Below are 54910 nucleotides of genomic sequence, written 5' to 3' on the forward strand. Positions count from 1 at the left end.
GCACCGCCGAGCAGCGGAGCGGCAGGCGGATCAGGGCCGCGCGTGTTTGAGTGGAGCGCAGCGGAGCGAGTTTGCGCGGACCCCGCCTGTCGCGAGCAGCGCAGGGAAGCCCGAAGGGCCGGTGACGTCGGCCGGTCCAGGGCATACCGCCCGCCATCGCCGCCCCGAAGCAACGACAGGCGGAGAGCCGACATGAACCTCTCCAAGCCCTTCGTAGAGCGCCCCATCGCCACGATGCTCCTGACCATAGGCATCGCCCTGGCAGGCATCGTCGCCTTCTTCGTGCTGCCGGTCTCGCCGCTGCCCCAGGTCGACTATCCGACCATCTCGGTGCAGGCCAGCCTGGCGGGCGCCAGTCCGAGCACCATGGCCTCGAGCGTCGCCACGCCGCTGGAGCGAAGGCTGGGCATCATCCCGGGCGTCAACGAGCTGACCTCGACCAGTTCCAACGGCTCGGCCCGCGTCACGCTGCAGTTCGACCTGAGCCGCAACATCGACAGCGCCGCGCGCGAGGTGCAGGCCGCGATCAACGCCGCCCGCGCCGACTTGCCGGCCACGCTGCGCAGCAACCCGACCTACCGCAAGCGCAACCCGACCGCGGCCCCGGTCGTGATCCTGGCGCTGACCTCGAAGACCCGCACGCCGGGCCAGATCTACGAGGCGGTCTCGAACATCGTGAGCCAGCGGCTGTCGCAGGTCGAGGGCGTCGGCGAGGTCGAGATCGGCGGCGGTTCGCTGCCTGCGGTGCGGGTCGAGCTCGAGCCCTTTGCACTGAACCGCTTCGGCATCAGCACAGAGGACGTGCGCGCCGCGATCCAGGCCAACAACGCCAACCGGCCGAAGGGCGCGATCGAGACCGCCGACCGCCGGCTCCAGATCTACACGCCGGCACCGGGGCGCTATGCCGCCGAGTATCGCGACATGGTGATCGCCTGGCGCAACAACGCCGCGGTGCGACTGGGCGACGTCGCCCGCGTGATCGACAGCGTCGAGAACACGCGCACGCTGGGCTTGTTCAACGGCGAACCCGCGGTGATCGTGCTGGTGACGCAGTCGCCCGGCGCCAACATCATCGAGACCGTCGATGGCGTGCGCGAACTGCTGCCCGAACTGCGCGCGCAGCTGCCGCAGGACATCGACGTCCAGGTGGCGTCCGACCGCACCAACACCATCCGCGCCTCGCTGCGCGAGATCGAGATCACGCTGATGATCTCGGTGGCGCTGGTCGTGCTGGTGGTGGGCCTGTTCCTGCGCAAGGCGCGCGCCACCATCGTGCCGGCGGTGGCGACCGTGGTCTCGCTGCTCGGCACCTTCGGCATCATGTACCTGCTGGGCTACAGCCTCAACAACCTGAGCCTGATGGCGCTCACCGTCGCCACCGGCTTCGTCGTCGACGACGCGATCGTGGTGCTCGAGAACACCACCCGCCACGTCGAGGCCGGCATGAACCGCGTCGAGGCCGCGCTGCGCGGCGCCCGCGAGGTCGGCTTCACGGTGCTGTCGATCAGCCTGTCGCTGGTGGCGGTGTTCATCCCGCTGCTGTTCATGGGCGGCCAGGTCGGCCGGCTGTTTCGCGAATTCGCGGTCACGCTGTCGGCCTCGGTGCTGATCTCGCTGGTGATCTCGCTCACCACCACGCCGATGCTGTGCGCCATGCTGCTGCGCAGCGAGGCCGATGAAGCCAAGGGCAAGCCGCCCGGGCGCCTGCGCGCCTGGTTCGGCCGTGTCGGCGAGCGGGCCTGGAACGGCACGCTGCGCACCTACGCCCACAGCCTCGACTGGGCCCTGGCCAGCAAGGGTGTGGTCGTGGTGGTGCTGCTGGCGGTGATCGGCCTCAACGTCTATCTGTTCAACGCCATCCCCAAGGGCTACTTCCCGCAGCAGGACAACGGCCAGCTCAATGCCGGGCTGCGCGCCGACCAGAGCATCTCGTCGGCGGCCATCGCCGACAAGCTGCGCCAGGCGGTGGACATCATCCGCAAGGACCCGGCGGTCGACACGGTGGTCGGATTCTCGGGCGGGGGACGCTCGGGCGGCGGCTTCATGTTCGTCAACCTCAAGCCGGTGTCGCAGCGCACCGACAAGACCCAGGCGGTGATCGACCGCCTGCGCCCCCAGCTCAACCAGCTGACCGGCCTGCGCGTGTTCCTGAGCCCGGTGCAGGACCTGCGCATGGGCGGGCGCTCGAGCAACTCGAGCTACCAGTACACGCTCAAGAGCGACAACCTGGGCGACCTGCGCGCCTGGTCGACCAAGCTCGCCAACCGCCTGCGCGAGGAGACCGCGCTGACCGACGTCGACAGCGACGATGCGGACAATGGCGTCGAGACCTTCGTCGACGTCGACCGCGATGCCGCCGCCCGGCTCGGCGTGAGTTCGTCGGCGGTCGACAGCGCGCTCTACAACGCCTTCGGCCAGCGCTCGGTGGCGACCATCTACGACGAGCTGAACCAGTACTCGGTGGTGATGGAATGGGCGCCGCGCTTCCAGCGCTCGCCGATCGTGCTGAAGGACCTGTACGTGCCGTCGACCTTGCAGACCAGCACCGACGCCAACGGCCAGTCGATCACCAGTTCGATCAAGAACACGACCGACGCCAACACCGGCACCTCGACCACGGTGTCGGCCAATCCGGCCCTGCGCACCGCGTCCACCGGGCAGCAGATCGCCACCGACACCACGCTGATGGTGCCGTTGTCGGCCTTCGCCAAGCTCGGCGAGCGGGCGGTGCCGACCTCGATCGACCACCAGGACACCGAGCTCGCCAGCACGGTGTCGTTCAGCCTGGCCGACGGCGTCAGCCTGTCGGACGCCAAGCGCATCGTGGCGCAGGCCGAGGCCGACATCGCGATGCCGATCAACGTGCGCGGCAGCTTCCAGGGCACGGCGCTGGCGGCCCAGCAGTCGCAGGGCCAGCAGTGGTTCCTGATCGTCGCGGCGCTGGTGGTGATCTACATCGTGCTCGGGGTGCTCTACGAAAGCCTGGTGCATCCGATCACCGTGCTGACCACGCTGCCCTCGGCCGGGGTCGGCGCGGTGCTGGCGCTCTTGATGTTCCGCATGGAGTTCTCGATCATCGCGCTGATCGGCGTCTTCCTCTTGATCGGCATCGTCAAGAAGAACGCGATCCTGATCATCGACTTCGCGCTCGAGGCCGAACGCTCGCGCGGGCTCAGCGCCGTGGAAGCGGTGCGCGAGGCCTGCCTGCTGCGCTTCCGCCCGATCCTGATGACCACGCTGGCGGCCGCGCTCGGTGCGCTGCCGCTGGCGATCGGCTTCGGGCTGGGTTCGGAGCTGCGCCAGCCGCTGGGCGTCGCGATCATCGGCGGGCTGATCGCCAGCCAGCTGCTGACCTTGCTGACCACGCCGGTCGTCTATGTGCTGCTCGACAAGCTGCGCCGGCGGCCCGCCAATGAAAAGTCCCTGAGCCGCGGCGCCGATTCCGCCCCGCCCGGCACGCCCGATATCGCCTTGAATCCATGACTGCAGCCACACGTTCTTTCCCCCGCCTTCCCCTGGCACTGGCCCTGGCGGCGCTGCTGGCCGGCTGCGCCGTCGGCCCGGCCTACGAGCGGCCACCGGTGGCGGCGCCGGCCGCCTGGAAGTCGGCCCCGGCCGCTGCCGGCTGGCAACCCGCGGCACCGGCCGATGCCTTCGACCGCGGCGAGTGGTGGAAGCTCTTCGGCGACGCCACGCTCGACGATCTCGCGGCCCGCGTCCAGATCTCGAACCAGAACATTGCCGCCGCGGTCGCCAACTATGCGCAGGCCCAGGCACTGGTGCGCGGCCAGCGCGCGGCGCTGTTCCCGCAGGTCACGCTCGACGGCAGCGCGCGCCGTACCGGGGGCCGCGACATCTCGGCCGCCACCGCCTCCGCGGCCGCGCTGGGCGTCGACTGGCAGCCGGATGTCTGGGGCCGCCTGCGCCAGGCGGTCGACAGCGCGCAGGCCAACGCACAGGCCAGCGAGGCCGACCTGGCGGCGGCGCGCCTGTCGGCGGTGGGCGACCTCGCCACCAACTACTTCTCGCTGCGCGAAGCCGATGCCGAACTGCAGATCCTCGACGACACGCTCGAGGGCTACCTGCGCAGCCTGCAGATCACGCGCAACCGCTATGCCGCCAGCATCGCCGCCCAGAGCGACGTGCTGCAGGCCGAGACGCTGTACTCGAACACCCAGGCCGAGCGCGCGGCGCTGAAGCGCAACCGCGATGCGCTCGAGCATGCGATCGCGGTGCTGGTCGGGGTCGCGCCGGCCGACTTCAGCCTGCCGGTGGCCCAGTGGAAGATGACGGTGCCCGGCGTGCCTGCGGAGCTGCCGTCGACCTTGCTCGAGCGCCGGCCCGACATCGCGGCGGCCGAGCGCCAGGTGGCGGCGGCGAACGCGCAGATCGGCATCGCGCGCTCGGCCTACTACCCGAACTTCAGCCTGAGCGGCGGCATCAGCACCAGCGCATCGCGCATCGGCGACCTGTTCAATGCCTCGAACACGCTGTGGTCGCTCGGCCTGTCGGTCGCGCAGGTGGTGTTCGACGGCGGCGCGATCGGCGCCAGCGTCGATGCCGCCAAGGCCGGCCACGAGGCCGCGGTGGCGCGCTACCGCCAGACCGTGCTGGCCGCCTTCCAGAGCGTCGAGGACCAGCTGACCGCGGGCGGCAGCTTGGCGCAGCAGGAGGACCTGCGCCGCCAGAGCTCGGCCGCGGCCGACCGCACCGAGCAGCAGTTCCTGAACCGCTACCGGGCCGGCACCATCGACTACACCAGCGTGGTGGTGGCGCAGGTGTCGGCGCTCAACAGCCGGCGCGCGCTGCTGCAGGTGCAGGTCAACCGGCAGGTGGCCGCCATCACGCTGATCAAGTCGCTGGGTGGCGGCTGGCACGCCGAGTGGATGGCGCCGGCGCCGCAGCCGGTCGCCGCGGCCGCGCTGCCCAAGTCATGATTCAGGCGCCGCGCAGCCGCGGCGGCTGCAGGTAGGCGCCGGACTCGAACAACTGGGTTTCGGCCTGGTCGATGCGCTTCACGACCGGCTTGCCGGCGCGGCTCGCGAGGAGCTCCAGCAGCGCTTCGGCCAGCGCCGTGCCGGCCGCGACCGAGGGAAAGAACGACGGGCTCTGGATTGCGAACAGCAAGGTCTCGTCGGCCAGCAGCGACAGCGGCGAGGCCGCGCTGTCGGTCAGCGCCAACACCTTGCAGCCCGCCGCCCGGGCGGCCTCGGCCACCTGCAGCGCCTCGCGTGAATAGGGGGCGAAGCTGGCGACGACCAGCGCATCGCCCTTGCTCATCGCGCGCTGCTGCATCTCCAGCGAGCCGCCCTGGCCGTCGATCAGCTGCACGCTGGTGCGGAACATCCGGTACACGTAGACGAACGAGAAGGCGATCGGGAAGCAGGCCCTGAAGCCGGCGGCATGCACCGTGGCCGCCTTTTCGAGCAGGGCGCAAGCCTTCTGCAACGAGGCGGCGCTCTGCCGTTGCGTCGCCTCTAGGTTGCGGCGCTGCACCTCGAACATCTCCTCGACCAGGCCGCGGTCGGTCGCCCGGCCGACCAGCGTGCGGGCCCGCTCGCCGTAGGCCTCCGGCCCGAGCCCCATCTCCGACGCCACCGCTTCCTTGAACTGCGGCCAGCCGGCATAGCCCAGGTGCTGGGCGAAGCGCACCAGCGTGGCGGGGGTGCCGCCCGAGCGCGTGCCGATCGTGCGCATCGAATGAGTGACCACGTCATTGGGGTGGTCGAGCACGTACCTGGCCACCTGCTGCAGAGCGGGGCTCAGGCCGGCGAAGCGCTGGCGGAGATCGTCCTTGACGCCCATGGAAGTCCTGTCGTGGTTTGGAACGAATGTACCGGATGGAACGGAGGTGTTCCAGAATCCCTTGACGGAACAAATGTTCCAAACAATAATTCATTCGGTACATTAGTTCCATTCAGCCGACGCCATGACGCACGTCTTCCACCGCCATCTCCGCCACACCCCGCCGGTCGCCATTGCCGCGAGCGGCATGACGATCCGCGACGCCGCCGGCCGCGACTACCTCGACGCCTCCGGCGGCGCAGCGGTCTCCTCGCTGGGCCATGGGCATCCGGACGTGATCGCCGCGATGCACGCGCAGGTCGATCGCCTGGCTTATGCCCACACCAGCTTCTTCACCACCGAGGTGGCGGAGCAGTTGGCCGACGAGCTGATCGGCGGCGCGCCCGAGGGCATGAGCCATGTCTACCTGGTGAGCGGGGGCTCCGAGGCGGTCGAGTCGGCGCTCAAGATGGCGCGCCAGTATTTCGTCGAGATCGGCCAGCCGCAGCGCACCCACTTCATCGCCCGCCGCCAGAGTTACCACGGCAACACGCTGGGGGCGCTGGCCGTCGGCGGCAACGCCTGGCGGCGCGAGCCCTTCGCGCCGATCCTGGTGCCGGCCACGCACGTCTCTCCCTGCTATCCGTACCGCGAGCAGCACGAAGGCGAGAGCGCCGATCAGTACGGCGTGCGGCTCGCGGCCGAGCTCGAGGCGGCGATCCTGGCGCAGGGCGCCGACCGCGTGATCGCCTTCGTCGCCGAGACCGTCGGCGGCGCCACCGCCGGCGTGCTGACGCCGGTGCCGGGCTACTTCAAGGCCGTTCGCGAGGTCTGTGACCGCCATGGCGTGCTGCTGATCCTCGACGAGGTGATGTGCGGCATGGGCCGCTGCGGCACGCTGTACGCCTGCGAGCAGGAGGGCGTGGTGCCCGACCTGGTGACGGTCGCCAAGGGCCTGGGCGGCGGCTACCAGCCGATCGGCGCCGTGCTCGCGCAGCGCCGCATCGTCGAGGCGATGTCGCAGGGCAGCGGTTTCTTCCAGCATGGCCACACCTACCTCGGTCATCCGGTGGCTTGCGCGGCCGCACTGGCGGTGCAGCGGGTGATCCGGCGCGACGGCCTGCTGGCCAAGGTGCGGGATGACGGCGAAGCCTTCGGCGCGATGCTGCGCGAGGCGCTCGGCGACCATCCGCACGTGGGCGACATCCGCGGCCGCGGCTTCTTCTGGGGCGTCGAGCTGGTGGCCGAACGGGCCACCAAGTCGCCGTTCGCGCCGGGGTTGAAGCTGCACGCCCGGATCAAGAACGACGCGATGGCGCGCGGCCTGCTGTGCTATCCCTTCGGCGGCACGGTCGACGGCCGGCAGGGCGACCACGTGCTGCTGGCGCCTCCCTTCATTGCCACCCGGCAGGATCTGCAGGAGATCGCGACGCGGCTGGCCGGCGCGATCGACAGCGTCACGCGCGCCGCGCTGCGCTGACGCGCCGCAACGAATTCCCCCTTCGCCTTCACCCACCTGTTTCGAGGAGTTGCTCCATGGCCTTCGCTCGCCTGTCCCCGTTCGCCTTCGCCGCCCTGATGGCGGCCTGCACGCTGCTGCCGCTCACGACCGCCCAGGCCCAGGAGGGCGGCACGCTGGCCAAGGTCAAGGCCAGCGGCGCCATCACCGTCGGCTACCGCGAGTCGTCCTTCGGTTTTTCGTACCTCGATGCCAGCCTGAAACCGGTGGGCTACAGCATCGACATCTGCATGCGGATCGTCGACGCCATCAAGACCGAGCTCCGGATGCCGAGCCTGGAGGTCCGCTACCAGGCCGTGACCTCGGCCAACCGGATCCCGCTGGTGGCCAACGGCACGGTCGACATCGAATGCGGCTCGACCACCAACCTGGTCGAGCGGCAGAAGCAGGTGGCGTTCTCGCCCGACATCTTCCGCTACAACGTGCGCATGCTGGTGAAGGCCGATTCGGGCATCAGGGACATCGCCGACCTGCAGGGCAAGACGGTCGTCACCACCACGGGCACGACCTCGTTCCGGCTGCTGCGCGAGGCCGACAAGGGCAAGAACCTCGAGGTCACGAACGTCGCGGCGAAGGACCACACCGAGTCCTTCCTGCTGGTCGAGAACGGCCGCGCTCAGGCTTTCGTGCTGGACGACATCCTGCTGGCGGGCCAGATCGCCAACGCCCGCAGCCCGAAGGACTTCAGGATCACCGGCGAAAGCCTGCGCACCGAGAACCAGTCGCTGATGCTGCGCAAGGACGATCCCGAATTCAAGGCGCTGGTGGACCGCGTGGTCGGTGGCATGATGAAATCGGGCGAGATGGAAAAGCTCTACAACCGCTGGTTCATGTCGCCCATTCCGCCGAAGAACATCAACATCAACTACCCGCTCAACGCCGAGACCCGGGACGCTTTCGCGAATCCGTCGTCGAAGGGGATCTGAGCACCGCCGATGACCCGTATCGCACTCATCCACGCCCTGGCGCATTCGGTCGCGCCGATCAACGAAGCGCTGGCGCGCGAATGGCCCGAGGCCTTGCGCACTAACCTGCTCGACGACAGCCTGTCGGGCGATCTCGCTCGCGGCGGGCGCGGGCTCGACGAGGCCATGCACGAGCGTTTCCAGCGGCTGGCGCAGTACGCGGTCGACTGCGGCGCGCAAGGCATCCTCTTCACCTGCTCGGCCTTCGGTCCGTGCATCGAGGCGGTGGCGCGGCGCCACGCCGGCATGCCGGTGCTGAAGCCCAACGAGGCGATGATCGAGGAGGCCGCGGCCGGCGCCGGCACGCTGGGCCTGATCGCGAGCTTCGGGCCCACGCTCGAATCGATGCCGCCCGAATTCCCGCCCGGCGTGGCGCTCGAACTGGCGCTGGCCGAGGGCGCGCTCGAGGCCCTGAATGCCGGCGACGGCGAGCAGCACGATGCGCTGGTCGCCGCCCAGGCCAGGGGGCTGCGCGCGCGCGGCTGCACCCGCATCGCGTTGGCGCAGTTCAGCCTGGCGCGCGCCCGGGCGGCCTGCGAAGCGGCGTCGGGGCTGCCGGTGTTGACCACCGTCGACAGTGCGGTGCGCGCCCTGCGGCGGCGACTGGAAACGCGATGAACCCGCTGCTCGACAACATCGCCTGGAACACGCTCTCGGGCCCGCACGCCGGCTTCGCCACCGGCACCGACCGCGCCCGCCGCTACGCGCCCGGCTTTTCTCCGATCGTCGGGTTCGCGAATGCCGGCCATCCCGAGCTCGACGACCTGACACCGTTCTGCGCCCCCGGCGATCACTTCTACTGCATGGACTGGTCCGGCAGCGCACCCGCGGGCTGGCGCATCGATCTGGACTCGACCATGTTCAGGATGGTGTGGCAGGGCGCGATGCCGGACGACGACCCGGCTCTCGATGCCACGTCCTTGCGGCCGGAACATGCGGCCCAGGCGGTCGAACTGGCCGCGCTGACCCGCCCCGGGCCCTTCGGCCCGCGGACACCCGAGCTCGGCGACTACTTCGGCTGCTTCGAGGGCGACCGCCTGATCGCGATGGCCGGCGAACGCATGTGCGCCGGCACGCTGCGCGAGATCAGCGGCATCTGCACCCATCCCGACTACCAGGGGCGCGGCCTGGCGCGCCGGCTGGCCGCGAAGCTGATTCGCCGCCAGCTGCAGCGAGGCGAGACCCCGTTCCTGCATGTCATGCGTGACAACGAAGGCGCCCATGGGCTTTACCAGCGGATGGGCTTCAAGGACCATCGCGAGGTGGTGGTGCGCGTCATCTCGCCGTGTTGATCTGAACGGAACCTGACCGCCGCGATCGCGATAATCGACGCTCTTTCAAGGAGCGCGCGTGGATATCGTTTTGCTGGCCAAGGCCGCCATCATGGGCATCGTCGAGGGCCTGACCGAATTTCTTCCGATCTCGTCGACCGGCCATCTGATCCTCGCCGGTTCGCTGCTCGGCTTCGACGACGACAAGGCCAAGGTCTTCGACATCGCGATCCAGACCGGTGCCATCTTCGCGGTGGTGCTGGTCTTCTGGCACAAGATCCACTCGACCGTCGTGGCGCTGCCGCGCCAGCCGAAGGCGCGGCGCTTCGCGCTCAACGTGCTGATCGCCTTTCTGCCGGCGGTGGTGCTGGGCCTGCTGTTCGGCAAGGCCATCAAGGCCCACCTGTTCACGCCGACCGTGGTGGCGAGCACCTTCATCATCGGCGGCTTCATCATCCTGTGGGCCGAGCGGCGACCGCCGGGCTCGGTGCGGATCGAGAACGTCGACGACATGACGCCCTGGGATGCGCTCAAGGTCGGCCTGGTGCAGTGCTTCGCGATGATCCCCGGCACCAGCCGAAGCGGCTCGACCATCATCGGCGGCATGCTGCTCGGGCTGTCGCGCAAGGCGGCGACCGACTTCTCCTTCTTCCTCGCGATCCCGACCCTGATCGGCGCCGGCGCCTACAGCCTCTACAAGGAGCGTGCGCTGTTGTCGGTGGCCGACATCCCGCTGTTCGCGGTCGGCCTGGTGTTCTCGTTCGTGAGCGCATGGCTGTGCGTGCGCTGGCTGCTGCGCTACATCAGCACGCACGATTTCGTGCCTTTCGCCTGGTACCGGATCGCCTTCGGGATCGTGGTGCTGGCGACCGCGTGGAGCGGGGTCGTCACCTGGGCCGACTGAACGCCGGCAAGGGCTCAGTGCGGCGACGAGAGCTTCATCAGAACGATGCCGCAGACGATCAGTGCGCCGGCGGCGATCCGCATGAGGCTGGCCTGCTCGCCGAGTACCAGGATGCCGACCACGAAGGCGCCGACCGCGCCGATGCCGGTCCAGATCGTGTAGGCGGTACCGAGCGGCAGCGAGCGCATCGAGACCGACAGCAAGCCGAAGCTCGCGATCATGAGGACCAGCGTGAGGGCCGTGGGCCACGGGCGGCTGAAGCCCTCGGAGAGCTTCATCGAATAGGCCCATGCCACTTCGAGAATGCCGGCGATGACGAGATAGATCCAGGCCATGTGTCCCTCACTTCAAGAAAAAGCCGGGCCGTCCCGAATTGATTCCACTCGTCCGGGAGGTCGTCCTCCCGATGGGGCGGGATGATAGCAAGGGACCGCGGCGGTGCCGGCCGCCGCCGACGCGTCAGAGCAGGTTGCGCAGCGCCGCCTCGACCGCCGCGGCGGTGGCGATCGGCTTTTCCATCGGAAACAGGTGGGTGCCGTCGAGCATCATGATCCGCCCCTTGGTGACCTGCTGGGTCATCGCCATGCCGACCCGCTTCATCTCGACCGACTGGCGGCCGCCGACGAAGGCCGCGCGGCACTTCAGCGGATGGGCGCGCAGCAGGGCGCCCAGGTTGTGCGGGATGGTGTCGTAGATCGCGGTCTCGACATCGCGGTCGAAACTCAAGGCGCGTGAACTGGCCCCCACGCTCGGCACTGACGTGTCCTCGCTGCCGCCCGCGGGGGCCCTCGCGCCTTGGGGCGGCCCGGCGTCGCTCGCATCGTCGAGATCGAAGGTGCCGTGCTCGATGTAGTCGCGCAGCACGCGCTCGTCCCACTTGGCGAAGGCCTTCTTGCTGCGGAAATGCTCGAACACCGCCTCGCGGTGCTCCCAGGTGTTCCTGCGCTTGCGGCTGATCATGCCGGGGGACACGCTCTTCATCAGCGGCGTGCGCTTCATGAGGTTGATCGTGCCGGCGCGCCAGCCGCCGATCAGCGGCGAATCGAGCAGCACCACGCCGCGGGCGAGCGCCGGATGCAGGGCGGCGCACATCAGGCTCAGGAAACCGCCGAGCGAATGGCCGACCAGCAGCACCGGGGCGCCGGCCCGGTCGGCCCGCGCCTGCGCGAAGTCCGCCAGCTGCTGCACCAGGTGTGGCCAGTTGTCGGTGACCGGGTACTTGGGGTCATGGCCGAATTTCTCGACCGCATCGACGTCGAAGCCGCGGTTGCGCAGGCTGTCGAGCATCACGCGGTAGGTGCTCGCGGGAAAGCTGTTCCCGTGCGAGAAGATGACTGGAGGAAGCATGGCAAGGGGGCACCGGCGGGCGGCGCCGGGCACGGTCAGATCAGCTTTTCTTCGGGCGTCGAGATCTTGCGCAGCGGGCTGTGCCGCGTGGCCGGCATCTTCAGCGGATGCTCGGTGTAGGCGTCGTCCCAGACCGGGTCCTCGATGCTGTCGAACACCTCGCGCAGCTTCTGGCCCCAGCTGTTGTGCATCATCCGGTAGTAGGGGTTGTCGGCGTCGATGCAGATCACCTTGTCGGTGCGCAGGGTGTTGGCCTCGTACACCACCAGGTCGAGCGGCAGGCCGACCGACAGGTTCGACTTCATGGTCGAGTCCATCGACACCAGCGCGCACTTGGCGGCTTCGTCGAGCGGGGTCTCGGGTGTCAGCACGCGGTCGAGCACCGGCTTGCCGTACTTCGACTCGCCGACCTGGAAGTAGGGCGTCTCGGTGGTCGCCTCGATGAAATTGCCGGCTGCGTAGACCAGGAACAGGCGCATGCCCTCGCCCTTGACCTGGCCGCCGAAGATGAAGGAGACATTGAAGTCCAGCCCGGCGTGCTTGAGCGCCTCGGCATCGCGGTCGTACACGTGGCGCACGGCCGAGCCGAGCACGCGGGCGGCGTCGAACATGCTCTTGGCGTTCCAGATGGTGATCGGCGGGCTTTCCTCGCCGTTCTCCTTGGTTTCGCGCAGCTCTTCGATCTGGAGGATTTCCCGCACCGACTGCGAGATGCTCAGGTTGCCGGCCGACAGCAGCACCATGACGCGGTCGCCGGGCTGCTCGTAGACGATCATCTTGCGGAAGGTGCTGATGTGGTCCACGCCCGCATTGGTGCGCGAATCGGACAGGAACACCAGTCCGGCGTTGAGTTTGATGCCGACACAGTAGGTCATGAGTTCTTCTTGCACGAATCGAGCCATCAGCCCTGCTCGCGCATCTGGAGTTTCTTCAGTGTGTAGAGGGCCTCGAGCGCTTCGCGCGGGCTCATCGCATCGGGGTCGATCGCACTCAGCGCGGATTCTACGGCGCTCGCCAGCGGCGCCTCGGCCGCCGGCGGCGGCGCGAACAGATCGACCTGGGCGCGGGTCTGGGTCTGCTGCGATTCCAGGGCCTCCAGCGCCTGCCGCGCGTGGTTGACCACCGCCGCCGGCATGCCGGCCAGCCGCGCCACCTGGATGCCGTAGCTCTTGCTGGCCGGGCCGGGCTGCATCTCGTGCAGGAAGACGATGTCGCGGCCGGCCTCGGTGGCGCTCACGTGCATGTTGACCGCGCCGTGGTGGCTGGCCGGGAATTCGGTGAGCTCGAAATAGTGGGTCGCGAAGAGCGTGAAGGCGCGCGTGCGGTCGTGCAGCTGGGCGGCGATGCCGGCCGCCAGCGCCAGCCCGTCGAAGGTGCTGGTGCCGCGGCCGATCTCGTCCATGAGCACCAGCGAGTGGGCGGTGGCGCCGTGCAGGATCTGCGCCGCCTCGGTCATCTCGAGCATGAAGGTCGACTGTGCGTTGGCCAGGTCGTCGGCCGCGCCGATGCGGGTGTGGATGGCGTCGATCGGCCCGAGCCTGCAGGCCGCGGCCGGCACGTGCGAGCCGATGGACGCCAGCAGCACGATGATCGCGACCTGCCGCATGTAGGTCGACTTGCCGCCCATGTTGGGGCCGGTGATGACCTGCATGCGCTGCTGGGGGCCGAGGCGGGTGTCGTTGGCGATGAACGCGCCCGAAGATTTCTCGGCCAGCCGGGCTTCGACCACCGGATGGCGGCCCTGTTCGATCTCGATGCAGGGATGGGCGACGAAACTCGGCGCCCGCCAGTGCAGTGCATGCGAGCGCTCGGCCAGTGCGCAGAGGGCGTCGAGCGTGGCGATGGCGCCGGCCAGCCGGGTCAGCGCGGCCACCGACGGCTGGAGGGCGTCGAGCAGCTGCTCGTAGAGCCACTTCTCGCGCGCCAGTGCGCGGTCCTGCGCCGACAGCGCCTTGTCCTCGAAGGCCTTGAGCTCGGGCGTGATGAAGCGCTCGGCGTTCTTCAGTGTCTGGCGCCGGCGGTAGTTGTCGGGCACCTTGGCCAGCGCGCTCTGCGTGACCTCGATGTAGAAGCCGTGCACGCGATTGAACTGCACCCGCAGGTTGCTGATGCCGGTGCGCTCGCGTTCGCTGGCCTCGAGCTGGAGCAGAAAGTCGTCGCAGTTTTCGCTGATGGCGCGCAGCTCATCGAGCTCGGCATCGTGGCCGCTGGCGATCACGCCGCCGTCGCGGACCAGCGCCGAGGGCTCCGGGGTGATCGCGGCGACCAGCAGTTCGGCGCAGCCGGAGGGTGGCGCCAGCTGGTCGGCCAGTTGCGCCAGCAGCGCCGATGCACCGGGCAGGGCGGGTGCCAGCTGCCCGGCCTTGGCCAGCGCCATCCGCAGGGCCAGCAGCTCGCGCGGGCGCGCCTGCCTGAGCGAGATGCGGGCCGCGATGCGTTCGACGTCGCTGGTGTTCTTGAGCTGGTCGCGCAGGGTGCGCCAGGGGGCCGCGGTGCCACCGGGCGGCGGGGCCTGCAGCGCGGCGATCGCTTCGAGCCGCGACTGGGCCGCGCCGCGGTCGCGTCGGGGCGCCAGCAGCCAGCGCTTGAGCAGCCGGCTGCCCATCCCGGTCATGCAGGTGTCGAGCAGCGAGAACAGGGTGGGCGACTCTTCGCCGCGCAGGGTCTGGACCAGCTCGAGGTTGCGCCGGGTGGTCGGCGGCAGTTCGATCAGTTCGCCGTCGCGCTCGACCGCCAGCCGCTGAACGTGCGCCAGCGCCCGGCCCTGGGTGTGCTCGGCATAGCCCAGCAGCGCGGCGGCGGCGGCATGGGCGTTGGCGAGCGATTCGGCATTCCAGGCCGCCAGGTTGGTGCTGCCCATCTGCTCGCACAGCTTGCGCTCGCCGAGGCCGCCGTCGAACTGCCAGGCCGGCCGCAGCGACAGGGTGAAGGGGGTGGCGCCGCGCGCTGCCTTCAGGCGTTGCTCGAAGGCGGGCGTGACCTCGGCGCTGTAGAGCAGTTCGCTCGGTGCGATCCGTGCGATCCAGGCTTCGAGGGCGTCGGACGGGCATTCGGCGAGCCGCAGCTCGGCACCCGTGACGCTGAGCCAGGCCAGGCCGCAGAAGTTGCGCGCACCCGCATGCACGGCCAGCAGCAGCGATTCGCTCTTGTCGTTGAGCAGTTCGGCATCGGTCAGCGTGCCCGGCGTGACCACCCGCACCACCTTGCGCTCCACCGGTCCCTTGCTGGCGCCGACTTCGCCGACCTGCTCGCAGATGGCGACCGATTCGCCGAGTTTGATCAGCCGGCCCAGGTAGGTATCGACAGCGTGAAAGGGAACGCCGCACATCACGACCGGCTGGCCGGCGGACTGGCCGCGCTGGGTCAGCGTGATGTCGAGCAGCCGCGCGGCCTTCTCGGCGTCGGCGTAGAACAGCTCGTAGAAGTCGCCCATCCGGTAGAACAGAAGGGTGTCGGGATGGTCGGCCTTGAGGCCGAGGTACTGCGCCATCATGGGGGTGTGGCCGGAAAGGTCAGGCTTCGCAGGCGCTTGATGGGCAAGGCCTTTTTGCGCTATCCCTTTGATTTCAATAGGGATATCACGGTCTTCGACGATCTGGTTCAACTTGCGGGCACCTAACAAAACTTGGCCGTTGCAGCCGGGCCCGCACATTATGGTGGACGGTTGTCCGGGCCTCGGCTCGGCCAGGGACTGCTCGCCGGGGACTCCTGCGCTGATTCGGCGCCTGCCGGCGCGCCGGCCTCTTCAGCCTTGCATCGCCGACCGGGCCGCGTCGGCGAGGAAGCGGCTGCGGTTGGTGTTGTGCGTCCGCGTGTAAGCGTCGATCTTGGCCAGCAGGCGGCCCGGCAGCGTGATGTTGATCTTCTCTGCCTTGCCTTCGTAGCGCGTCACGTCCACTTCCACGACGCCCCATGTCCAGCCCGCGTACTCGGGGTCTGCCATGTGCGCGGCCATCGGCTTCAGCGCAGGGATCTCGGCGCCGTCCTCGGCCAACGCCTCCAGAAAGGCGTCGATCGCTTCCTTCGCGTGGTCGAAGGCTTCCTCCAGCGTGTCTCCCGCCGAGAAGCACCCGGGCAGGTCGGGCACGGCCACGCCGAAGGCCGTCTTGTCGGTCCCTGGCTCGATGGCAATGAGGAATTTCATGATGGACTCCTTTACTTCAACCCGGCCTGCTTGAGCAGCTTCTGGACAAGGCCGATGCCCAGGTCTTTCTTCGGATTCGGCACAGTGATGTGACCCGGCTTGCCAGGGTGGTTGAACACGTGGTGGCTGCCGCGCACCGAGCGAAGCGTCCAGCCATCGGCTTCGAGCTTCTTGACGATGGCTGCGCTGCGCATGGTGGTTATTATAACCACCAGAAATCATCGATGGCCACCACAAGCCGGCACGGACACGCCGAGGCCCGACTCGTGCGCACAATCTGTATCAATTGCACCGCCAGCGCCATTTCGCGATGGGCCGGAGAATCTACAGATGAACGACAAAAGCGATTTCGGATTGATCGGCCTGGCCGTCATGGGCCAGAACCTGGTGCTGAACGTGGAAAGCCACGGCTTCCAGGTCAGCGTCTACAACCGCACCGAGGCCACCACCGAGGCCTTCGTCGCCGCCAACCCCGGCAAGAAGCTGGTCGGCGCCAAGACGCTCGAGGACTTCGTCCAGAGCCTGGCTCGGCCGCGCAAGATCCAGATCATGGTGAAGGCCGGCGCACCGGTCGACCAGGTGATCGAGCAACTCATCCCGCTGCTCGACAAGGACGACATCGTCATCGACGGCGGCAACAGCCTCTACACCGACACCGAGCGCCGCGATGCCTACCTCGCGGGCAAGGGCCTGCGCTTCATCGGCGCCGGCGTGTCGGGCGGCGAGGAAGGAGCGCGCAAGGGGCCGTCGATCATGCCGGGCGGACCGCTCTCCACCTGGGAAGTGATGAAGCCGATCTTCGAGAGCATCGCGGCCAAGGTGGACGGCGAGCCTTGCGTGATCCACATCGGGCCGGGCGGCGCCGGGCACTACGTCAAGATGGTCCACAACGGGATCGAATACGGCGACATGCAGCTCATCTGCGAGGCCTACAGCCTGTTCAAGGCGGCCGGCTTCACGACCGACGAGATGGCCGCGATCTTCGATGAATGGAACGAGGGCGAGCTGCAAAGCTATCTGATCCAGATCACCGCCAAGGCGCTCGGACAAAAAGACCCGGAGACCGGCAAGCCGATCGTCGACGTCATTCTCGACAAGGCCGGCCAGAAGGGCACCGGCCAGTGGACGCTGATCAATGCCGCCGAGAACGCGGTGGTCATCAGCACCATCAACGCCGCCGTCGAGGCCCGCGTGCTGTCGTCGCAGAAGAAGCAGCGCGTGGCGGCCAGCCGGCTGCTGCAGGGCCCGAAGATCGCGCTGTCGCTGGAAAAGAAGGCGCTGGTGACCAAGGTCCACGATGCGCTCTATGCGTCGAAGGTCATCAGCTACACCCAGGGCTTCGATCTCATCAAGACCATGGGCGACAAGAAGGACTGGGGCCTCGACCTCGGCCGCATCGCGGCGATCTGGCGCGGCGGCTGCATCATCCGGGCCCGATTCCTGAACCGCATCACCGACGCCTTTCGCACCGACCCCGCGCTCGGCAACCTGATGCTCGACCCCTTCTTCAAGGACCTGCTGAACCGCACCCAGCAGAACTGGCGCGAAGTGGTCGCGCTGGCGGTCGGCAACGGCATCCCGGTGCCTGCGTTCAGCGCCTCGCTGGCCTACTACGACAGCTACCGCACCGAGCGTCTGCCGGCGAACCTGCTGCAGGCGCAGCGCGACTTCTTCGGTGCCCACACCTACGAGCGGACCGACCAGCCCGAAGGCCGGTTCTTCCATACCGAATGGCCCGAGGTGATCGGCTGAGCCTGCGGCTCTAAGCCGAATTGCGCCAGATGCGGCCGATCACGACCTGGTTGTTCAATGTGAAGTCGTTGTAGGCGTCCAGTTCTTCCTGCGAGCGGTTCGCACGCCGGAGCGCGTCCGCGACCTCCCGGGCGTTGCTTTCGTGCCGCGCATACAGCGTGCGCAGCGTTTCCACCGGCAATGACTGCAGAAGACTTTCGAGCAGGACGTTGCCGGCGATGAACTGGCCACGCAACTGCGCGAGCGACATCTCGTTCTTCACGTCGATCCCCTTCAAGAGTAGGTGGCTCGGGCCGGTGACATTTTGCTTCGGAATGAACACGGCGAGGGTCGGCCTTTTGCGCTACCTTCCGGGTCATGAGCAAGAAGTCCGCCCGCCGTGAATACCTCCAGGCCGTCGCCGAGTTCGACGCCGGCTGCGAGCGCTTCGCGCGTGGCATGGCCCGGATCCTCGAGACGCCTCTGCCGACGGCAGTGAGCCTCGTTCAGCAGCTGGGGCCGAGGAAGCCGGCGAAGCGGGCGCCGCGTTCCGAGCCGGCGGGCGCCGGCGGCATCCGCAGGGCCTGACGAGCCACTCCCAAGAAATGATGAGGCAAGGCACGAGGGCTGCAGTAAGCTGCCGGCGTGAAGCAACTCCAACCACTCCTTCTTTTCGGTGCCGTCGTCTTCGCTGGCCTTGCATGGTCGGCGGAGCCTTCGACCCCACCGGCGACCCAATCCAAACGGGCCTGCCACTGGGACCGGCAGACCGGCCGGATGATCTGCCAGCGGACCCGCGTACCCGGCACCGGCGCGCCGCCGCCGGTGGCGGAGCCGAAGCCCCAGCAAGGCGGCACGCCCTGACGGCCTGCAGGAGGCGCAGAGTCGGCCGAAGGTTGCCGCTCAGGCCTGGCCGCGCCGGCGGCGGGCCACGCGGACAGCCTCGACCCAGGTGTCGATGTTGAAGCGCTGGCCCGATTCGGCGATGCGCGCCGAGGCGATGCGGTGCAGCGGCAAACGCCGCGTGTCGCCCGGCAGTTCGCCGTGGCCGACGATGATCTTCTTCTGAAGGTCGAGCTGGTCGACCTGCAGGATGCACTCGATCTTCCGGTCCTGGCCATCGAAGTACCGGACCCGGATGCGCGGCGTCTCGTCGACGATCGCGTGTTCGCCCTTGCCCTGGATGAACCACTCGGGCAGCGTGTCGGGCACCGAGTCGCCCGAGGGGTTGGTCCCGCCGCGCACGGTCGGGATTTCCAGCGGCACATGGCCGGAACGAACCCTCGCGGCCTCGATGCGGCGTTCCATTTCGCGGCGACCAGCGACCCGTCGCCATGCCCACATCAGGGCCAACAGCAGCGCGCCAGTCAGCACGGCGATCAATATCTGCCAGTGCGCAGGTCCGGTGCTCATCGGTTCAACTCCCTCGGCGCACGCGCCGCCTAATTCCAAAGTACTCAGTTTCTTGAATTTTGGGACCATGAGCCGTCATCGTCAAACGGCTGCGCGGCATAGCGCGTTTGGGGGAGAGCCGCCGGCGCTCAGTCCTCGTGGGTGTCGTGCGTGGCGGCGGCGCCGCGGCGCCAGTAGCCGGCCGCCTTGACCCATTTCGGGTGGGCGCCGCGCTCGCCCACGAGATGGGCGCGAAGGGCCTTGGCGGCGCTGGACTCGCAGGCCACCCAGGCGTGGAAGTCACCTTCGGGCAGGGTCAGGCGGCGCAGTGCATCGAGCAGCGGCGATCCGGTGCCCGGCTCCGCGCCGCGGCGGTGCACCCACTGGAGGTCGAGGGCGGCCTGGGTGTCGAAGGAGATTTCGTCGGCTTCGCTGTCGACTTCGGCCAGCACCACGGCGCGCGCGCCGGCGGGCAGTTCGGCCAGCCGGCGCGAGATCGCGGGCAGCGCCGTGTCGTCGCCGATCAGCAGGTGCCAGTCGAAGGCGGTCGGGATGATGAAGGAGCCGCGCGGGCCGCCGACGCCGACCACGTCGCCGGGCCGGGCCGCTTCGGCCCATTGCGTGGCCGGACCGGCATCGTGCAGCGCGAAGTCGATCTCGAGCGTGCCGGCCTGGGCATCGTGGCGGCGCGGCGTGTAGTCGCGCATGGCCGGCTTCGGTCCGGGCGGCCAGACCGGGCCTTCGGGGCCGGTCGTGGGCACCGTGAGTTGTCCGGTCGCGGCATCGGGAAAGAAGACCTTGGCGTGGTCGTCGAAGCCCGGGCTCGTGAATCCGGCGAGCTCGTCGCCGCCGAGCGTGATCCGGATCAGGTGCGGCGTGAGGCGCTGCACGCGACGGACTTCGAGCTTGCGGAAGCGCAGGTCGTGGCGCAAGCGGCGAGGCAGACGGTCGGGGGTGGACGAAGCGATGGAGGTGTCGTTCATGAGGTTCCGATGCGATCCAGTTGTTGGGCGGCGTGGTCGAGCACCGCGGCGAATTCGTGGGCCTGTTGTTCGGTGAGGGGGGCGCCGGCGAGGCGCAGCCGCATCGCCAGCTTGAGGTTCTCGATGGCGCGAACGACCTGTGGCGGACGGCCGGCGCGCGGGCCGGCACCGTCGACGCCGCCGGCCATGCGGGCCATCATCTCGTCGACGGTCGCGCGATGGGCGGCGAGGTAGTCGAGGCCGCCCGCGGTGACGCTGTAGCGCTTGCGCCCGCCGCCGTCGGCGGCATCGACGCTGACACAGCCCAGTTCCTCGAGCAGTGTCAGGGTCGGGTAGACGATGCCGGGGCTGGGACTGTAGCGGCCGCCGAGGCGCTCTTCGATGGCCTTGATCAGTTCATAGCCGTGGCTCGGCTTGTCGGCGATCAGCTGCAGCAGCACGAAGCGCAGCCCGCCGTGGCCGAAGATCCGGCCGCCGCCGCGCCCGCCGCGGTGTTCGCCCGCTTCGGCCCGGCCGCCGCCGCCGAGCCCGTCGGCGTGTTCAGCGCGCCGGCTGCCGTGTAGAAAGTGTCTGCAATCTCGCATGGTGTGTCCTTGAATTCGTTATCTATTTTAGAAAAGATATATCTAAATGATATCGAAGTCAAGATGCATCCCGGGCATTCGTGACAGAGGCCCGGATTCGGCGGGGTTGTCGGGACAGGGAGCACTTGAAATCTAGGGTAAACCCTTAAAATGGCGCCCATGACCCACTCCAACGCCTATTTCCCCCGCAATCCGAAGTTCACCGACACCTTCGAACGCGAGCTGGCCAACGACGACGCCAGCCACCTGAGCCGCAACGAGCCGTCGGTGTTCATGCCGCTGCTGAAGCGCCTCGGCGCCGGCCTCTCGGCATTCGCGCAGACCGTGCGCTTCCTGCGCGCATCGGCCCAGCGCCCCCAGCAGCGCTACCAGGCCAGCTGATGCAGGGCGGCCCGGCGCTGGCTCAGCGCTGCGGCATGTCCTTGACCGAATAGCCCAGGCTCACCGTCGCATCCTCCGGGATCGGCGGCATGGTGGCGTTCCAGGCCAGCCAGTCGGCGCGCATCGCGGCCAGGCGCTCCGGTTCCTTCTTTGCCTGATTGGCCCGCTCGCGCTCGTCGGCCGGGATGTTGAACAGGTACTCGTTGCCGTCGACCTGCAGGTATTTCCAGTCGCCGTCGCGCAGCGCGCGCTGGCCGCGATGATTCATGCGCCAGTGCAGCGGCCGCGCGAAGGTTTTGCCGGCGTCGCGCAGCACCGGCAGCAGCGACACGCCGTCGAGCGGGTAGCGCGGGTCGGCCGCGACACCTGCGGCGGCGAGCATCGTCGCCGACCAGTCCATCGTCATGCATTGCTGCGCGGTCACGCCGCCGGCCCTGATGCCTTGCGGCCAATGCGCGATCCACGGCACCCGGATGCCGCCCTCGGTCAGGTCCATCTTGCCGCCCACCAGCGGCCAGTTGTCGGAAAAGCGTTCGCCGCCGTTGTCGCTGGTGAAGACCACCAGCGTGTTGTCGGCGATGCCGTGCTTTTCGAGAGCGGCCATGATCGAGCCGATGCCCTCGTCCATGTGGTGGATCATCCGGCGGTAGGTGTGGATGTTGCCGCCCGAGAGGTCGAACAGGTTGTCCTTCACCGCCGGCGCCTTGGCCGCGTCGTCGCGGGTTTCCCAGGGCCAGTGCGGCGCCGTGTAGTGCAGGCTCAGGAAGAAGGGCGCCTCTTGCTGCGCCATCCGCTCGACGTAGTCGACCGCGCGCCGCGACAGCAGGTCGGTGAGGTAGCCCTCCTGCGGGCAGTCCTCCTCGCCCGACCAGAGGTCGTGCCGGCCGCTCGAATCGCAGTGCGTGAAGTAGTCGACGCCGCCCGACATCGGACCGAAGAACTCCTCGTAGCCCGATCGCAGCGGACCGAAGTTGGGCGGATAGCCCAGGTGCCACTTGCCGACCAGCGCCGTGCGGTAGCCGGCGCCGCGCAGCAGCGAGGGCAGGGTGGGGTGGTCGGCCGGCAGGCCCAGGGTGGCGCTGCCGCGGCTCTTGCTGTTGATCGGCTCCTCGGCGGCACCGCGCAGGCGGTACTGGTAGCGCGCGGTGATCATCGCGAAGCGGGTCGGCGAGCACACCGGCGAGTTGGCATAGCCCTGCGTGAAGCGGATGCCCCTGGCCGCCAGGCCGTCGAGTACCGGCGAGACCGGGCCGAACTCGGCATCGCGGCCGCCGTAGCAGCCGAGGTCGGCATGGCCGAGGTCGTCGGCCACGATGAAGATGATGTTGGGTCGTTGCATGGGGTTCAGGGTTGGTAGCCGGATTTCTGCACCACCGGCGCCCATTGAGCGCGGTAGGCCTTGAGCATGGCCTCGGTCTGGGCCTGCGTGCTGACCACTGGCGTCATCAGCGTGTCCTTGAAGCGGCGCTGGGTGTCCGGGTCCTGCATGACTTCGCGGATTTCCTGCGACAGGCGCGCCACCTTGTCCTTCGGCATGGTCGCCGACGCGAAGAAGGTGTTCCAGCCGGTGGCGACCAGGTCGAGACCGGCCTCCTTGAAGGTCGGGATCTCGGGCGCGAAGGGCGAGCGCTTGGCCCCCGAAACCGCCAGGATGCGGATCTTGCCGGCCTGGTGCTGCGGCAGGTCGACGTCGAAGGTGTCGAAGGCGATCGGCACCTGGCCGCCGATCAGGTCGGTCAGCAGCGGGCCCGAGCCGCGATAGCCGACCACCTCGGCCCGCACCTTGGCCTTCTCGCCCATCATGAAGAAGTGCGGCAGGCTGCCGGTGGCGGGCACGCCGAAGTTGGCCTTCTCGGGGTTGGCCCGCATCCAGGCCAGCAGGTGCGACAACTCGCGCACCGGCACCGCGGTCGATACCGCCAGCGCGAACTCGTAGTCGTTGACGTGCGAGACCGGCACGAAGTCGCGCTCGGCGTCGTAGCCGTTGTCCTTGAAGACCAGCGGCGCCACCACCATCACGGCCGGATTGGCGAGCATCAGCACGTTCTGGCCGGCCGGCGTGGCCTTGGCCTGCTGCGCCGCCAGCCGGCCGCCGGCGCCGGGCTTGTTGTCGACGATCACCGGCACGCCGAGCCTGGCCTGCAGCTTGTCGCCGACGATGCGGGCCACGCGGTCGGTGGCGCCGCCGGCCGCATAGCCGACCACGATGTGCAGCGGGCCGCCTTCGAGGGCCTGGGCCTGTGCGCCGAGCACCACGGTGCCCAGGGCGAGAGCGGCGGCGAGGCGGGGAAAGAATCGACGAGAAAACATGGGAGCTCCGATGCGAGGCAAGGTCAGGGTCAGTCGTTGGCCTGGAAGTTCACGGCCTTCATGATTCCGCCCCAGCGGGCGGTGTCCTCGCGCATTGTCTTCAACAAGGCCTCGGGGCCATCGCCCACCGGGTACATGCCGTTCTGCAGCAGCTGCTGCCGCACCTCGCGCGAATTGACCGCGCGGGTGAACTCGGCGCGCAGCTTGTCGACGATCGGCTGCGGCGTCTTGAGCGGCGCGTAGTAGGCGAACCAGGCGGTCGCAACCACGTCCTTGAGGCCGGCCTCGGTGAAGGTCGGCAGGTCGGGCATCAGCGGCGAGCGCTTCTCGCCGCTGGTCGCCAGCACCTTCACGCGGCCGCCGGGCTGCATCTGCAGCGCGCCGCCGACGGTGTCGAAATACACCGGGATCTGGCCCCCCATCACGTCCTGCCGCGCCGGCGTGGAGCCGCGATACGGCACATGGACCATCTTCAGCCCCGCCGAGCGATTGAGCATCTCGCCGAGGAAGTGCGAGGGGGTGCCCGCGCCGTACGAGCCGAAGCTGAGCTTGTCGCCCTGCGCCCTGGCCCAGGTGATGAACTCGGCCAGCGTGCTGGCCGGCACGTCCTTGCTCACCACCAGCGCGAGCTCGAAGCGGGCCGCATTGACGATCGGGATGAAGTCCTTGATCGGGTCGTACGAGAGGCTGCGGTAGGCGCTGGGGAACATCGCCATCATGCTGGCGGTGCCGAGCAGCAGCGTGCGGCCGTCGGGCGCGGCGTTCTTCACCGCCTCGGCCGCGATGCGGCCGGCGGCGCCGGAGCGGTTGTCGATGATCAGCGGGCCGAGCGAATCGCGCACCTCGTGGGCGATGGCGCGGGTCAGCACGTCTTGCGTGCCGCCGGCCGGCACGCCGATCAGGACCTTGATCGGTTGGCCGGGGGTGAATGCCTGGGCGCGAGCGAGGGGCGCCAGTGCCAGGCCGCCCAGGGCCGCGAGTGCGCGGCGGCGGTCGAATGCGTGGTGCATGGGTGCGTGTCTCCTTTGGATCGACTTTAGAGTCGTGCCATTCGATTGTTCTAATCAACCATTCCAAGGATTTACCACTAGATGAGCGCGCCACGCCGACCCCTGGACGACCTGCTGCTGTACCGCCTGTCGCGCCTGATCGCGGTCGGCGGCAGCATGGTCATCCGCCTGTGCGAAGGGCGCTTCGGCATCACGCGGCGCGAGTGGCGGCTGATCGCCACGCTGGCCAGCCGCGGCGAGCTGAGCTCTTCGCAGCTGGCCGGGCATGCCCAGCTCGATCGGGCCCGGACCTCGAAGGCGGTGGGCTCGCTGGTCGCCAAGGGGCTGCTGTCGCGCACGCACCCGGCGGGCGATCGAAGGCAGGTACTGCTCGGCCTCACGGCGAGCGGGCAGGCCTTGTACGACGAGCTGTTTCCGCTGGTGTCGCGGATCAACGCCGACCTGCTGGGGACACTGGACGAGGAAACCGCCACCCGCCTGGACGATGCGCTCCGGCGCTTGCAGGCGCAAGCCGAACGCATGGCCGGCGAGGCGGTGCTGCCGAAAGCCGACCGATCGCGGCGCGGCGCCGGCAGCGGCTGAGCCGGATGCCGCGCCTCAGGGCTGCGCCGCCGGCACCGCCGGGCGGGCGTCGTCGCCCTCGATCCGCATCCGCGGCAGGAACTGCGGGTACTCGCGCTGCATGAAGGCGATCAGTCCCTCGCGCACCGTGCAGCGCAGGTCGAAGGCCAGCGCCGACGAGGCCGCGGTGCACAGCACGCGGATCTGCATCGTGCGTTCGGTGGCGTCGGTCACGCGCAGGTTGAAGAAGCGGCCGTCCCATTCGGGCGACGCCTTGACGATGCGCTCGACCTCGGCGCGCAGCGGCGCCAGCGGCATGCCGTAGTCGGCGTAGACGAAGACCGAGCCGAGCAGCTGAGAGTCGTGCCGGGTCCAGTTCTGGAACGGCTTCTCGATGAAGTAGGTGAGCGGCAGGATCAGCCGGCGGTCGTCCCAGATGCGCAGCACGACGAAGGTCCCGGTGATCTCCTCGACCCGCCCCCATTCGCCCTCGACCACCAGCACGTCGTCGATGCGGATCGGCTGCGCCAGCGCGATCTGCAGGCCGGCGATGAGGTTGCTGAACACCGGCTTGGCGGCCAGGCCGGCCACGATGCCGATCACGCCGGCCGAGGCCAGCAGGCTGGCGCCGACCTGGCGCGCGCCCGGAAAGGTCATCATCATCAACGCCGCCCCGGCCACCACCAGCACCGTGTTGGCGGTGCGCGCCAGCACCCGCGCCTGGGTCAGGATGCGGCGTGCCTGCAGGTTGTCGCGCACGTCCGACGGATGCTGCCTGACCATGCCTTCGGCGAAGCCGCTGACCGCCCGCACGGCGAGCCAGGTCGCCGCCCCGATCAGCGCCAGGCCGTTGAGGTGGCGCACGTTGCCGACGAAGCGCAGGTCGTCGGGCGCGGCCTGCCAGACCAGCTGCAGCGCCACCAGCGGGAGCACGAAGAGCGCCGGCCGCTTGATCGCCAGCAGGGTCGCGTGAAGCGTCGGCACCGAGCGGGTGAGGCGTTCGAGCACCAGGCCGGCGAGGCGGTGGCCCAGCAGCGCCAGCGGCACCGCCAGCAAGGCCGCGAGCAGCGGGGCGGACCACGGATAGGCGAGCAAGGTCGTCATCATGAGGCGGTCTGGGGGCTGTCCTCGGCGGCGGGTTGCAGGATGCGCGCCGCGTCGTCGCGCAGCTGGGCGGCGATGCCGGTTGCCAGATCGAGCCGGCGCAGCAGCCATGGCGTGACGTCGTTGTCGAAGGGGTCGGGCAGGGGGATCGGGCCGGCCAGCGTGGTGGCGGGCGCGCCCTCGGGCATCACCGGGCCGCTGGTGGGTGCGGCGCCGATGCTGGCCTCGATGCGCTGGGCCGTGCGGGCCAGCGGGCCTTCGATCTCGGCCGGCGTCAGCCGGTCGCGCCGCAGCACCAGCATCGACTTGACCGCGCTCAGCTGGGCCAGCAGCTGGTAGCTGTGGGCCTGCAGGTGCTCGAGCGGCTCCAGCGGGGGCCGCACCGCGCGCGGCTCCGAGAGCGAGCGCTGCGTGGCCTGCACCAGGGCCGACAGGCTGTCGTAGGCCTCGCGCCGGGCCAGCCGCCATTCGAGCTCGGGGCTGACGCCGACCGAGCGCAGCTGGCCCAGCCCCAGCGCGAGCCGCGCGTGCCGCGCCTGGGCGCCGAGCACCCGCGCCACCAGGGCCGGGATCTGCCCGCGCTCCCAGGACGGCAGCACGTAGCAGAAGGCCCAGGCCAGCGCAGCGCCGATCAGGGTGTCGGCGACGCGCTCGAACAGCGCGAAGGTGGTGCTCATGCCGGTGTTCAGCATGTGGGCCTGGACCAGGCCCAGCACGGTGGCCGCCACCGCGGTGATCAGGTAGCGCCGCACCGCGAAGCCGTGGGCGATCGCCTGCGCCAGCGTCATGGCGGCCAGCAGCGTCAGCGGCGACGGATGGGCCGACAGCAGCGCCACCGCGAAGACGCAGCCCAGCAGCGTGCCGGCCACGCGGCTGTTGCGCCGCTCCAGGGTCTGCGAGAGGCTGCCGCGCAGCACCACCACGATGGTCAGCAGGATCCAGTAGTCGTGCGAGCCCCAGGGCAGGGCCAGCGCGATGCCGTAGCCGGCCGCGATCGCCAATGCGGCGCGAATTGCATGGCGCAGCGGCGGCGCGTCCCAGCGCCAGAGCGCGAGAAAGGGCCGCAGCGACCATTCGGTCGGGCTCACGAACATCTGCCAGCTGGCCCGCACCACCGCCAGGTCGGGCTCGCGCTCGCCGCGCGCCAGCGCCGACAGGCGCAGCACCTCGTCGTTGATGTGGCCGATGCGGCTGGCCAGCCCGCGCGCCAGCATCGCCGGCGTCGGGCCGGTGTAGCTGCGCGGGCGCGCCGGGTCCTCGTCGAGGTGGATCGCCGTCAGCTCGCGCCGGCGGTCGGGCACCGTGGCCGGCGGGCGCCCGAGCAGCAGGGCGTCGGCCAGCGCCGCGGTGTCGGCGGCCAGGGCCTCCAGGATGCGGCGCATCTCGACCAGCGCCGCCGCATGGCCGGGATGGGTCTTGAGGGCGTCGAGGTCGAGCTCGCTGGCCAGCAGCAGGTCGCGCAGTTCGAGCACCGTCATCAGCATGCCGGCGAGGCGCTGCCGGTAGGGCGTGCGCGGCGATTCGAGAACGATGTCGCGCGCCGCCTGCAGCAGGTCGGCCAGCGCGGCCTGTTCGCGCAGCAGCTGGCCGAGCAGCGAGGCCGGCACCTCGCGGATGTCGCCGGAGTCGTCGCGGGGCGTGAACTGGCGCGCCTCGGTCCGCATCAGGGCGGCCAGCGAGAGCAGCAGGTCGGCCATCACCTGCACCCGGTAGCGGGCGTTGAGCGCCAGGTTGGCGAGCACCGCGTAGATCACGTAGAGCCCGGCGCCGAGGCCGAAATACAGCGTGCGCTGCACCGCCTCGGCCATGTCGTCGGGCTTCGGCGTCGCCATCGAGAAGATCATCGAGAACATCACGGCGATCGCGATCGGGATGCCCCGCTTGCCCCAGGCCATCGCCACGAAGGCCAGGAAGGTGGCCGGAACCAGCAGCAGGCCGAGTTCGAGCGGCTTGGCGTGCAGCAGCTGCACCAGGAAGAACAGCGGCAGCCCGATCAGCGGCGCCGGCAGCATCTGCAGCAGCTTGCCGCGGCGGGGGGCGGGCAGATCGGGCGGTGCGGTCACGATGACCCCGACCGAGGCGGCCGACGCCGCGAGGGTTCCGAGCACCAGGTGGACGCCGCCGGAGATCAGCAGCAGCCCGAAGGCCACCGAGATGCCGTTGGCGATGTAGTGGCCCAGCGCCACGCGCAGGGCGGCACGGCTGCGGACGGCGGCCGCGCGGGGCGCCTCCATCACTTCGCGGCGGCGTCGCCCTCGGCGGGCGCCACGGGGACTTCGCGGCGGATGCGCGTGAGCTTGCGCGGTGCCGGCGCCGCGTCCGCGGCCGGCTCGGTCTCGGGCGCCGCGGCCGGCGTGGCGTCGATGGTGCTGCGGGCGTAGGTGTCGCCGCCCTGGGCCGAAGGGTCGACCGCGCGCATCCGGTCGCTGGCGCGCAGTTTGTCGTCGAGGCCTGCGAACTTGGAGTACTTGGCCAGCAGCGGCACCAGCTGCCCGTAGATGCGCGGGGCGCCGGCCAGGCATTCGCGCTGGTCGAGGAACTCGGGCTCGCCGGTGAAATTGCCGATCAGGCCGCCGGCCTCGGTGACCAGCAGCGAGCCGGCCGCCACGTCCCAGATGTTGAGGCCGGTCTCGAAGAAACCGTCGGTGAAGCCGGCCGCGACATAGGCCAGGTCGAGCGCCGCGGCGCCCGGGCGGCGCAGGCCGGCCATGCGGGGCATCAGGTCGGCCATGATGGCCAGGTACTGCTTGAAGTTGTCGCCGGTTCGGAACGGGAAGCCGGTCGAGACCAGGCATTCGTTGAGGCGGGTGCGCTTGCTGACGCGGATCCGGCGCTCGTTCATGAAGGCGCCGCGGCCCTTGGTGGCGGTGAACAGGTCGTTGCGGCTCGGGTCGTAGATGACCGCCTGCTCGATCTTGCCGCGCACCGCGAGCGCGATCGACACGCAGTAGACCGGAAAGCCGTGGATGAAGTTGGTGGTGCCGTCGAGCGGATCGATGATCCAGACGTAGTCGGAATCCTTGGCGCCGTGCTCGGTGCCCGATTCCTCGGCCAGGATGCCGTGCCCCGGGTAGGCGGTGAGCAGCGTCTCGATGATCGCTCGCTCGCTCGCATGATCGACTTCGGTGACGAAGTCGTTCACCTGCTTCTGCGAAATGCGCACCGCTTCGACGTCGAGCGCGGCGCGATTGATGATGGCGCCGGCGGCGCGGGCGGCCTTGACGGCCACGTTGAGCATGGGGTGCAGGTTGGGGGACGACATGAATTGTGTGAAGAACGGAAAAGGGGCGATCGGTTGATGCGGCGGCCCCCTGAAAAGCGGCCCGGCGATGCGGGCGGCGAGAATCATGGGATTTTACCCGCAGCCATGCGCACCCGCTTCATCCTGATCCAGACCAGCCATGCCGGAAATGTCGGCGCCGCCGCCCGCGCCATGAAGACCATGGGCTTCGACGACCTGGTGCTGGTGGCGCCACGCTGGGCCAACGTGCTGCGGCGCGAGGAGACCATCCAGCGCGCCAGCGGGGCGCTCGACGTGCTCGACAACGCCCGCATCGTCGAGACGCTGGACGAGGCGCTCGACGGCGTCACCCACCTGTGCGCCACCGCGATGATCCCGCGCGACTTCGGCCCGCCCACCCGGACGCCGCGCGAGCACCTGGAGCCGCTGGCCGGCGGCGAGGCGCAGCACGTGGCCTTCCTGTTCGGCTCGGAGCGTTTCGGCATGCGCAACGAGGACGTCTACCGCTGCAACGTCGCGCTCAGCATTCCCACCGACCCGAAATTCGGCTCGCTGAACCTGGGCGCCGCGATCCAGGTGATCGCCTACGAGTGGCGGCTGGCGCTGGGCGGCTACGGGGTGCGCGACGCCACCCCGGCGCCGACCGCGGCCGACGCCCGGGCGGTGGCCGGCATGCTCGACCACTGGGAGCGGTCGCTGGTCGACATCGGCTTCCTCGACCCCGAGGCGCCCAAGAAGCTGATGCCGCGGCTGCAGCAGCTCTTCAACCGGGCCCGGCCGACGCCGGAAGAAATCCACATCCTGCGCGGCATCGCCAAGGCCATGACCGAAGCGGCCCAGGGGCGCCCGGGCACCCCGAAAACCCCATCCGCCGTGCGCGAAGACCCGGCGGCTTAGACTTTCAGCCCCTATCGATATAACGACAAAGCATGTTTTCGCGCCTGCGCTCCGACATCCAGTGCATCCTCGACCGTGACCCGGCGGCCCGCACGCGCTGGGAGGTGCTGACCCTCTACCCGGGCCTGCATGCGGTGGCGCTGCATCGGCTGGCGCACTGGTGCTGGGGCCATGGGCTCAAGTGGATCGGCCGCTTCGTCTCGCAGGTGTCGCGCTGGCTGACGGGGATCGAGATCCATCCCGGCGCGGTCGTCGGCGACCGTGTGTTCTTCGACCATGCGATGGGCGTGGTGGTCGGCGAGACCGCCGAGATCGGCGACGGCTGCACCATCTACCAGGGCGTGACCCTGGGCGGCACCTCGCTCTACAAGGGCACCAAGCGGCATCCGACCCTGGGCAAGAACGTCGTGGTCAGCGCCGGCGCCAAGGTGCTCGGCGGCTTCGTTGTGGGCGACGGCGCCAAGATCGGCAGCAACGCGGTGGTCATCAAGCCGGTGCCCGCGGGCGCCACGGCGGTGGGCATCCCGGCGCGCATCATCCCGTCGAAATCGGACACCAGCGCCGATGTCACGGGCACCGAGGGCAAGTTCTCGGCCTACGGCATCACGCTGGAGGATGACCCGCTGTCGCTCGCGATGCGCGGCCTGATCGACAACGCCGCCGGCCAGGAGCACCAGATCGCGCTGCTCTGGCAGGCCATCGAGGCGCTGTCGAAGCAGCCCGGCAAGAAGGACTGCGTGCCGGGCGATGCGGCCCGGGACGAGTGCTTCGAAGCCGAGCGGCTGACGCAGTTGGTGGGGAAATGAAGAATCTCCCATAATAGTTAGTAACTGTTATGTGAGATCTTATGCCGACCAGTGTTGCCCTAAGCCCCCATTTCGAGTCGTTCATTCGCGAGCAGGTCGAAGCCGGCCGCTACAACAATGTCAGCGAAGTCGTGCGTGCAGGCTTGCGGTTGCTCGAGGATCAGGAGCGGCTCAATGACTTGAAGCTGGCCGAACTCAGAAGCGCCATCAGGGCAGGTCTGGACGGCGGCGTGGGCGAGGACGCCGAGAAGGTGTTCACTCGGCTCGAGACCAAGTACAAGGCCCGCGCCAGCGGCAAGGCGTGACGCGTGTCGCCTTCACGCGGCTCGCGCAGGCGGATCTCGAAGCCATCGGCGACTATATTGCGCTGGACGACCCTCGCCGAGCCTTGAGCTTCGTCGCGGAGCTGCGCGACCACTGCCAGAAGATTGCATCCAGTCCGCAGGCGTATCGGCCAAGGCAGGAGCTTGCCGAAGGGCTGCGCTCCTGCGCGCATGGTCGCTACGTGATCTTCTTTCAATCGCAGGATGACTTTCTGCTGATCGTGCGGATCCTGCACGGCGCACGGGACATCCAGGCCCAGTTCCGCGAATAGCGAGACGCCCTCCCGCGTTACATCCCCACGTAGTTGGGCCCGCCGCCGCCTTCCGGCGTGACCCAGACGATGTTCTGGGTCGGGTCCTTGATGTCGCAGGTCTTGCAGTGGACGCAGTTCTGGGCGTTGATCTGCAGTTTTTCCTTGCCCTCGGCATCCGGCACGAACTCGTACACGCCGGCCGGGCAGTAGCGGCTTTCGGGGCCGGCGTACTCGGGCAGGTTGATGGTGGTCGGCACCGCGGCGTTCTTCAGCGTCAGGTGCGCGGGCTGGTTCTCTTCGTGGTTGGTGTTGCTGATGAACACCGAGGAGAGCCGGTCGAAGGTGAGCTTGCCGTCGGGCTTCGGGTAGGCGATCTTCTTGGACTGGGCGGCCGGCTTGAGCCGCTCGTTGTCGGGCTGGTGGCGGTGGATGGTCCACGGAATGTGGCCGCGCAGCACCAGCTGCTCGATGCCGGTCATCACCGTGCCGACCGCCAGGCCCTTCTTGAACCACTGCTTGAAGTTGCGCGCCTTGTTGAGCTCGGTGCGCAGCCAGCTCTTCTCGAAGGCGGCCGGGTAGGCCGAAAGCTCGTCGTGCTGGCGGCCGGCCATCACGGCCTCGTAGGCGGCCTCGGCGGCCAGCATGCCGGTCTTGATCGCGGCGTGGCTGCCCTTGATGCGGCTGGCGTTGAGGTAGCCGGCCTCGCAGCCGACCAGCGCGCCGCCCGGGAACACGGTCTTGGGCAGCGACAGCAGGCCGCCCGCGGTGATCGCCCGGGCGCCGTAGCTCAGCCGCTTGGGCGCCTTCAGGCCCTTGTCCTGGCCTTCGAAGTACCAGCGGATGTTGGGATGGGTCTTGAAGCGCTGGAACTCCTCGAACGGGCTCATGTACGGGTTCTGGTAGTCGAGCCCGACCACGTAGCCGATGATCAGCTGGTTGTTCTCGGCGTGGTACAGGAAGGAGCCGCCATAGGTGTCCGAGGGCAGCGGCCAGCCGGCCGTGTGGACCGCCAGGCCGGGCTCGTGGCGCGCCGGGTCGATCTCCCACAGCTCCTTGATGCCGATGCCGTAGCTCTGCGGGTCCTTGCCGTCGTCGAGCTTGTACCTGGCGATCAGCTGGCGGCCCAGATGGCCGCGCGCGCCCTCGGCGAAGATGGTGTATTTGGCGTGCAGCTCCATGCCGAGCTGGAAGTTCTCGGTCGGCTCGCCGTCCTTGCCGATGCCGAGGTTGCCGGTGGCGACGCCGCGCACCTTGCCGTCGTCGGTGTAGAGCACCTCGGCCGCCGGGAAACCGGCGAAGATCTCGACACCAGCCGCCTCGGCCTGCTGCGCCAGCCAGCGCACCACGTTGCCCAGGCTCACGATGTAGTTGCCTTCGTTGTGGAAGTTCTTCGGCAGCATGAAGTTGGGCGTCCGGGTGGCACCGGTCTCGGTCATCATGAGGAAGGTGTCGCGCGTGACCGGCTGGTTCAGGGGCGCGCCGAGCTCTTCCCAGTCGGGCAGCAGCTCGTAGAGCGCGCGCGGATCCATGATCGCGCCCGAAAGGATGTGCGCGCCGGGCTCGGAGCCCTTCTCGAGCACCACCACGGAGATGTCCTTGCCGTGCGAGGCGGCCAGCTGCTTCAGGCGGATCGCTGTGGCCAGGCCGCCGGGACCGGCGCCGACCACGACCACGTCGTATTCCATGGATTCGCGGGGTCCGAACTGGGCGAGGATTTCGTCATTCGTCATGTGGGGGTCTCGTCGATAATGGTTTGAGGGTGCGAGGCACCGCGGCGGGCCGGGCCATTTTATGCGTCACCCGCCCGCGCTCCGGGGCGTCGCCTCGGCGACTCCCACAGGAGCTTTTCCCATGGCTTACAGCATCGATCTTTCCGGCCGCGTCGCCTTCGTCACGGGCGCGTCGACCGGTCTCGGCGCCCAGTTCGCGAAGACGCTGGCGCGCGCCGGCGCCGCCGTGGTGCTGGCCAGCCGCAACACCGACCGCTTGAAGGAACTGCGCGCCCGCATCGAAGGCGAGGGCGGCGACGCCCACGTGGTCGAACTCGACGTCACCGACCTCGGCAGCATCAAGGCGGCGGTGGCGCGGGCCGAGACCGAGGTCGGGCCGATCGACGTGCTGGTCAACAACTCCGGCGTCAGCCACACCCGGCGATTGCAGGATGTGTCGGTCGACGACTACGACTTCATCTTCGACACCAACGTCAAGGGTTCCTTCTTCGTCGCCCAGGAGATCGGCAAGCGCATGCTGGCTCGCGCCCAGGGGGCGGCGCCGGGCACCTACGTCGGCGGGCGCATCATCAACATCGCCTCGGTGGCGGCGCTCAAGGTGCTGCCCCAGATCGGCGTCTACTGCATGAGCAAGGCGGCGCTGGTGCAGATGACCAAGGCCATGGCGCTCGAGTGGGGCCGCTTCGGCATCAACGTCAATGCGCTGTGCCCGGGCTATATCGCCACCGAGCTCAACGAGGAGCACTGGGTCACGGACGGTGGCCAGAAGCTGGTCGGCATGCTGCCGCGCAAGCGGGTCGGCAAGCCCGAGGACCTCGACGGGCTGATCGTGCTGCTGGCCAGCAGCCAGAGCCATTTCGTCAATGGCGCCGTGATCGCGGCCGACGACGGGTTCGCGCTCTGACGCCCCGTGCGCTCGCCGGCGTCGCCGCCGGGCTGGCCGCGGGCGCGCTCTGGGGCCTGGTGTTCGTGGCGCCGCGCATGGTGGGCAACTTCGGCATGGTCGACATCGCGGCCGCGCGCTTCCTGGTCTTCGGGGCGGTCGCCGGGGTGGCCGTCGCCACCCGGCCGGCGCTGCGGCGCTGGCCCAGCGGGCGGCAGGCGGCCGCGGCGCTCGCGCTCAGCGTGCTCGGCTTCACCGGCTACTACGTGCTGCTCGCCTTTGCGATCGAAGGCGCGGGCACCGCGGTGCCGAGCCTGATCATCGGCACCATTCCGGTCTGGATGATGCTGCTGGGCCGGCCCGCGGGCCTGGCGCTGCGGGCCCTGGTACCGGGCCTGGCGCTGACCGCCGCCGGCATCGGGCTGATGGTCGCGGCGGCATGGCCGCAGAGCGGCGTCGAGGTCGCGGGCGGCGCCGGATTCGGCTGGGGCCTGCTGCTGGCCTTGCTGGCGATGGCGAGCTGGACCGCCTTCGGACTGCTCAATGCCGCCTGGCTGCGACGGCACCCCGAGGTCCACGCCGCCGACTGGGCGAACTGGCTCGGCATCGCGACCGGGCTGGGCGCGGCCGTGCTGTGGCTGCTGGCGGGTTCCAGCCACCAGGCAATGCGCGCGCAGCCCAATGGCGGCTTGTTCCTGCTGCTGGCGCTGGCCGGGGGCATCGGCTCGTCATGGCTGGCGACGGTGCTGTGGAACGTCGCCAGCCAGCGGCTGTCCGCCAGCCTCTGTGGCCAGCTGATCGTGAGCGAGACCCTGTTCGCGCTGCTCTATGCGTTCATGTGGGACGGACGCTGGCCGCTGGCGACCGAATGGCTGGCCGCGCTGCTGTTCGTGCTGGGCATCGTGGCGTCGATCAAGGCGCACCGATGACCGGAAAGCCTCAAGCCGGGCGCAGGGCGATCCGTGCCTCGAAACCCGAGGGTGCCCCCGACGGCGGCGAGCTCAGCTCGAGCCGTGCGCCCAGCTTGTCGACGATGGTGCCGACGATCGACAGCCCGAGCCCATAGCCGGCGCGGTCGGAACCGTGGCGCACATGGCGATGCTGCAGGGTGCGCAGCTGCTCCGCGCTGACGCCGGGTCCGAAGTCGCGGACCGCCAGCGTGCAGGGCTCCAGCACTTCGACGACGACGCGGCCGCGGCCGTAGCGCAAGGCGTTCTCGACCAGGTTGCGCAGCGCGATCGCGAGCGCGTCAACGTCGCCGAGCGTCACGGGCGCCTTGCTGTCCGGGACCCTGAGCGACAGGCGCTCGTTGACGCGCGGATCCTGCCAGAACTCCTGCGCCACCGTGCCGGCGAGCTGGACCAGGTCGATCGGCGCCCGCGTCAGCGAGGCCCCGGACTCGGCGCGCGACAACTGCAGCAGCTTCTCGGTGCGGTGGCCGAGCATCTGCAGCGCGTCGAGCGCGGCCTGCACGTCGTCGTGCTTCAGGTCGTGGTCGAGCGCGGTCTGCAACCTGAGGCGGGCGGCGGCCAGCGGGGTGCGCAATTCGTGCGCGGCATTGGCGGCCAGCGCGCGCTCGACGTCCAGGGCCTGCGACAGGCGCTCCAGCAGCTGGCTGACGTGGTCGGCCACCGAGCGCAGTTCCTTCGGCAGTCCGGGTATCTGGATCGGGCGCAGGTCGGCGCCGCTGCGCTGCTCGATCTCGCCGGCCAGCTGCTGCAGCACGCGCAGTTCGTTGCGCGCCACGTTGCGCAGCACCAGTGCCAGCAGCGGCAGCACGGCCCCGAGCGGGATGATGAGGCCGAAAAGGGTCCGGTTGAGCGCGGTGCGACGCTCGTCCAGCGGATCGGCGACCTGGAAGAACAGCTCGCGCGTGGGATGCCGGACGGTGTAGATGCGCCAGGGTTCGGCGTTGGCGAAGCCGGGCGCCAGCGGCACGTCGAAGGCGCTGATCGGCGCCTCGGCCGAACGCAGCATCACCTGTTCATGCAGGCTGACCACCTGGTAGATCACCGCATCTGTCGGGTAAAGCTGCCGCGGTGCGATCAGGGGCGGCCGCGCATCCGGGTTCTCGCTCTGCAGCTTGTCGAGTTCGTGCACCGCCATGTCGAACATCCGGTGCGAGACCTCGATCAGCTCGCTGTCGAAGTTGTGGTTGATCTCGCGGTCCACATACCAGACCACCCCGAGCACGCACAGCAGCCAGACCCCGCCGACCCAGACGATCAGCGTGCGCGTCAGCCGGCCGGCGAGCGAATCGCGGCGGCCCAGCGGCTCGAAGCCGACCTGCTGCATCAGCCCGAGCTTCATTCCTGCTCTTCTTCCGGTGCGAACGAGAGCCGGTAGCCCAGGCCGCGCAGGGTCTGGATGTGGTTGCGCCCGAGCTTTCGGCGCAGCCGGCTGATGAAGACCTCGAGGGTGTTGCTGTCGGCCTCGTCGCCGAAGCCGTACAGTGCATCGGCCAGGTTCTCGCGCGTGTGGATGCGGTCGGGACGGGTCGCCATGACACGCAGCAGGGCCCATTCCTTCTGGGTCAGCGTGACCGGAAAGCCGTCCTTGCGCACCAGGTCGCGCGCCAGGTCGATCTCGAGCGTCCCGAGCCGCAGCACGGGGGCGCTGCTGGTGCTGCGCCGGCGCTCGACCGCCCGCAGCCGGGCCAGCAGTTCGGCCGGGTCGTAGGGCTTGATGAGGTAGTCGTCGGCGCCGGCATCGAGGCCGCGAATGCGGTCGGTCACCTGGTCGCGGGCGGTCAGCACGATCACGATCGGCCGCTCTCGCAGGGCGCGGATGGTCGGCAGCAGCGACAGGCCGTCGCCGTCGCCCAGGTGCAGGTCGAGCAGCACCGCCGCGTACTGCACCGCGGTCAGCGCGGCGCGTGCTTCCGCCAAGCCAGGTGCCACGTCGACCACGAAGGCCTTTGCCTGAAGATAACTGCAGACAGCGTCGGCCAGTCCGGTGTCGTCTTCGACCAGCAATATGCGCACGGCTGCGTCCTTTCAAAAAGGAGGAGTCTAGAGCCTGCCGGTCCGGCCTTCAGCCTCGGTTCATGCCCGTGCGCTAGCCTTGCGCCGCATGATTCGCTCTGCCTACGCCCGCTTGTTCGTCCTCACGCTGCTCGCCCTCGGCTTGCTGCTTCTGTGGGATGCCAGCGGGCTGGACCTCGTGCTGGCCCGGATGGCAGGCACGCCGACGGGTTTTCCGTGGCGCGACGACTGGTTCCTGAACAAGGTGATGCACGAGGGCGCCAAGACGCTCAGCTGGGTGCTGGTGATCGGGCTTTTTGCCGCCATCCGGTGGCCGGTCGGCCTGCTTCGACGCCTGCGCCGGGGCGAGCGGGTGCAACTGGCTGCGACCGCGCTGGCCAGCGTCATCCTCATCTCGCTGCTCAAGTTCACCAGCAAGACCAGCTGCCCCTGGGATCTCCAGGCCTTCGGCGGCGTCGCGCAACAAGTGTCGCACTGGGCCTTTGGTGTGCGCGACGGTGGCCCGGGCCATTGCTTTCCAGCCGGCCATGCCTCCGCGGCCTTCGCCTACCTGGGCGGCTACTTCGTATTTCGCCGCGCCTCGCCCGGTGTCGCGCGGGCCTGGTTCGCCTGCACGCTGGTCACCGGGCTGGCCCTGGGCCTTTCCCAGCAGATGCGGGGCGCCCACTTCATGAGCCACACCTTGTGGACCGCTTGGTTCTGCTGGGTGGCGGCCTTCGCGATCGATGTGCTCTTTCGGGTGCTGTCCGACCGGCGCACGCGGCCAGATGCGTCGCCGAAGCTGAACGAAGCCTGACCGGTCGATTCAGGGAGGTTTCAGTCCGGCTGCGTAGTCTTCACCGATGCTTGGTTCCAATTCGTCTTCCGTTGCGCTGCCGCCCAGCGAGACCGCGGTCGACGACCCGCTCGTTCCCGCGCCCATGGGCGCGCTGCGTTCGCGCAGGCAGGCCTTCGACGCCTGGCTGGAACGTCCCCGCACTGCTCGGCGCGTCGTCGTCTGGCTGAGCCTCTATCTCGCGTTGGTGGCCAACTGGCCGCTGTGGATCGAGCTCGCGCGCATCGGCGGCGCACCCAGCGTGTACCTGCCCTCGATCGCATCGATGCTGCTGCTCACGGTGTGCGGCACCGTGGCGCTGCTGTCGTTCACCGCCTGGTCGCGCTGGATGAAGCCGGTCTGGTTCGGCGTCGTCGTGCTGGCGGCGGTGGTCCAGCACTACATGCTGAGCTACAGCGTCGTGATGGACCCGAGCATGCTGGCCAACGCCATGCAGACCGACGCCAACGAGGTGCGCGACCTGATGAGCTGGCGCCTGCTGCTCAATGTGATCCTGGTCGCTGCGCTGCCGGGCTGGGCGCTCTGGCGCCTCCGGCTGGCACCGCAGCGCCTGGTCTCGCAGGCCTGGCGCAATGGCGTGCTGCTGCTGGCCGTGGCGGTGCTGGCCGCGGGCGGTGCGATGGCCATGAACCGGCAACTGGCGCCGCTGATGCGCAACAACGCGAACCTGCGCTACATGATGAATCCGCTGGCGAGCCTGTATTCCGCGGGGTCGGTGACTTTCGGACCGGTCTTCAAGCACAACCGCCGCCTGATTCCGATGAGCGGCGGTGCGGCCTTGGGCGCCAGCTATGCCGGACAGGCCAGGCCGCCGCTGTTCGTGCTGGTGGTGGGCGAGACCGCGCGCTCCGACCACTTCGGCCTCAACGGCTATGCGCGCGACACCACGCCGGAGCTCGCGGCGCGCAAGGTGCTGAGCTGGCGCGACGTTCATTCCTGCGGCACCAACACCCTGGCCTCCGTGCCGTGCATGTTCTCGCCGCTGAGCAAGCAGGCCTTCGAGGGGCGCAAGGACGACTACGAGAACCTGATGGACGTTTTGCAGGCCTCGGGCCTGGCGGTCTTCTGGCTCGACAACCAGGCCGGCGGCTGCAAGGGCGTGTGCGATCGCATTCCCCATGCCTCGGCCTTCGACCCGCTCGACGCCGGCGTCAAGAGCGCGTTGTGCGACGGCGACGAGTGCCTGGACGACGTCATGCTCAAGGGCCTGGACCAGCGCCTGGCCGCACTGCCCGCCGAGCGCCGCGCCAAGGGCGTGGTGCTGGTGATGCACCAGATGGGCAGTCATGGCCCCTCGTACTTCAAGCGCTCGTCGCCGGATGCCAAGCGCTTCCTGCCCGAATGCCGGAGCAATGCGCTGGCCGAGTGCAGCCACTCCGAGCTGCTGAACGGCTACGACAACTCGATCGCCTACACCGACCGCTTCCTGGGCAAGACCATCGACTGGCTCCAGGGCCAGTCGGCGAAGTTCGATACGGCGCTGCTCTACCTGAGCGACCACGGCGAATCGCTCGGCGAGTACGGCCTGTTCCTGCACGGCGTGCCCTACGGTTTCGCGCCGGAGGTGCAGAAGCACGTACCGATGGTGGCCTGGTTCGGCGAAGGCATGGCGGCCCGCCGGCGACTGTCCGCCAGCTGCATGTCGGCGGGGCTGGACACGCCGCTCACGCACGACAACCTCTATCACACGGTGCTCGGCCTGATGGACGTCAAGACGCCGACCTACCTGCCAGCGCTCGATGCGCTGGCGTCGTGCCGCGGGCGCGATGCGGTGGCTACTTCTTCTCGCGTGGGACCCGGCCCATCAGGAAGAACTCCGGGTTAGGCTGCATCCCGCTGAAGCTTGCCATTCGGTTCGAGAGGCCGAAGAAGGCGGTGATGGCGGCGATGTCCCAGATGTCTTCGTCGTCGAAGCCGTGGGCGTGCAGCGGCGCGAAATCGCTGTCGTCGATCTCGTGCGAACGCTCGCAGACTTTCATCGCGAACTCGAGCATCGCGCGCTGGCGCGGCGTGATGTCGGCGCGGCGCCAGTTGACGGCCACCTGGTCGGCCACCAGCGGCTTCTTCTCGTAGATGCGCAGCAGCGCGCCGTGGGCCACCACGCAATAGAGGCACTGGTTGACCGCACTGGTGGCGGTGACGATCATCTCGCGATCGCCCTTGGTGAGCGAGCCTTCCTCCTTCAGCATGAGGGCGTCGTGGTAGGCGAAGAAGGCCCGCCACTCGGCCGGGCGGCGCGCCAGTCCGAGGAACACGTTGGGCACGAAGCCGGCCTTCTCCTGGACTGCGAGCACCGCGGCGCGGATGTCGTCGGGCAGGTCCTTGAGCTCGGCGAGGGGATAGCGGTCGGTCATGGGCGTCTCCTGGGTTCCTTGTTCCCGATCATCATAGGGAGGAGGGGAGATGGAGCTCGCTGTCGTCCTTCAGCGCAACGCCGGTGAGTCCCCGGCGCAGGGCTTCGCGCAGCAGCCAGCCGAGCTTGAAGGCGGCCGTTGCGTAGGCCAGCCCTTCGGGCCGCACGTTCGAGATGCAGTTGCGTTCGGCGTCGTGGCGGCCGCGGCGCGGCGCGTGCGTGATGTAGATCCCGAGGCTGTCCGGCGAACTCAGCCCCGGGCGTTCGCCGATCAGCATGACCGACAGCCGCGCGCCGAAAGCCTCGCCGATCTCGTCCGCCAGGGCGACCCGGGCCTGGGTCGCGACCACCACCGGCGTCAGCGCCAGCCCGGCCGGCAGATGGGGGCGCAGCGCCGCCAGCAGCGGGACGGCATGGCGCGCCACCGCCAGCGAGGACAGGCCGTCGCCCACCACGATGCAGAGGTCGGCCGGCGGCCCGGCGGCGGCGTGCAGCCGCTCGGCGTCGCTGGCGTCGAGCTGGCGGCCGAGGTCGGGGCGGCGCAGGTAGGCGGTGCGGTCGGGCGCGCGGCTGCGGGCCTCGGCCACGGCCCAGCCGCCGTCGCGCAGGGCGGACTCGAGCGCCGGCACGTCGAGCGCGGCGTGGATTGCGTCGCGCGCCATCGCATGCGCCCAGCCGAAGCGCAGCACCTCGTCGGTCGGCATGCCGGCGCCGGCGCGGCCGAGCGCGAGCCGCGCCGGGGTGGCGCTGCGCCAGGCGCCCCAGGGGCTGGCGGTGACGATGTCGTTCATCGGGCGAGTGCCGCGAGGGCGCCCATGTCGGCGAGCAGGCGATTGGACGAGGGCGGATGGAGCCGGCCCGCGGCGTCGCTGATCTGCATGCGTTGCAGCCAGGCCTCGAACTCGGGCGCCCGCTTGAGGCCCAGGGTCTGGCGCAGGAAGAGCGCGTCGTGGAAGGAAGTGCTTTGGTAGTTGAGCATGACGTCGTCGGCGCCCGGCACGCCCATGATGAAGTTGATGCCGGCCGTGCCGAGCAGCACCAGCAGCGTGTCCATGTCGTCCTGATCGGCCTCGGCGTGGTTGGTGTAGCAGATGTCGCAGCCGATCGGCAGGCCGAGGAGCTTGCCGCAGAAGTGGTCCTCGAGGCCGGCGCGGATGATCTGCTTGCCGTCGTACAGGTACTCGGGCCCGATGAAGCCGACCACGGTGTTGATCAGCAGGGGCTGGTAGCGGCGGGCCAGCGCGTAGGCGCGTGCCTCGCAAGTCTGCTGGTCGACGCCGAAGCTGGCGTTGGCCGACAGCGCGCTGCCCTGGCCGGTCTCGAAGTACATGCAGTTGCGCCCGACGGTGCCGCGCTGCAGCGACTGCGCCGCGGCATGGGCCTCGTCGAGCAGCTCGGGCGTGACGCCGAAGGACAGGTTGGTCTGCTCGGTGCCGCCGATCGACTGGAACACCAGGTCGATCGGCGCCCCGGACTCGGCCAGCTTCAGCGTGTTGGTGACATGGGTCAGCACGCAGCTCTGGGTCGGAATCTCGAAGCGCTGGATGACTTCGTCGAGCAGCCGCAGCAGTTCGCCGAGGATGGGCATGCTGTCGGACGCCGGGTTGAGCCCGATCACGGCATCGCCGGCGCCCATCAACAGGCCGTCGAGCGTGGAGGCGGCGACGCCGCGCAGGTCGTCGGTCGGGTGGTTGGGCTGCAGCCGCACCGAGAGGTGGCCGGGCAGGCCGATGGTGTCCCTGAAGCGCGTGACCACGCTGCATTTGCGGGCCACTGCGACCAGGTCCTGGTTGCGCATGAGCTTGGAGGCCGCGGCCACCATCTCGGGCGACAGGCCGGGCGCCAGCGCACTCAATGCCGCGGTGTCGGCGAGGTCGGACAGCAGCCAGTTGCGGAAATCGCCGACCGTAAGGTGCGCCACGGGCGCGAAGGCCGCGGCATCGTGGCCGTCGATGATCAGGCGCGTGATGTTGTCGGCCTCGTAGGGGATCAACGCCTCGGTCAGGAATTGCTTCAGCGGCGTCTCGGCCAGAACGTGGCGCGCGGCCATGCGCTGCTGCGCGGTGGCGGCGCCGATGCCCGCCAGGTAGTCGCCCGAACGTGCGGGGCTGGCAAAGGCCATGACCTGCCTCAGGTCGTCGAAGTCGAAGACCTGGGAGTCGATCGTGGTGCGGTAGCGCATGGTGCGAGCAGAGAGTCGATGGGGAGGCGGCGACGATGTGCAAGAGCGGTGCCAGACAGGCGCCACCCGGCAATAATGAGGCTCTTCGTCCAATCAACCAAGGGTTTGCCGTGCGATCAGTTCTTTGTGCCGCCGTCGTTTCGTTGTTCGTCTTGCCGAGCGCCTTCGCGCAGTCGGCGCCGGTCACCAAGCCCAGCGGGCTGGTGTTCCAGTCGCTGGTCGACGGCAAGGGGGCCTCGCCGGCCGCGACCGACGTGGTCAAGGTGCACTACCGAGGCACCTTCCCCGACGGCAAGGAGTTCGACAGCTCCTACAAGCGCGGCGAGCCGACCGAGTTCCCGCTCAACGGCGTGATCCCGTGCTGGACCGAGGGCGTGCAGCTGATGAAGGTCGGCGGCAAGGCCAAGCTGACCTGCCCGCCGGGCATCGCCTACGGGACGCGCGGGGCGGGCGGGGTGATTCCGCCCAACGCGACCTTGAACTTCGAGATCGAGTTGATTGCTGTGAAGGGGAAGTAGGGTATCGGGGACGTTTGACGGCGGTGGGCGGCGGTGGCGGGCGGTATGCCCTGGGCCGGCCGACGTCACCGGCCCTTCGGGCTTCCCTGCGCTGCTCGCGGCAGGCGGGGTCCGCGCAAACTCGCTCCGCTGCGCTCCACTCAAACACGCGCGGCCCTTTTTCCGCCTGCCGCTCCGCTGCTCGGCGGTGCCTCAACGGCCAGCCCAGGGCATACCGCCCACCACCGCTGATACGTTGGGGTGGCATCGGCGTTGGAGACGTCGGGATGGCCCGCACCGCTTGCCGGGCCCCCACCAACGAACGATCTCAACCCGGCTGAAACTGATACAGCCAGGTCTCCGACAAAGTCTGTTCCCCGTTCTTCAGGAACAGGCGCATGTCGACCGCCTCGTTGCCCTCCGGCGTGAAGTCGAACTGCGCCCGCCAATGTCCGGCAACACCGTTCGGAACGGCTTCGGCGAAGACGTACGAGAACTTGCCGCGCGCCGCGGTCAGCACCAATTCGGGCTTGACCCCGGAGGGCAGCGATTCCAGCGGCTTGCCGATGAACTCCACCATGAACTTGCGCACCCCCGCCGGCCGAGGTTTGCCCGGCTCGCCGCCGCGGCCCATGCGGGTGGCGATGCAGCGTGCCAAGGGCGAGGGGAAGGGCTCCTCGGCGCTCCAGTGGAGGCGGTACTTGAGCGTCACGCTCGAACCCGCGCTGGCCGGCGCCTTGGGCACCCAGCAGGCAAGCACGTTGTCATGGATCTCGTCGTCGGTCGCGATCTCGATCAGCTGCACCTCGCCTTCGCCCCAGGCACCGAGCGGCTCGACCCACAGGCTCGGCCGCTTCTCGTAGTGGACGCCGTCCTGGTAGTGGTCGAAGCTTCGGTCGCGCTGCAGCAGGCCGAAGCCCTTGGGGTTGCTGTCGGTGAAGGTCGAGGCACGGGTCTGGGTCGGGTTGTTGAGCGGCCGCCAGATGCGTTCGCCGGCGCCGTTCCACATCGCCAGGCCGTCGGAGTCGTGCACCTCGGGCCGCCAGTCGATGCCGGTCGGCTTTGCCGTTTCGGAGTACCAGTACATCGAGGTCAGCGGCGCCAGGCCGAAACGCTCGACCTCGCGGCGCAGGAACAGCCGGCACTCGATGTCCATCAGCACGCCCTTGCCGCGCCGCAGCAGGAACTTGTAGGCGCCGGTGATGCTGGGTCCTTCGAGCAGCGCGTAGACCGTCATGGCGTCCGAGCCCGCGGTGGGCGGCTCGAAGTAGAAGCGCGTGAAGTCGGGGAATTCCTCGGGCCGGTCGGGCACGGCCGCATCGAGGGCGACGCCGCGCGCCGACAGCCCGTACTGGTAGAGCTCGCCGATGGCGCGAAAGTAGGAGGCGCCCTGGAAAGCCACCCAGTCGTTGTCCTGCCAGGGCCGCCCGCCCTGGTCTCCGAGCCGGCTCTCCTGCAGGCGAAAGCCCGCGAAGCCGGCGCCGGCGGGCAACTGCCTGGCCGGACTGTCGGCGGGCATCGTGAACAGCGCCGGGTCGTAGAGAATCTCGCGCGCAAAGCTGTCGCCGCGTGCTTCTTCGATGAGGTACATGTGGACCGGTACCGGGGCCAGACGTCCGAGGTGGAAGAAGGTCACGGGAAACGCGCCGGGACCGTCGCGGAACAGCGCGTTGCGGGTGTCGAAACGGATCTTTCCCTGGGCGTCGTAGTCGATACGCTGCAGCACGTCGGCCGGCAGCGAGGCGTCGGCGACCCTGGGCTTGGCGGCCAGCGACTTCGACAATGCAACAAGGCGTTCGAAAGAGAAGGGCGAGGGCTGACTGAAGCGGAGGCCGGCAGCCGCCTGCGCGCCCGCGGGCAGTCCGAGGGAAGCCAGGGCCAGCGAGGCCCCACCCGCGACCAGAAGTGAGCGACGATCCATCATGTGGGCTCAATCTAGCGGCGGCATCGGCGGCGATTCGTAGGTCGAAGGCTGATGACGCCGCAGGGGCGCCCTGGTCCTACATTCGAATTCGAAAGCAAGACACGGAGTGCGCGGCGCGGCGGCCTTTCCTACAGTGGTGGCACCGATCCACAACATGCCGAGGACAGAGATGAACATGAGCAACAGCAACGAGATGCGGGCACTCGCCACTGTGAGCGATCCGCGCTGGGCGTCGGTGGCCGCGCGCGACCCGGCCGCCGATGGCCGCTTCGTCTATTCGGTGCGGACCACCGGCGTCTACTGCCGACCTTCGTGCGGCGCCCGTTCCGCGCGGCCCGAGAACGTCGACTTCCACGCCAGCCCGGCCGAGGCCGAGCGGGCGGGCTTCCGGCCCTGCATGCGCTGCCAGCCCGACCAGCCGGCGCGCGCCGAGCGGCAGGCGGTGCAAGTCGCCGATCTGTGCCGCTTCATCGAAGGCGCCGAGCAGGTCCCCACCCTCGATCAACTGGCCGAGCGTGCCGGCCTGAGCGCATCGCATGTGCAGCGGCTCTTCAAGGCGGTGACGGGGCTGACGCCGAAGGCCTACGCGGCCGCGCACCGCGCCCACCGCGTGCGCGAGTCGCTGGGCCGAAGCGAATCGGTCACCAGCGCCATCTACGACGCCGGCTACAACTCCAACGGCCGCTTCTACGAGGATGCCGACCGGACGCTCGGCATGACGCCCACGGCCTGGCGTGCCGGCGGTGCCGACACAGAGATCCGCTTCGCCATCGGCGCCTGCGCGCTCGGCGCCATCCTGGTGGCGCAGAGCGCGCGCGGCGTCTGCGCGATCGCGCTCGGGGACGATCCCGATGCGCTGGCGCGCGATCTGCAGGACCGCTTCCCCAAGGCCCGGCTGATCGGCGGCGACCCGGCCTTCGAGGCGCTGGTGGCCCGGGTGGTCGGCTTCGTCGAGGCTCCGGCGCTCGGGCTCGACCTGCCGCTGGACCTGCGCGGCACGGCCTTCCAGCTGCGCGTGTGGCGGGCGCTGCGCGAGATCCCGGCCGGCGCGACCGCGAGCTACAGCCAGATCGCCGAGCGCATCGGCGCGCCGAAGTCGGTGCGCGCCGTGGCCCAGGCCTGCGGCGCCAACGCGCTGGCCGTGGCGATCCCGTGCCACCGCGTGGTGCGCAGCGACGGCGGCCTCTCGGGCTATCGCTGGGGCGTGGAGCGCAAGAGCGCGCTGCTGCAACGAGAGGCGGAGCACCAGTGAGTGCACGCGACATCGACATGGTCGACTGGGCACAGGTCGCAAGCGACCTGGACGAACAGGGCCATGCGCTCATCCGGGCCCTGCTGACGCCCGAGCAGTGCCGCTCGATGGCCGCGCTCTACGCCGGGGCGGGTCCGTTTCGCAGCCGGGTCGTGATGGAGCGCCACGGCTTTGGACGCGGTGAGTACAAGTACTTCGACCATCCGATGCCGGGCCTGGTCGCGGGACTGCGCGAATCGGTCTACCCGCGGCTCGCGCCGATCGCCAACCGCTGGAACGAGGCCATGGGCGTCGATGTGCGCTATCCCCCGCAGCATGCCGAGTTCATCGCCCGCTGCCATGCGGCGGGGCAATGCAAGCCAACACCTCTGCTCCTGCAATACGGCCCCGGCGACTACAACTGCCTGCATCAGGATCTCTACGGCGAGCAGGTCTTTCCGTTGCAGATGGTGGTGTTGCTGTCCGAGCCGGAGCGCGATTTCTCCGGTGGAGAATTCGTCATGACCGAGCAGCGCCCGCGCATGCAGTCGCGGCCGATGGTGCTGCCGCTGCGGCAGGGCGACGCCGCGGTGATCGCGGTGCATCACCGCCCGGTGCAGGGCACGCGCGGCGCATACCGTGTCAACCTGCGCCACGGCGTGAGCCTCGTGAGGTCAGGCCGCCGGCACACGCTGGGCATCATCTTTCACGACGCCACCTGAATGACCCTGGACCTGTTCGAACCCGATGCGCCGTCGATGGAGCCGCTGGCGCCCGGCGCGGTCGTGCTGCGGCGCTTCGCGTGCCGGCACGATGCGGCCCTGCTCGCGGCCGTGCAGGCCGTGACCGCGCGGGCGCCGTTTCGCCATCTCGTGACCCCGGGCGGCTTCACGATGTCGGTCGCGATGAGCAACTGCGGTGCGCTGGGCTGGGTCAGCGATCGCACCGGCTACCGCTATGACCCGATCGATCCCGACAGCGGGCGGGCCTGGCCTTCGATGCCGGCCGCCTTTGCCGCGCTGGCGGCGCAGGCGGCCGCGGAGGCCGGCTTCGACGGCTTCGTGCCCGATGCCTGCCTCGTCAATCGCTACCTGCCCGGCACCCGCTTGTCGCTGCACCAGGACCGCGACGAGCGCGATCTGGGCCAGCCGATCGTCTCGGTGTCGCTCGGCCTTCCTGCGGTGTTCCAGTTCGGCGGCTCGACGCGCAGCGACAGGCCGCGGCGCGTGCCGCTCGCCCACGGCGACGTCGTGGTGTGGGGCGGGCCGGCCCGGCTCAATTTCCACGGCGTGCTGCCGCTGAAGGAGGGCGAGCACCCGATGCTCGGCGCCTCGCGCATCAACCTCACGTTTCGGAAAGCGGGTTGAACGCGCGGCGCGGCGGCAGCCGGCGCGTCTCGCCGATCGCGGTGACGAAGAATTCCTCTTCCGCCAGCCCTCTGAGCTCGCGCAGTTCCGCCAGCTTGCGCGGCGGTTCGTCCAGCGCCTCGTCGGTCAGCTGGAACACGCCCCAGTGGATGCCGAGCGAGCGCTTGGCGCCGAGGTCGGCGTGGATCCGCAAGGCTTCTCCCACATCCACGTGCTGATCGCGCATGAACCACCGCGGCGCATAGGCGCCGATCGGGATCAGCGCCAGATCGAAGCCGCCGCCCTGGGTCACGGTCTGCCGGTCGCTGAAGTGCTGGCGGATGTCGCCGAAGTCGCGCGAGTAGCCGGTGTCGCCCGTGAACAGCAGGTGGCAGTCGGGCGCCAGCACGGCGAAGCCGCCCCACAGCGTGGCCATGGCGTCGCGCGGGCTGCGCGAGGACCAGTGCTGGGCCGGCACTAGGGCCACCTCGACCGGGCCCCGCGGGCCTTCGAGGCGCTGGCGGTCCCACCAGTCGAGTTCGATCGAGCGCGTGATGCCGCGGGCGGCCAGCCAATCCTTGAGGCCCAGCGGCACGACGAACAGCGGCGGGCCGCCCGGCTGCCGGTTCAGTGCCACCACCGAGGCCGCGTCGAGGTGGTCGTAGTGGTTGTGCGAGACCAGCACCAGGTCGACGTGCGGCAGTTCGGCCAGCGCAAGGCCCGGGGCCGCATGGCGCCGCGGGCCGAGCAGCGGCAGCGGGGAGGCGCGCTGTGAAAACATCGGATCGGTCAGCAGGGTCAATCCGCCCATCTGGACCATCGCCGTCGCGTGGCCGATCCAGGTGACGGCCGGTTGCATCGCGGCACCAGCGAGTGCATTGGCAAGCAGCCAGTCCAGTTCGGGCGCGACGCGCGGCGTCGGTGCCCGCGGCGGCGGCGGCAGGCGCAGGCGCGCCGCCTCGCGGCGCCAGCGCAGCAGCTCCGACAGGCTCTTGGGCTCGAACTCGAGGTAGTTGTTCTGGAAGCCGTTGGGGCGGTGGTGCGACTTGTCGGGGTCGTGGTACGGGTTCATCGTGTGGCGCCGACGCTAGCCAGCGATCAATTTCTGCACCAGCTCGGCCGTGGTCGCCGCGGTGTACTTGCGCATCAGCCGGGCGCGGTGGATCTCGACCGTGCGGTGGCTGATCGCCAGCGCCCGGCCGATCTCCTTCGAGGTCAGCCCTTTCATCAGCTGCGCCGCGACCTCGCGCTCGCGCGGCGTCAGGTCGGCCTTGGCGGCTCGCCGCGAGCCCAGGTCCTCGAAGGTCCAGATGCCGGCCTCGTGCGGCGCCTCGCGGTTGAGCGCCTGGCCGCTCACGTGGCACCAGAAGGTTTCGCCCGCAAAGGCACCGTGCAGGCCGCCCAGGCGCTTCATCATTCGGTTGTCGGCATAGCGGCCGCTGGCGTTCAGAATCGGCTCCATGCGCTTGCCGATGCGCTCGAATTCGACGACGCTCGGGTACAGGACTCGAAACGACTGTCCGACCAGCGCGTCGCGCGTGGCACCGAACATCTCGCACAGACGCAGGTTGCAGTCGACGATGATCCGATGGCGCGACAGCACCATGCCGACCGGCGCCTGCTCGAAGGCGAGCCGGTAGTCGATGGCGGCGAGCGCGGTGTCGGGTGTGTCCATTACGAAATACTACGTATGCCAGTACGTAGTATCGTCCGGGTTCGGATTTCGACCCGATTCAACCCCATCCCCATCACCCAGCGAGGAACCATGGCGAACAAGATCTATCCCTCCGCCGACGCGGCGCTCAAGGGCGTCGTGGCCGACGGCCAGACCCTTGCCGTCGGCGGCTTCGGCCTGTGCGGCATCCCCGAGGCGCTGATCGACGCGCTGCACGACTCGGGCGTCAAGAACCTGACCTGCATCTCGAACAACGCCGGCGTCGACGGCTTCGGCCTCGGCAGGCTGCTCGAGACCCGGCAGATCAAGAAAATGGTCGCCAGCTACGTCGGCGAGAACAAGGAGTTCGAGCGCCAGTACCTGGCCGGCGAACTCGAGCTCGAATTCACGCCGCAGGGCACGCTGGCCGAGAAGCTGCGTGCCGGCGGCGCCGGCATCCCGGCCTTCTTCACCAAGACCGGCGTCGGCACCCAGGTCGCCGAAGGCAAGGAACTGCGCGAGTTCGACGGCGAGACCTACGTCATGGAACGCTCGCTGGTGCCCGACGTGGCGCTGGTCAAGGCCGACGTCGCCGACAAGTCCGGCAACCTGCGTTTCCGCCTGACGGCGCGCAACTTCAACCCGGCCGCCGCGATGGCCGGCAAGATCTGCATCGTCGAGGTCGAGAAGATCGTCGAGGTCGGCGAGCTGGCGCCCGACGACATCCACCTGCCGGGCATCTACGTGCACCGCATCGTGCTCAACGCCACGCCCGAGAAGCGCATCGAGAAGCGCACCGTGAGCGCCTCGGTCGATGCCGCCGCCGCCAAGGTCGAGGCCCAGGCCGCGATCGCGCAAGCGGCCGCGGGTGTCGAAGTCCCCGCGCCCATCAAGAACACCAAAGGAGCCTGACATGCCCTGGACCCAGGACCAGATGGCCGCACGCGCGGCCGAAGAACTCGAAGACGGCTTCTACGTCAACCTCGGCATCGGCATCCCGACCCTGGTCGCGAACTTCGTCGGCGACAAGGAAGTCTGGCTGCAGAGCGAGAACGGCATGCTCGGCATCGGCCCCTTTCCGACCGAAGACCAGGTCGACGCCGACCTGATCAACGCCGGCAAGCAGACCGTGACCACCTTGCCGGGCTCGGCCATCTTCGGCAGCCACGACAGCTTCGCGATGATCCGCGGCGGCAAGATCAACCTGTCGATCCTCGGCGCCATGCAGGTCAGCGAGAAGGGCGACCTCGCCAACTGGATGATCCCCGGCAAGATGGTCAAGGGCATGGGCGGTGCCATGGACCTGGTGGCCGGCGTCAAGCGCGTGATCATCCTGATGGAACACGTTGCTCGCAAGAAGGACGGCACCGAGGACCTCAAGATCCTCGAGAAGTGCAGCCTGCCGCTGACCGGGGTCGGCGTGGTCGACCGCATCATCACCGACCTGGCCGTGATGGACGTCACGCCCGAGGGCCTCAAGGTGGTCGAGCTCGCGCCCGGCGTGAGCTTCGACGCCCTCCAGGCCAAGACCGGCGCCAAGCTGCTGGCCTGAGGCCGCGAGCCGCTCAGGGCGTCGCCGCGGGCGCTGGCGGCGCTGCTGCCGCCACCGGCGGATTCGGCGGCAGCTGGTAGCTCCAGGTCTCGCTGATCGGCTGGTCGCCCTGCACCAGGGCGGCCCGCATCTCGACCGGCAGGGCCGGGTTCTTCACGCGCACCCGCAGCGACACGCGCCAGCCCTTGGTCGCCGGGTTGCGCTCGATGCCGACGTCGATCAGATCGGCGTTGTCGCCCACGCTGACCCGCGGCTTGACCTCGGTGCCGGGCGGCAGGCTGGCCAGCGCCGGGCCTTCGAAATCGATCAGGAAGGCGCTGTTGCCGTCGAGCTTGCGGATCAGGTTGGCCTGCAGCTGCTCGCTGTCGGTGTGGAAGGTCTGGCGGACCCAGGCGTTGGCGGCATCGTGCAGCGCCGGCTCGTCGGTGGTCCAGTGCATGCGGTAGGCGAACTGCAGCATCTGGCCGCGCCGGGTGGGCGCGTCAGGCGTCCAGAAGGCCACGATGTTGTCGTTGGTCTCGTCCGGCGTCGGGATTTCCATCAGCGTGACGCGACCCTTGCCCCATTGGCCCTGCGGCTCGATCCAGGCGCTCGGGCGCAGGTCGTATCGGTCCTTGAGGTCTTCGTAGCGCGAGAACTCGCGGCCGCGCTGCAGCAGGCCGAAGCCCTTCGGGTTCTCGATCTCGAACGAGCTGATCGCGAGCTGGCGCGGGTTGTTGAGCGGCCGCCAGATCCATTCGCCGCTGCCGGTGCGCAGCGCGAGGCCGTTCGAATCATGGATCGCGGGCCTGAAGCCGCGCTTGAGGTCCGACTGCTGGTTCGGCCCGTAGAGGAACATGCTGGTCAACGGCGCGATGCCGAGCGTCTTGATGTCGCCGCGCACGAAGATGTTGGCCTGCACGTCGACCACCGCGTCCTTGCCCCCGGGCGTCACGATGAACTGGTAGGCGCCGGTGGCGCGCGGCGAGTCGAGCAGCGCGTAGATCACCAGCTGGCGGTCCTGCGGCGCCGGCCGCTGGATCCAGAATTCGCGGAAGTTGGGAAACTCCTCGCCGCCCGGCGGCGCGGTGTCGATCGCCAGCCCGCGGCTCGACAGCCCGTACACCTGGCCCTTGCCGATCACGCGGAAATAGCTGGCGCCGAGGAAGCTCACGATCTCGTCGAGCTTGTCGGGCTGGTTGATCGGGTAGAGCACCCGGAAGCCGGCGTAGCCCAATGCCTGGGTCGCGCCGCGGTCGAAGGCGAGGCCGCCGAAGTCGAAGCGGTCGGGGTCGTACTTGATCTCCTGCACGCCGTCGGCGGTGATCTCGTTGATCCGCACGGCCGAATTGAACTGCATGCCCTGGTGGTAGAAGTTCAGCCGGAACGGCGTGTCCAGGTCCTTCCATTCGAAGCGGTCGGCGCGCGGCTGCATCTTCTGGTAGTCGGCGAACTGCATGTCGCTGAAAGCCGGCGGCAGGTTGTTCACCGGCGCCACGTAGGGCTTGTTCATCAGGGTGCGTGCCTGCGCCGTGACGTCGTCGAGCGAGAAGGCCTGGGCCTGGCAGGCCCAGAGCAGCAGGGCGGCGGAGGCCAGGGACAGCAGCGCGGGCTTCGGTCCCCGGCGGCGGGCGGCGTGAGCAATCATGAGAATCAACTTATGGAAACTTCCTGTCGTATCTCGGATCTGTCCGAGTCGACAAATATCGGCTTAGCTTAGCATCCAGGGCTAGACAAGCCTTCCCCCTCGAGAGAGGGGCCGTGCGCGAGACGCATCGCCGCACGCGGCGACGAATCCATGAAAGAGACTGAATGAAGATGTCGTTTGTGCTGGCCCTGGCGGCCGGACTGGCCAGCCCGCTGGCTTTCTCCCAGGCGCAGCCCGCCGCACCGAAAAGCAAAACGGCCTTGGTCGCCGACCTCATTTCAAGAATGACGCTGGACGAGAAGATCGGCCAGCTCCGCTTGATCAGCATCGGCCCCGAAATGCCGATCGCGCAGCTGGCCGACGAGATCGCGGCCGGCCGGGTCGGCGGCACCTTCAATTCGGTCAACCGCCCCGACAACCGCCGGCTGCAGGACGCGGCCATGAAGAGCCGGCTGAAGATCCCGATGTTCTACGCCTATGACGTGATCCACGGGCATCGCACCACCTTTCCGATCGGCCTCGGGCTGGCGTCGAGCTGGGACCTGGGCGCGGTCGACGTGATGGCGCGTACCGCTGCCCGCGAAGCCAGCGCCGACTCGATCGACATGACCTTCGCGCCGATGGTCGACATCGCGCGCGACCCGCGCTGGGGCCGCACCTCGGAGGGCTTCGGCGAAGACCCCTACCTGGTGTCCGAGATCGCCAAGGCCGCGGTCAAGGGCTTCCAGGGCGGCACCTTGCCAGTGCCCGCCGGCCGCATCATGACGGCCGTGAAGCACTTCGCGCTGTACGGCGCGGTGGAAGGCGGGCGCGACTACAACACGGTCGACATGAGTCCGATGCGGATGTACCAGGACTACCTGCCGCCGTACCGCGCCGCGATCGATGCCGGTTCCGGCGGCGTGATGGTGGCGCTCAACTCGATCAATGGCGTGCCCGCCACCTCCAACACCTGGCTGATGCAGGACCTGCTGCGCAAGGACTGGGGTTTCAAGGGTGTGGCGGTCAGCGACCACGGTGCCATCATCGAGCTGATCCGCCATGGCGTGGCCAGGGACGAGCGCGAGGCCGCCAAGCTCGCGATCAACAACGGCATCGACCTCAGCATGGCCGATTCGGTCTACCTGAAGGAGCTGCCGGGCCTGGTCAAGTCCGGCGAGGTGAGCATGAAGGCGATCGACAACGCGGTGCGCGAGGTGCTGGGCGCCAAGTACGACATGGGCCTGTTCCGCGACCCGTACCTGCGCATCGGCGTGGCCAAGGACGATCCGCCGGACCTCAATGCCGACAGCCGCCTGAGCCGTCCGGCCGCGCGCGAGGTGGCGCGCAAATCGATGGTGCTGCTCGAGAACCGCAACCGCACGCTGCCGCTGGCGCGCTCGGCCGCCGTCGCGCTGGTCGGCCCGCTGGCCGACGCGCCGATCGACATGCTCGGCAGCTGGTCGGCGGCGGGCTACTCGAAGAACGCGGTCACCTTGCGCGCGGGCCTGAATGCCGCGGTCGCGAAGGACGGCAAGGGCCGCGTGATCTATGCGCGCGGCGCCAACATCACCAACGACGAGGGCGTCGTCAAGTACCTCAACTTCCTCAACTGGGACACGCCCGAGGTGACGCAGGACCCACGCACGCCGGCCGAGATGATCGCCGAGGCGGTGAAGGCCGCGCAGCAGGCCGATGTGGTCGTGGCCGCGGTCGGCGAGGCGCGCGGCATGTCGCACGAGTCGTCGAGCCGCACCAGCCTGGACCTGCCGCAGAGCCAGCGCGACCTGATCACCGCGCTCAAGGCCACCGGCAAGCCGCTGGTGCTGGTGCTCATGAACGGCCGCCCGCTGGCGCTGGTGCGCGAGCAGCAGGAGGCCGACGCGATCCTCGAGACCTGGTACACCGGCACCGAGGGCGGCAACGCGATCGCCGACGTGCTCTACGGCGACTACAACCCGGCGGGCAAGCTGCCGATCTCGTTCCCGCGTTCGGTCGGGCAGATCCCGACCTACTACAACCATCCGCGGCTGGGCCGCCCCTTCACGGAAGGCAAGCCGGGCAACTACACCTCGCAGTACTACGAGGAGATCACCGGCCCGTTGTATCCCTTCGGCTATGGCCTGAGCTACACCGACTTCACGCTGTCGGACGTCACGCTGTCGAGCCCGACCATGGCGCGCAACGGCAAGGTCGAAGCGACCGTGACCGTCAAGAACACGGGCCAGCGCGCGGGCGAGACCGTGGTGCAGCTCTACATCCAGGACGTGGCCGCGTCGGTGGTCCGTCCGGTCAAGGAGCTGAGGGATTTCCGCAAAGTCATGCTGCAGCCCGGCGAGGAGCGCCAGGTGCGCTTCACGGTCGACGAGGACAAACTCAAGTTCTTCAATGCCCAGCTGCGCCGCGTGGCGGAGCCGGGCCGCTTCAACGTGCAGATCGGGTTCGACTCGCAGAGCGTGCGCGAGCAGGGATTCGAACTGCTGCAGTAACGATCCGATGAAAGGCCGCGCCATGAACGCCTTCGATGCCCTGCGCAGCATTTGGCTGCAGGCCGGTTTGCCCGAGGAGGCACTGGCCTCTGCGCAGCTTCCGGGCACCGACCCGGTGCTGCCTTCGTCTTTT

At 69.1% G+C, this 54910-nt stretch carries 54 protein-coding genes (1 of these 54 cut by a window edge); 27 read left to right on the forward strand and 27 right to left on the reverse strand.

The window, feature by feature from the left end; all coding sequences use genetic code 11:
* The first annotated feature begins 192 nt into the window (after positions 1–192).
* Positions 193–3483, forward strand: coding sequence for an efflux RND transporter permease subunit (locus tag QTI17_RS04325; RefSeq protein ID WP_286531340.1), 3291 nt, complete (start codon positions 193–195; stop codon positions 3481–3483).
* Complete coding sequence (locus tag QTI17_RS04330) at positions 3480–4937, forward strand: efflux transporter outer membrane subunit (RefSeq protein WP_286531342.1); 1458 nt, start codon at positions 3480–3482, stop codon at positions 4935–4937. Before QTI17_RS04325 ends, QTI17_RS04330 begins: the two co-directional genes overlap by 4 nt.
* A 1-nt stretch (position 4938) precedes the next feature.
* On the opposite strand, the gene QTI17_RS04335 is transcribed toward QTI17_RS04330, so the two are convergent.
* Positions 4939–5805, reverse strand: coding sequence for a MurR/RpiR family transcriptional regulator (locus tag QTI17_RS04335; RefSeq protein WP_286531344.1), 867 nt, complete (start codon positions 5803–5805; stop codon positions 4939–4941).
* A 124-nt stretch (positions 5806–5929) separates the two neighbouring features.
* On the opposite strand from QTI17_RS04335, the gene QTI17_RS04340 reads away from it, so the two are divergent.
* From QTI17_RS04340 to QTI17_RS04360, 5 genes are read left to right on the forward strand one after another with little or no spacing between them, the layout of a single operon-like run.
* Positions 5930–7264 carry an aspartate aminotransferase family protein gene (locus QTI17_RS04340; RefSeq protein WP_286531347.1) on the forward strand — a complete coding sequence of 445 codons (1335 nt, stop codon included), beginning with the start codon at positions 5930–5932 and terminating at the stop codon, positions 7262–7264.
* A gap of 56 nt (positions 7265–7320) precedes the next feature.
* A complete protein-coding gene (locus QTI17_RS04345; protein WP_286531350.1) occupies positions 7321–8229 on the forward strand; it encodes a transporter substrate-binding domain-containing protein in 909 nt (302 codons plus the stop codon).
* Between the two features lie 9 nt (positions 8230–8238).
* On the forward strand, positions 8239–8886 hold the full coding sequence (locus tag QTI17_RS04350) for an aspartate/glutamate racemase family protein (RefSeq protein WP_286531352.1): 648 nt from the start codon (positions 8239–8241) through the stop codon (positions 8884–8886).
* Positions 8883–9560: a GNAT family N-acetyltransferase gene (locus QTI17_RS04355; RefSeq protein WP_286531353.1), complete on the forward strand. Its 678-nt coding sequence runs from the start codon at positions 8883–8885 to the stop codon at positions 9558–9560. The genes QTI17_RS04350 and QTI17_RS04355 overlap by 4 nt, the downstream gene beginning before the upstream one ends.
* Before the next feature lie 58 nt (positions 9561–9618).
* Complete coding sequence (locus tag QTI17_RS04360) at positions 9619–10443, forward strand: undecaprenyl-diphosphate phosphatase (protein WP_286531354.1); 825 nt, start codon at positions 9619–9621, stop codon at positions 10441–10443.
* A gap of 14 nt (positions 10444–10457) precedes the next feature.
* Here QTI17_RS04360 and QTI17_RS04365 read toward each other — a convergent pair whose 3' ends face one another.
* The 6 genes from QTI17_RS04365 to QTI17_RS04390 form a co-directional block, all read right to left on the reverse strand.
* Positions 10458–10778: a DMT family transporter gene (locus QTI17_RS04365; RefSeq protein WP_286531355.1), complete on the reverse strand. Its 321-nt coding sequence runs from the start codon at positions 10776–10778 to the stop codon at positions 10458–10460.
* Between the two features lie 124 nt (positions 10779–10902).
* Complete coding sequence (locus QTI17_RS04370; RefSeq protein WP_286531357.1) at positions 10903–11790, reverse strand: alpha/beta hydrolase; 888 nt, start codon at positions 11788–11790, stop codon at positions 10903–10905.
* Positions 11791–11825: 35 nt separating this feature from the next.
* Entirely contained in the window at positions 11826–12665 is an 840-nt protein-coding gene (locus QTI17_RS04375) for a proteasome-type protease (RefSeq protein ID WP_286522766.1), read from the reverse strand.
* A 26-nt stretch (positions 12666–12691) separates the two neighbouring features.
* Complete coding sequence (gene mutS / locus QTI17_RS04380; protein WP_286531359.1) at positions 12692–15283, reverse strand: DNA mismatch repair protein MutS; 2592 nt, start codon at positions 15281–15283, stop codon at positions 12692–12694.
* A 252-nt stretch (positions 15284–15535) separates the two neighbouring features.
* Entirely contained in the window at positions 15536–15934 is a 399-nt protein-coding gene (locus tag QTI17_RS04385) for a type II toxin-antitoxin system HicB family antitoxin (protein WP_286531362.1), read from the reverse strand.
* An 11-nt stretch (positions 15935–15945) separates the two neighbouring features.
* Entirely contained in the window at positions 15946–16128 is a 183-nt protein-coding gene (locus QTI17_RS04390; protein ID WP_286531364.1) for a type II toxin-antitoxin system HicA family toxin, read from the reverse strand.
* A 136-nt stretch (positions 16129–16264) separates the two neighbouring features.
* Between QTI17_RS04390 and gnd the strand changes: the two genes are divergently transcribed.
* Positions 16265–17686, forward strand: a complete 1422-nt coding sequence (gene gnd / locus QTI17_RS04395; RefSeq protein WP_286531365.1) for a decarboxylating NADP(+)-dependent phosphogluconate dehydrogenase — start codon at positions 16265–16267, stop codon at positions 17684–17686.
* Between the two features lie 10 nt (positions 17687–17696).
* Here gnd and QTI17_RS04400 read toward each other — a convergent pair whose 3' ends face one another.
* Positions 17697–17948, reverse strand: a complete 252-nt coding sequence (locus QTI17_RS04400) for a hypothetical protein (RefSeq protein ID WP_286531367.1) — start codon at positions 17946–17948, stop codon at positions 17697–17699.
* Positions 17949–18043: 95 nt separating this feature from the next.
* Here QTI17_RS04400 and QTI17_RS04405 point away from each other — a divergent pair, with 95 nt between their 5' ends.
* Positions 18044–18253, forward strand: a complete 210-nt coding sequence (locus QTI17_RS04405) for a hypothetical protein (protein ID WP_286531369.1) — start codon at positions 18044–18046, stop codon at positions 18251–18253.
* Positions 18254–18568: 315 nt separating this feature from the next.
* Here the strand turns inward: QTI17_RS04405 and QTI17_RS04410 are convergent, their stop codons facing one another.
* The 3 genes from QTI17_RS04410 to QTI17_RS04420 form a co-directional block, all read right to left on the reverse strand.
* Positions 18569–19078 carry a hypothetical protein gene (locus QTI17_RS04410; protein ID WP_286531370.1) on the reverse strand — a complete coding sequence of 170 codons (510 nt, stop codon included), beginning with the start codon at positions 19076–19078 and terminating at the stop codon, positions 18569–18571.
* 128 nt (positions 19079–19206) lie between these two features.
* Positions 19207–20040 (reverse strand): siderophore-interacting protein, encoded by an 834-nt coding sequence (locus tag QTI17_RS04415; RefSeq protein ID WP_286531372.1) that lies wholly within the window; start codon positions 20038–20040, stop codon positions 19207–19209.
* Positions 20037–20624, reverse strand: a complete 588-nt coding sequence (locus QTI17_RS04420) for a PadR family transcriptional regulator (RefSeq protein ID WP_286531374.1) — start codon at positions 20622–20624, stop codon at positions 20037–20039. The genes QTI17_RS04415 and QTI17_RS04420 overlap by 4 nt, the downstream gene beginning before the upstream one ends.
* Before the next feature lie 159 nt (positions 20625–20783).
* On the opposite strand from QTI17_RS04420, the gene QTI17_RS04425 reads away from it, so the two are divergent.
* Positions 20784–21005, forward strand: a complete 222-nt coding sequence (locus tag QTI17_RS04425; protein ID WP_286522757.1) for a hypothetical protein — start codon at positions 20784–20786, stop codon at positions 21003–21005.
* 22 nt (positions 21006–21027) lie between these two features.
* Here QTI17_RS04425 and QTI17_RS04430 read toward each other — a convergent pair whose 3' ends face one another.
* The 3 genes from QTI17_RS04430 to QTI17_RS04440 are packed head-to-tail and all read right to left on the reverse strand — an operon-like array spanning position 21028 to position 24325.
* A complete protein-coding gene (locus QTI17_RS04430; RefSeq protein WP_286531376.1) occupies positions 21028–22344 on the reverse strand; it encodes a sulfatase family protein in 1317 nt (438 codons plus the stop codon).
* Positions 22345–22349: 5 nt separating this feature from the next.
* The gene (locus tag QTI17_RS04435; protein ID WP_286531378.1) at positions 22350–23315 is read right to left on the reverse strand and encodes a Bug family tripartite tricarboxylate transporter substrate binding protein; all 966 of its coding nucleotides are present in this window, start codon (positions 23313–23315) and stop codon (positions 22350–22352) included.
* Between the two features lie 29 nt (positions 23316–23344).
* Positions 23345–24325, reverse strand: a complete 981-nt coding sequence (locus tag QTI17_RS04440) for a Bug family tripartite tricarboxylate transporter substrate binding protein (protein ID WP_286531380.1) — start codon at positions 24323–24325, stop codon at positions 23345–23347.
* 81 nt (positions 24326–24406) lie between these two features.
* On the opposite strand from QTI17_RS04440, the gene QTI17_RS04445 reads away from it, so the two are divergent.
* Positions 24407–24907 carry a MarR family winged helix-turn-helix transcriptional regulator gene (locus QTI17_RS04445; protein WP_286531381.1) on the forward strand — a complete coding sequence of 167 codons (501 nt, stop codon included), beginning with the start codon at positions 24407–24409 and terminating at the stop codon, positions 24905–24907.
* A gap of 15 nt (positions 24908–24922) precedes the next feature.
* Here QTI17_RS04445 and QTI17_RS04450 read toward each other — a convergent pair whose 3' ends face one another.
* From QTI17_RS04450 to QTI17_RS04460, 3 genes are read right to left on the reverse strand one after another with little or no spacing between them, the layout of a single operon-like run.
* Positions 24923–25993 (reverse strand): mechanosensitive ion channel family protein, encoded by a 1071-nt coding sequence (locus tag QTI17_RS04450; protein ID WP_286531383.1) that lies wholly within the window; start codon positions 25991–25993, stop codon positions 24923–24925.
* The gene (locus QTI17_RS04455; protein WP_286531385.1) at positions 25990–28224 is read right to left on the reverse strand and encodes an FUSC family protein; all 2235 of its coding nucleotides are present in this window, start codon (positions 28222–28224) and stop codon (positions 25990–25992) included. The genes QTI17_RS04450 and QTI17_RS04455 overlap by 4 nt, the downstream gene beginning before the upstream one ends.
* Entirely contained in the window at positions 28224–29252 is a 1029-nt protein-coding gene (locus tag QTI17_RS04460; protein WP_286531387.1) for an inositol monophosphatase family protein, read from the reverse strand. Before QTI17_RS04460 ends, QTI17_RS04455 begins: the two co-directional genes overlap by 1 nt.
* Before the next feature lie 105 nt (positions 29253–29357).
* Between QTI17_RS04460 and QTI17_RS04465 the strand changes: the two genes are divergently transcribed.
* From QTI17_RS04465 to QTI17_RS04480, 4 genes are read left to right on the forward strand one after another with little or no spacing between them, the layout of a single operon-like run.
* Positions 29358–30128 (forward strand): RNA methyltransferase, encoded by a 771-nt coding sequence (locus tag QTI17_RS04465; protein ID WP_286531389.1) that lies wholly within the window; start codon positions 29358–29360, stop codon positions 30126–30128.
* 32 nt (positions 30129–30160) lie between these two features.
* Entirely contained in the window at positions 30161–30934 is a 774-nt protein-coding gene (gene cysE / locus QTI17_RS04470) for a serine O-acetyltransferase (RefSeq protein ID WP_286531391.1), read from the forward strand.
* Positions 30935–30975: 41 nt separating this feature from the next.
* Positions 30976–31239, forward strand: a complete 264-nt coding sequence (locus QTI17_RS04475; protein ID WP_286531393.1) for a type II toxin-antitoxin system ParD family antitoxin — start codon at positions 30976–30978, stop codon at positions 31237–31239.
* Positions 31236–31529 (forward strand): type II toxin-antitoxin system RelE/ParE family toxin, encoded by a 294-nt coding sequence (locus tag QTI17_RS04480; protein WP_286531395.1) that lies wholly within the window; start codon positions 31236–31238, stop codon positions 31527–31529. The genes QTI17_RS04475 and QTI17_RS04480 overlap by 4 nt, the downstream gene beginning before the upstream one ends.
* A gap of 17 nt (positions 31530–31546) precedes the next feature.
* Here QTI17_RS04480 and QTI17_RS04485 read toward each other — a convergent pair whose 3' ends face one another.
* Positions 31547–33241 (reverse strand): electron transfer flavoprotein-ubiquinone oxidoreductase, encoded by a 1695-nt coding sequence (locus QTI17_RS04485; protein ID WP_286531397.1) that lies wholly within the window; start codon positions 33239–33241, stop codon positions 31547–31549.
* Positions 33242–33362: 121 nt separating this feature from the next.
* On the opposite strand from QTI17_RS04485, the gene QTI17_RS04490 reads away from it, so the two are divergent.
* The gene (locus QTI17_RS04490) at positions 33363–34145 is read left to right on the forward strand and encodes an SDR family oxidoreductase (protein WP_353506689.1); all 783 of its coding nucleotides are present in this window, start codon (positions 33363–33365) and stop codon (positions 34143–34145) included.
* 77 nt (positions 34146–34222) lie between these two features.
* Positions 34223–35053, forward strand: a complete 831-nt coding sequence (locus tag QTI17_RS04495) for a DMT family transporter (protein ID WP_503011018.1) — start codon at positions 34223–34225, stop codon at positions 35051–35053.
* Between the two features lie 10 nt (positions 35054–35063).
* Here the strand turns inward: QTI17_RS04495 and QTI17_RS04500 are convergent, their stop codons facing one another.
* Positions 35064–36434 (reverse strand): sensor histidine kinase, encoded by a 1371-nt coding sequence (locus QTI17_RS04500; protein ID WP_286531400.1) that lies wholly within the window; start codon positions 36432–36434, stop codon positions 35064–35066.
* Positions 36431–37108 (reverse strand): response regulator, encoded by a 678-nt coding sequence (locus QTI17_RS04505; RefSeq protein WP_286531402.1) that lies wholly within the window; start codon positions 37106–37108, stop codon positions 36431–36433. Before QTI17_RS04505 ends, QTI17_RS04500 begins: the two co-directional genes overlap by 4 nt.
* An 88-nt stretch (positions 37109–37196) precedes the next feature.
* On the opposite strand from QTI17_RS04505, the gene QTI17_RS04510 reads away from it, so the two are divergent.
* Positions 37197–37904, forward strand: a complete 708-nt coding sequence (locus QTI17_RS04510) for a phosphatase PAP2 family protein (RefSeq protein ID WP_286531404.1) — start codon at positions 37197–37199, stop codon at positions 37902–37904.
* A 124-nt stretch (positions 37905–38028) separates the two neighbouring features.
* A complete protein-coding gene (locus QTI17_RS04515) occupies positions 38029–39768 on the forward strand; it encodes a phosphoethanolamine transferase (RefSeq protein ID WP_286532130.1) in 1740 nt (579 codons plus the stop codon).
* Here QTI17_RS04515 and QTI17_RS04520 read toward each other — a convergent pair.
* From QTI17_RS04520 to QTI17_RS04530, 3 genes are read right to left on the reverse strand one after another with little or no spacing between them, the layout of a single operon-like run.
* Positions 39719–40297 (reverse strand): peroxidase-related enzyme, encoded by a 579-nt coding sequence (locus QTI17_RS04520; protein ID WP_286531406.1) that lies wholly within the window; start codon positions 40295–40297, stop codon positions 39719–39721. The two genes, QTI17_RS04515 and QTI17_RS04520, sit on opposite strands and share 50 nt — an antisense overlap.
* A gap of 31 nt (positions 40298–40328) precedes the next feature.
* A complete protein-coding gene (gene eutC, locus QTI17_RS04525) occupies positions 40329–41087 on the reverse strand; it encodes an ethanolamine ammonia-lyase subunit EutC (RefSeq protein ID WP_286531408.1) in 759 nt (252 codons plus the stop codon).
* A complete protein-coding gene (locus QTI17_RS04530; protein ID WP_286531410.1) occupies positions 41084–42478 on the reverse strand; it encodes an ethanolamine ammonia-lyase subunit EutB in 1395 nt (464 codons plus the stop codon). The genes eutC and QTI17_RS04530 overlap by 4 nt, the downstream gene beginning before the upstream one ends.
* Before the next feature lie 110 nt (positions 42479–42588).
* Between QTI17_RS04530 and QTI17_RS04535 the strand changes: the two genes are divergently transcribed.
* Complete coding sequence (locus QTI17_RS04535; protein WP_286522726.1) at positions 42589–42996, forward strand: FKBP-type peptidyl-prolyl cis-trans isomerase; 408 nt, start codon at positions 42589–42591, stop codon at positions 42994–42996.
* A 307-nt stretch (positions 42997–43303) separates the two neighbouring features.
* Here the strand turns inward: QTI17_RS04535 and QTI17_RS04540 are convergent, their stop codons facing one another.
* On the reverse strand, positions 43304–44899 hold the full coding sequence (locus QTI17_RS04540; protein ID WP_286531433.1) for an OpgD/OpgG family glucan biosynthesis protein: 1596 nt from the start codon (positions 44897–44899) through the stop codon (positions 43304–43306).
* A gap of 169 nt (positions 44900–45068) precedes the next feature.
* Here QTI17_RS04540 and ada point away from each other — a divergent pair, with 169 nt between their 5' ends.
* The 3 genes from ada to alkB are packed head-to-tail and all read left to right on the forward strand — an operon-like array spanning position 45069 to position 47497.
* Entirely contained in the window at positions 45069–46151 is a 1083-nt protein-coding gene (gene ada, locus QTI17_RS04545; RefSeq protein ID WP_286531435.1) for a bifunctional DNA-binding transcriptional regulator/O6-methylguanine-DNA methyltransferase Ada, read from the forward strand.
* A gap of 17 nt (positions 46152–46168) precedes the next feature.
* Positions 46169–46852 carry a 2OG-Fe(II) oxygenase gene (locus QTI17_RS04550; RefSeq protein WP_286532132.1) on the forward strand — a complete coding sequence of 228 codons (684 nt, stop codon included), beginning with the start codon at positions 46169–46171 and terminating at the stop codon, positions 46850–46852.
* On the forward strand, positions 46853–47497 hold the full coding sequence (alkB, locus tag QTI17_RS04555; protein ID WP_286531436.1) for a DNA oxidative demethylase AlkB: 645 nt from the start codon (positions 46853–46855) through the stop codon (positions 47495–47497).
* On the opposite strand, the gene QTI17_RS04560 is transcribed toward alkB, so the two are convergent.
* Both QTI17_RS04560 and QTI17_RS04565 read right to left on the reverse strand, forming a co-directional pair.
* Positions 47475–48548: an MBL fold metallo-hydrolase gene (locus QTI17_RS04560; protein ID WP_286531438.1), complete on the reverse strand. Its 1074-nt coding sequence runs from the start codon at positions 48546–48548 to the stop codon at positions 47475–47477. The two genes, alkB and QTI17_RS04560, sit on opposite strands and share 23 nt — an antisense overlap.
* A 15-nt stretch (positions 48549–48563) precedes the next feature.
* Positions 48564–49151, reverse strand: coding sequence for a LuxR C-terminal-related transcriptional regulator (locus tag QTI17_RS04565; RefSeq protein WP_286531440.1), 588 nt, complete (start codon positions 49149–49151; stop codon positions 48564–48566).
* A 90-nt stretch (positions 49152–49241) separates the two neighbouring features.
* Here QTI17_RS04565 and QTI17_RS04570 point away from each other — a divergent pair, with 90 nt between their 5' ends.
* Both QTI17_RS04570 and QTI17_RS04575 read left to right on the forward strand, forming a co-directional pair.
* Positions 49242–50042, forward strand: coding sequence for a CoA transferase subunit A (locus QTI17_RS04570; protein ID WP_286522713.1), 801 nt, complete (start codon positions 49242–49244; stop codon positions 50040–50042).
* A 1-nt stretch (position 50043) separates the two neighbouring features.
* On the forward strand, positions 50044–50682 hold the full coding sequence (locus tag QTI17_RS04575; RefSeq protein ID WP_286522712.1) for a 3-oxoacid CoA-transferase subunit B: 639 nt from the start codon (positions 50044–50046) through the stop codon (positions 50680–50682).
* Between the two features lie 13 nt (positions 50683–50695).
* On the opposite strand, the gene QTI17_RS04580 is transcribed toward QTI17_RS04575, so the two are convergent.
* Positions 50696–52309 (reverse strand): glucan biosynthesis protein G, encoded by a 1614-nt coding sequence (locus QTI17_RS04580; protein ID WP_286531442.1) that lies wholly within the window; start codon positions 52307–52309, stop codon positions 50696–50698.
* A gap of 170 nt (positions 52310–52479) precedes the next feature.
* Here QTI17_RS04580 and bglX point away from each other — a divergent pair, with 170 nt between their 5' ends.
* Both bglX and QTI17_RS04590 read left to right on the forward strand, forming a co-directional pair.
* Positions 52480–54777 (forward strand): beta-glucosidase BglX, encoded by a 2298-nt coding sequence (gene bglX, locus QTI17_RS04585; RefSeq protein WP_286532134.1) that lies wholly within the window; start codon positions 52480–52482, stop codon positions 54775–54777.
* A 22-nt stretch (positions 54778–54799) separates the two neighbouring features.
* Positions 54800–54910: the start of a CoA transferase gene (locus tag QTI17_RS04590; RefSeq protein WP_286531443.1), read on the forward strand. Its footprint extends 1281 nt past the window's final position; 111 of the gene's 1392 nt are visible here — the first part of the coding sequence; it begins with the start codon at positions 54800–54802; its stop codon lies beyond the right edge, outside the window.

The sequence above is a fragment of the Variovorax sp. J31P179 genome (assembly GCF_030316985.1).
GTDB classification, from domain to species: domain Bacteria; phylum Pseudomonadota; class Gammaproteobacteria; order Burkholderiales; family Burkholderiaceae_C; genus Variovorax; species Variovorax ginsengisoli_B.

Coding starts and splice junctions, on each gene's coding strand:
- QTI17_RS04325 (WP_286531340.1), top strand. CDS start 193: ATGAACCTCTCCAAGCCCTTCGTAGAGCGCCCCATCGCCACGATGCTC.
- QTI17_RS04330 (WP_286531342.1), top strand. CDS start 3,480: ATGACTGCAGCCACACGTTCTTTCCCCCGCCTTCCCCTGGCACTGGCC.
- QTI17_RS04335 (WP_286531344.1), bottom strand. CDS start 5,805: ATGGGCGTCAAGGACGATCTCCGCCAGCGCTTCGCCGGCCTGAGCCCC.
- QTI17_RS04340 (WP_286531347.1), top strand. CDS start 5,930: ATGACGCACGTCTTCCACCGCCATCTCCGCCACACCCCGCCGGTCGCC.
- QTI17_RS04345 (WP_286531350.1), top strand. CDS start 7,321: ATGGCCTTCGCTCGCCTGTCCCCGTTCGCCTTCGCCGCCCTGATGGCG.
- QTI17_RS04350 (WP_286531352.1), top strand. CDS start 8,239: ATGACCCGTATCGCACTCATCCACGCCCTGGCGCATTCGGTCGCGCCG.
- QTI17_RS04355 (WP_286531353.1), top strand. CDS start 8,883: ATGAACCCGCTGCTCGACAACATCGCCTGGAACACGCTCTCGGGCCCG.
- QTI17_RS04365 (WP_286531355.1), bottom strand. CDS start 10,778: ATGGCCTGGATCTATCTCGTCATCGCCGGCATTCTCGAAGTGGCATGG.
- QTI17_RS04370 (WP_286531357.1), bottom strand. CDS start 11,790: ATGCTTCCTCCAGTCATCTTCTCGCACGGGAACAGCTTTCCCGCGAGC.
- QTI17_RS04375 (WP_286522766.1), bottom strand. CDS start 12,665: ATGACCTACTGTGTCGGCATCAAACTCAACGCCGGACTGGTGTTCCTG.
- mutS (WP_286531359.1), bottom strand. CDS start 15,283: ATGATGGCGCAGTACCTCGGCCTCAAGGCCGACCATCCCGACACCCTT.
- QTI17_RS04385 (WP_286531362.1), bottom strand. CDS start 15,934: ATGAAATTCCTCATTGCCATCGAGCCAGGGACCGACAAGACGGCCTTC.
- QTI17_RS04390 (WP_286531364.1), bottom strand. CDS start 16,128: ATGCGCAGCGCAGCCATCGTCAAGAAGCTCGAAGCCGATGGCTGGACG.
- gnd (WP_286531365.1), top strand. CDS start 16,265: ATGAACGACAAAAGCGATTTCGGATTGATCGGCCTGGCCGTCATGGGC.
- QTI17_RS04405 (WP_286531369.1), top strand. CDS start 18,044: ATGAGCAAGAAGTCCGCCCGCCGTGAATACCTCCAGGCCGTCGCCGAG.
- QTI17_RS04410 (WP_286531370.1), bottom strand. CDS start 19,078: ATGAGCACCGGACCTGCGCACTGGCAGATATTGATCGCCGTGCTGACT.
- QTI17_RS04415 (WP_286531372.1), bottom strand. CDS start 20,040: ATGAACGACACCTCCATCGCTTCGTCCACCCCCGACCGTCTGCCTCGC.
- QTI17_RS04420 (WP_286531374.1), bottom strand. CDS start 20,624: ATGCGAGATTGCAGACACTTTCTACACGGCAGCCGGCGCGCTGAACAC.
- QTI17_RS04425 (WP_286522757.1), top strand. CDS start 20,784: ATGACCCACTCCAACGCCTATTTCCCCCGCAATCCGAAGTTCACCGAC.
- QTI17_RS04430 (WP_286531376.1), bottom strand. CDS start 22,344: ATGCAACGACCCAACATCATCTTCATCGTGGCCGACGACCTCGGCCAT.
- QTI17_RS04435 (WP_286531378.1), bottom strand. CDS start 23,315: ATGTTTTCTCGTCGATTCTTTCCCCGCCTCGCCGCCGCTCTCGCCCTG.
- QTI17_RS04440 (WP_286531380.1), bottom strand. CDS start 24,325: ATGCACCACGCATTCGACCGCCGCCGCGCACTCGCGGCCCTGGGCGGC.
- QTI17_RS04445 (WP_286531381.1), top strand. CDS start 24,407: ATGAGCGCGCCACGCCGACCCCTGGACGACCTGCTGCTGTACCGCCTG.
- QTI17_RS04450 (WP_286531383.1), bottom strand. CDS start 25,993: ATGATGACGACCTTGCTCGCCTATCCGTGGTCCGCCCCGCTGCTCGCG.
- QTI17_RS04455 (WP_286531385.1), bottom strand. CDS start 28,224: ATGGAGGCGCCCCGCGCGGCCGCCGTCCGCAGCCGTGCCGCCCTGCGC.
- QTI17_RS04460 (WP_286531387.1), bottom strand. CDS start 29,252: ATGTCGTCCCCCAACCTGCACCCCATGCTCAACGTGGCCGTCAAGGCC.
- QTI17_RS04465 (WP_286531389.1), top strand. CDS start 29,358: ATGCGCACCCGCTTCATCCTGATCCAGACCAGCCATGCCGGAAATGTC.
- cysE (WP_286531391.1), top strand. CDS start 30,161: ATGTTTTCGCGCCTGCGCTCCGACATCCAGTGCATCCTCGACCGTGAC.
- QTI17_RS04475 (WP_286531393.1), top strand. CDS start 30,976: ATGCCGACCAGTGTTGCCCTAAGCCCCCATTTCGAGTCGTTCATTCGC.
- QTI17_RS04485 (WP_286531397.1), bottom strand. CDS start 33,241: ATGACGAATGACGAAATCCTCGCCCAGTTCGGACCCCGCGAATCCATG.
- QTI17_RS04490 (WP_353506689.1), top strand. CDS start 33,363: ATGGCTTACAGCATCGATCTTTCCGGCCGCGTCGCCTTCGTCACGGGC.
- QTI17_RS04495 (WP_503011018.1), top strand. CDS start 34,223: ATGGTGGGCAACTTCGGCATGGTCGACATCGCGGCCGCGCGCTTCCTG.
- QTI17_RS04500 (WP_286531400.1), bottom strand. CDS start 36,434: ATGAAGCTCGGGCTGATGCAGCAGGTCGGCTTCGAGCCGCTGGGCCGC.
- QTI17_RS04510 (WP_286531404.1), top strand. CDS start 37,197: ATGATTCGCTCTGCCTACGCCCGCTTGTTCGTCCTCACGCTGCTCGCC.
- QTI17_RS04515 (WP_286532130.1), top strand. CDS start 38,029: ATGGGCGCGCTGCGTTCGCGCAGGCAGGCCTTCGACGCCTGGCTGGAA.
- QTI17_RS04520 (WP_286531406.1), bottom strand. CDS start 40,297: ATGACCGACCGCTATCCCCTCGCCGAGCTCAAGGACCTGCCCGACGAC.
- eutC (WP_286531408.1), bottom strand. CDS start 41,087: ATGAACGACATCGTCACCGCCAGCCCCTGGGGCGCCTGGCGCAGCGCC.
- QTI17_RS04530 (WP_286531410.1), bottom strand. CDS start 42,478: ATGCGCTACCGCACCACGATCGACTCCCAGGTCTTCGACTTCGACGAC.
- QTI17_RS04540 (WP_286531433.1), bottom strand. CDS start 44,899: ATGATGGATCGTCGCTCACTTCTGGTCGCGGGTGGGGCCTCGCTGGCC.
- ada (WP_286531435.1), top strand. CDS start 45,069: ATGAACATGAGCAACAGCAACGAGATGCGGGCACTCGCCACTGTGAGC.
- QTI17_RS04550 (WP_286532132.1), top strand. CDS start 46,169: ATGGTCGACTGGGCACAGGTCGCAAGCGACCTGGACGAACAGGGCCAT.
- alkB (WP_286531436.1), top strand. CDS start 46,853: ATGACCCTGGACCTGTTCGAACCCGATGCGCCGTCGATGGAGCCGCTG.
- QTI17_RS04560 (WP_286531438.1), bottom strand. CDS start 48,548: ATGAACCCGTACCACGACCCCGACAAGTCGCACCACCGCCCCAACGGC.
- QTI17_RS04565 (WP_286531440.1), bottom strand. CDS start 49,151: ATGGACACACCCGACACCGCGCTCGCCGCCATCGACTACCGGCTCGCC.
- QTI17_RS04570 (WP_286522713.1), top strand. CDS start 49,242: ATGGCGAACAAGATCTATCCCTCCGCCGACGCGGCGCTCAAGGGCGTC.
- QTI17_RS04575 (WP_286522712.1), top strand. CDS start 50,044: ATGCCCTGGACCCAGGACCAGATGGCCGCACGCGCGGCCGAAGAACTC.
- QTI17_RS04580 (WP_286531442.1), bottom strand. CDS start 52,309: ATGATTGCTCACGCCGCCCGCCGCCGGGGACCGAAGCCCGCGCTGCTG.
- bglX (WP_286532134.1), top strand. CDS start 52,480: ATGTCGTTTGTGCTGGCCCTGGCGGCCGGACTGGCCAGCCCGCTGGCT.